The 57,671-nt window shown below is 69.8% G+C and carries 47 protein-coding genes (1 of these 47 running past the window's edge); 23 read left to right on the forward strand and 24 right to left on the reverse strand.

Going from position 1 to position 57,671, the window contains the following annotated elements:
• The 4 genes from SLW55_RS00005 to SLW55_RS00020 all read left to right on the forward strand — a co-directional run.
• Positions 1-351 (forward strand): integrase core domain-containing protein (locus SLW55_RS00005; protein ID WP_320744263.1); only part of this gene is annotated, 351 nt, incomplete at its 5' end.
• Positions 352-518: 167 nt separating this feature from the next.
• Positions 519-1,181: a dienelactone hydrolase family protein gene (locus tag SLW55_RS00010; protein WP_320744264.1), complete on the forward strand. Its 663-nt coding sequence runs from the start codon at positions 519-521 to the stop codon at positions 1,179-1,181.
• Positions 1,182-1,189: 8 nt separating this feature from the next.
• Complete coding sequence (locus SLW55_RS00015) at positions 1,190-1,597, forward strand: HIT family protein (RefSeq protein ID WP_152236094.1); 408 nt, start codon at positions 1,190-1,192, stop codon at positions 1,595-1,597.
• Positions 1,598-1,625: 28 nt separating this feature from the next.
• Positions 1,626-1,793, forward strand: coding sequence for a DUF5668 domain-containing protein (locus SLW55_RS00020; protein WP_003467495.1), 168 nt, complete (start codon positions 1,626-1,628; stop codon positions 1,791-1,793).
• 79 nt (positions 1,794-1,872) lie between these two features.
• On the opposite strand, the gene SLW55_RS00025 is transcribed toward SLW55_RS00020, so the two are convergent.
• The 3 genes from SLW55_RS00025 to apbC form a co-directional block, all read right to left on the reverse strand.
• On the reverse strand, positions 1,873-2,400 hold the full coding sequence (locus tag SLW55_RS00025) for an RDD family protein (RefSeq protein ID WP_152236095.1): 528 nt from the start codon (positions 2,398-2,400) through the stop codon (positions 1,873-1,875).
• A 40-nt stretch (positions 2,401-2,440) separates the two neighbouring features.
• Positions 2,441-3,013, reverse strand: a complete 573-nt coding sequence (gene dcd / locus SLW55_RS00030) for a dCTP deaminase (RefSeq protein ID WP_010340509.1) — start codon at positions 3,011-3,013, stop codon at positions 2,441-2,443.
• 130 nt (positions 3,014-3,143) lie between these two features.
• Positions 3,144-3,995 (reverse strand): iron-sulfur cluster carrier protein ApbC, encoded by an 852-nt coding sequence (gene apbC, locus SLW55_RS00035; RefSeq protein ID WP_295913183.1) that lies wholly within the window; start codon positions 3,993-3,995, stop codon positions 3,144-3,146.
• Between the two features lie 749 nt (positions 3,996-4,744).
• Between apbC and SLW55_RS00040 the strand changes: the two genes are divergently transcribed.
• Both SLW55_RS00040 and SLW55_RS00045 read left to right on the forward strand, forming a co-directional pair.
• Positions 4,745-7,501, forward strand: coding sequence for a TonB-dependent receptor (locus SLW55_RS00040; protein WP_267102926.1), 2,757 nt, complete (start codon positions 4,745-4,747; stop codon positions 7,499-7,501).
• Positions 7,502-7,786: 285 nt separating this feature from the next.
• Positions 7,787-8,176 (forward strand): cupin domain-containing protein, encoded by a 390-nt coding sequence (locus tag SLW55_RS00045; protein ID WP_267099147.1) that lies wholly within the window; start codon positions 7,787-7,789, stop codon positions 8,174-8,176.
• 174 nt (positions 8,177-8,350) lie between these two features.
• Here SLW55_RS00045 and SLW55_RS00050 read toward each other — a convergent pair whose 3' ends face one another.
• The gene (locus tag SLW55_RS00050; protein ID WP_295965594.1) at positions 8,351-9,916 is read right to left on the reverse strand and encodes a tetratricopeptide repeat-containing sulfotransferase family protein; all 1,566 of its coding nucleotides are present in this window, start codon (positions 9,914-9,916) and stop codon (positions 8,351-8,353) included.
• 456 nt (positions 9,917-10,372) lie between these two features.
• Here SLW55_RS00050 and SLW55_RS00055 point away from each other — a divergent pair, with 456 nt between their 5' ends.
• Together SLW55_RS00055 and SLW55_RS00060 are read left to right on the forward strand one after the other, a co-directional pair.
• Positions 10,373-13,180, forward strand: a complete 2,808-nt coding sequence (locus tag SLW55_RS00055; protein ID WP_267099145.1) for a TonB-dependent receptor — start codon at positions 10,373-10,375, stop codon at positions 13,178-13,180.
• A 79-nt stretch (positions 13,181-13,259) separates the two neighbouring features.
• On the forward strand, positions 13,260-15,263 hold the full coding sequence (locus tag SLW55_RS00060) for a S9 family peptidase (protein ID WP_320744265.1): 2,004 nt from the start codon (positions 13,260-13,262) through the stop codon (positions 15,261-15,263).
• 128 nt (positions 15,264-15,391) lie between these two features.
• On the opposite strand, the gene SLW55_RS00065 is transcribed toward SLW55_RS00060, so the two are convergent.
• Positions 15,392-16,984, reverse strand: a complete 1,593-nt coding sequence (locus SLW55_RS00065; protein ID WP_320744266.1) for an NAD(P)/FAD-dependent oxidoreductase — start codon at positions 16,982-16,984, stop codon at positions 15,392-15,394.
• Between the two features lie 201 nt (positions 16,985-17,185).
• On the opposite strand from SLW55_RS00065, the gene SLW55_RS00070 reads away from it, so the two are divergent.
• The gene (locus SLW55_RS00070; protein ID WP_267099201.1) at positions 17,186-19,285 is read left to right on the forward strand and encodes a M13-type metalloendopeptidase; all 2,100 of its coding nucleotides are present in this window, start codon (positions 17,186-17,188) and stop codon (positions 19,283-19,285) included.
• A gap of 237 nt (positions 19,286-19,522) precedes the next feature.
• Entirely contained in the window at positions 19,523-21,535 is a 2,013-nt protein-coding gene (locus tag SLW55_RS00075; protein ID WP_320744267.1) for a M13 family metallopeptidase, read from the forward strand.
• Positions 21,536-21,673: 138 nt separating this feature from the next.
• Here SLW55_RS00075 and SLW55_RS00080 read toward each other — a convergent pair whose 3' ends face one another.
• The 6 genes from SLW55_RS00080 to SLW55_RS00105 all read right to left on the reverse strand — a co-directional run bounded on the left by SLW55_RS00080 (position 21,674) and on the right by SLW55_RS00105 (position 27,684).
• Positions 21,674-22,330: a rhomboid family intramembrane serine protease gene (locus tag SLW55_RS00080; RefSeq protein ID WP_267099141.1), complete on the reverse strand. Its 657-nt coding sequence runs from the start codon at positions 22,328-22,330 to the stop codon at positions 21,674-21,676.
• Positions 22,331-22,900: 570 nt separating this feature from the next.
• Positions 22,901-23,284, reverse strand: coding sequence for an MGMT family protein (locus SLW55_RS00085; RefSeq protein ID WP_026143991.1), 384 nt, complete (start codon positions 23,282-23,284; stop codon positions 22,901-22,903).
• On the reverse strand, positions 23,281-24,216 hold the full coding sequence (locus SLW55_RS00090; RefSeq protein WP_148827547.1) for a DMT family transporter: 936 nt from the start codon (positions 24,214-24,216) through the stop codon (positions 23,281-23,283). The genes SLW55_RS00085 and SLW55_RS00090 overlap by 4 nt, the downstream gene beginning before the upstream one ends.
• Before the next feature lie 88 nt (positions 24,217-24,304).
• Positions 24,305-25,666 (reverse strand): glutathione-disulfide reductase, encoded by a 1,362-nt coding sequence (gene gorA / locus SLW55_RS00095; protein WP_295969706.1) that lies wholly within the window; start codon positions 25,664-25,666, stop codon positions 24,305-24,307.
• A 157-nt stretch (positions 25,667-25,823) separates the two neighbouring features.
• Entirely contained in the window at positions 25,824-27,065 is a 1,242-nt protein-coding gene (locus tag SLW55_RS00100) for a DUF418 domain-containing protein (RefSeq protein WP_320744268.1), read from the reverse strand.
• A gap of 139 nt (positions 27,066-27,204) precedes the next feature.
• Positions 27,205-27,684 carry a peptidylprolyl isomerase gene (locus SLW55_RS00105; protein WP_043092617.1) on the reverse strand — a complete coding sequence of 160 codons (480 nt, stop codon included), beginning with the start codon at positions 27,682-27,684 and terminating at the stop codon, positions 27,205-27,207.
• A 109-nt stretch (positions 27,685-27,793) separates the two neighbouring features.
• Between SLW55_RS00105 and SLW55_RS00110 the strand changes: the two genes are divergently transcribed.
• Positions 27,794-28,336: a C40 family peptidase gene (locus tag SLW55_RS00110; protein WP_295913206.1), complete on the forward strand. Its 543-nt coding sequence runs from the start codon at positions 27,794-27,796 to the stop codon at positions 28,334-28,336.
• A 107-nt stretch (positions 28,337-28,443) separates the two neighbouring features.
• Complete coding sequence (locus SLW55_RS00115; protein ID WP_081613329.1) at positions 28,444-29,280, forward strand: C40 family peptidase; 837 nt, start codon at positions 28,444-28,446, stop codon at positions 29,278-29,280.
• 119 nt (positions 29,281-29,399) lie between these two features.
• Here the strand turns inward: SLW55_RS00115 and SLW55_RS00120 are convergent, their stop codons facing one another.
• Positions 29,400-30,176, reverse strand: coding sequence for a class I SAM-dependent methyltransferase (locus tag SLW55_RS00120; protein WP_284467555.1), 777 nt, complete (start codon positions 30,174-30,176; stop codon positions 29,400-29,402).
• Positions 30,177-30,337: 161 nt separating this feature from the next.
• On the opposite strand from SLW55_RS00120, the gene SLW55_RS00125 reads away from it, so the two are divergent.
• Entirely contained in the window at positions 30,338-31,087 is a 750-nt protein-coding gene (locus SLW55_RS00125; protein WP_320744269.1) for a nucleotidyltransferase domain-containing protein, read from the forward strand.
• Between the two features lie 22 nt (positions 31,088-31,109).
• Here the strand turns inward: SLW55_RS00125 and SLW55_RS00130 are convergent, their stop codons facing one another.
• From SLW55_RS00130 to SLW55_RS00140, 3 genes are all read right to left on the reverse strand, one after another.
• Positions 31,110-31,589 carry an acyl-CoA thioesterase gene (locus SLW55_RS00130; protein WP_010341292.1) on the reverse strand — a complete coding sequence of 160 codons (480 nt, stop codon included), beginning with the start codon at positions 31,587-31,589 and terminating at the stop codon, positions 31,110-31,112.
• A 111-nt stretch (positions 31,590-31,700) separates the two neighbouring features.
• Positions 31,701-32,537: a class I SAM-dependent methyltransferase gene (locus tag SLW55_RS00135; RefSeq protein WP_267117252.1), complete on the reverse strand. Its 837-nt coding sequence runs from the start codon at positions 32,535-32,537 to the stop codon at positions 31,701-31,703.
• A gap of 7 nt (positions 32,538-32,544) precedes the next feature.
• Positions 32,545-33,885, reverse strand: a complete 1,341-nt coding sequence (locus SLW55_RS00140; RefSeq protein WP_267117251.1) for a dicarboxylate/amino acid:cation symporter — start codon at positions 33,883-33,885, stop codon at positions 32,545-32,547.
• 151 nt (positions 33,886-34,036) lie between these two features.
• Here SLW55_RS00140 and SLW55_RS00145 point away from each other — a divergent pair, with 151 nt between their 5' ends.
• The 6 genes from SLW55_RS00145 (at position 34,037) to SLW55_RS00170 (ending at position 41,535) form a co-directional block, all read left to right on the forward strand.
• Positions 34,037-35,743: an alkaline phosphatase gene (locus SLW55_RS00145; RefSeq protein WP_320744270.1), complete on the forward strand. Its 1,707-nt coding sequence runs from the start codon at positions 34,037-34,039 to the stop codon at positions 35,741-35,743.
• Positions 35,740-36,309: a WG repeat-containing protein gene (locus SLW55_RS00150; RefSeq protein WP_320744271.1), complete on the forward strand. Its 570-nt coding sequence runs from the start codon at positions 35,740-35,742 to the stop codon at positions 36,307-36,309. The genes SLW55_RS00145 and SLW55_RS00150 overlap by 4 nt, the downstream gene beginning before the upstream one ends.
• A 902-nt stretch (positions 36,310-37,211) precedes the next feature.
• On the forward strand, positions 37,212-38,528 hold the full coding sequence (gene tilS / locus SLW55_RS00155) for a tRNA lysidine(34) synthetase TilS (protein WP_320744272.1): 1,317 nt from the start codon (positions 37,212-37,214) through the stop codon (positions 38,526-38,528).
• Positions 38,529-38,559: 31 nt separating this feature from the next.
• Positions 38,560-38,823 (forward strand): exodeoxyribonuclease VII small subunit, encoded by a 264-nt coding sequence (locus SLW55_RS00160; protein WP_017909613.1) that lies wholly within the window; start codon positions 38,560-38,562, stop codon positions 38,821-38,823.
• Positions 38,813-39,694, forward strand: a complete 882-nt coding sequence (locus tag SLW55_RS00165) for a farnesyl diphosphate synthase (RefSeq protein ID WP_320744273.1) — start codon at positions 38,813-38,815, stop codon at positions 39,692-39,694. The genes SLW55_RS00160 and SLW55_RS00165 overlap by 11 nt, the downstream gene beginning before the upstream one ends.
• Positions 39,695-40,440: 746 nt before the next feature.
• On the forward strand, positions 40,441-41,535 hold the full coding sequence (locus SLW55_RS00170) for a M35 family metallo-endopeptidase (RefSeq protein ID WP_320744274.1): 1,095 nt from the start codon (positions 40,441-40,443) through the stop codon (positions 41,533-41,535).
• A gap of 82 nt (positions 41,536-41,617) precedes the next feature.
• On the opposite strand, the gene SLW55_RS00175 is transcribed toward SLW55_RS00170, so the two are convergent.
• The 5 genes from SLW55_RS00175 to pmbA all read right to left on the reverse strand — a co-directional run bounded on the left by SLW55_RS00175 (position 41,618) and on the right by pmbA (position 46,742).
• The gene (locus tag SLW55_RS00175) at positions 41,618-42,751 is read right to left on the reverse strand and encodes a DUF1501 domain-containing protein (RefSeq protein WP_320744275.1); all 1,134 of its coding nucleotides are present in this window, start codon (positions 42,749-42,751) and stop codon (positions 41,618-41,620) included.
• 37 nt (positions 42,752-42,788) lie between these two features.
• Positions 42,789-44,216 (reverse strand): DUF1800 domain-containing protein, encoded by a 1,428-nt coding sequence (locus tag SLW55_RS00180; protein ID WP_320744276.1) that lies wholly within the window; start codon positions 44,214-44,216, stop codon positions 42,789-42,791.
• A 171-nt stretch (positions 44,217-44,387) separates the two neighbouring features.
• Positions 44,388-44,765 (reverse strand): DUF4870 domain-containing protein, encoded by a 378-nt coding sequence (locus SLW55_RS00185; protein ID WP_153751340.1) that lies wholly within the window; start codon positions 44,763-44,765, stop codon positions 44,388-44,390.
• Positions 44,766-44,941: 176 nt separating this feature from the next.
• Positions 44,942-45,340 (reverse strand): DUF4870 domain-containing protein, encoded by a 399-nt coding sequence (locus tag SLW55_RS00190; protein WP_267093766.1) that lies wholly within the window; start codon positions 45,338-45,340, stop codon positions 44,942-44,944.
• A 37-nt stretch (positions 45,341-45,377) separates the two neighbouring features.
• Positions 45,378-46,742 (reverse strand): metalloprotease PmbA, encoded by a 1,365-nt coding sequence (gene pmbA / locus SLW55_RS00195; RefSeq protein ID WP_150409897.1) that lies wholly within the window; start codon positions 46,740-46,742, stop codon positions 45,378-45,380.
• Positions 46,743-46,837: 95 nt separating this feature from the next.
• Between pmbA and yjgA the strand changes: the two genes are divergently transcribed.
• Positions 46,838-47,434 carry a ribosome biogenesis factor YjgA gene (gene yjgA, locus SLW55_RS00200; protein ID WP_267121150.1) on the forward strand — a complete coding sequence of 199 codons (597 nt, stop codon included), beginning with the start codon at positions 46,838-46,840 and terminating at the stop codon, positions 47,432-47,434.
• A 171-nt stretch (positions 47,435-47,605) separates the two neighbouring features.
• Here yjgA and tldD read toward each other — a convergent pair whose 3' ends face one another.
• The 4 genes from tldD to SLW55_RS00220 form a co-directional block, all read right to left on the reverse strand.
• Positions 47,606-49,048 (reverse strand): metalloprotease TldD, encoded by a 1,443-nt coding sequence (tldD, locus tag SLW55_RS00205; RefSeq protein WP_017914545.1) that lies wholly within the window; start codon positions 49,046-49,048, stop codon positions 47,606-47,608.
• A gap of 227 nt (positions 49,049-49,275) precedes the next feature.
• Positions 49,276-53,193, reverse strand: coding sequence for a YhdP family protein (locus tag SLW55_RS00210; protein WP_320744277.1), 3,918 nt, complete (start codon positions 53,191-53,193; stop codon positions 49,276-49,278).
• Between the two features lie 157 nt (positions 53,194-53,350).
• Positions 53,351-54,841, reverse strand: a complete 1,491-nt coding sequence (gene rng / locus SLW55_RS00215) for a ribonuclease G (protein ID WP_010340444.1) — start codon at positions 54,839-54,841, stop codon at positions 53,351-53,353.
• A complete protein-coding gene (locus SLW55_RS00220) occupies positions 54,841-55,407 on the reverse strand; it encodes a Maf family nucleotide pyrophosphatase (protein WP_267093763.1) in 567 nt (188 codons plus the stop codon). The genes rng and SLW55_RS00220 overlap by 1 nt, the downstream gene beginning before the upstream one ends.
• A gap of 133 nt (positions 55,408-55,540) precedes the next feature.
• Between SLW55_RS00220 and SLW55_RS00225 the strand changes: the two genes are divergently transcribed.
• The 3 genes from SLW55_RS00225 to SLW55_RS00235 form a co-directional block, all read left to right on the forward strand.
• Positions 55,541-56,281 (forward strand): SIMPL domain-containing protein, encoded by a 741-nt coding sequence (locus SLW55_RS00225; protein ID WP_017907288.1) that lies wholly within the window; start codon positions 55,541-55,543, stop codon positions 56,279-56,281.
• Positions 56,282-56,513: 232 nt separating this feature from the next.
• Positions 56,514-57,185: a TonB family protein gene (locus tag SLW55_RS00230; RefSeq protein WP_320744278.1), complete on the forward strand. Its 672-nt coding sequence runs from the start codon at positions 56,514-56,516 to the stop codon at positions 57,183-57,185.
• A 163-nt stretch (positions 57,186-57,348) separates the two neighbouring features.
• A protein-coding gene (locus SLW55_RS00235; RefSeq protein WP_152182826.1) for a TonB-dependent receptor crosses the window boundary here: on the forward strand, positions 57,349-57,671 show its 5' portion. It continues 2,440 nt past the right edge of the window; the window shows 323 of its 2,763 coding nt (coding positions 1-323); the start codon lies at positions 57,349-57,351; the stop codon falls past the right edge of the window.

The raw sequence follows: 57,671 nt of genomic DNA on the forward strand, positions 1-57,671 counted from the left end.
CGGCTGGCGCTGACACGGGGTCTGCCGCAGGTGATCCGCACCGAGAAAGGCAAGGAGTTCTGCGGCAAGACGATGGTGACGTGGGCCCACGCGCGCGGTGTGCAGCTGCGCTTGATCCAGCCAGGCAAGCCGAACCAGAACGCCTACATCGAGAGCTTCAACGGCCGCCTGCGCGACGAATGCCTCAACGAGCACTGGTTCCCGACGCTGCTGCACGCCCGCACCGAGATCGAGACCTGGCGACGGGAATATAACGAGGAGCGACCGAAGAAGATCTTGGGCGGCCTGACCCCGGCCGCCTATGCCCAACAGCTAGCGGCCAAAGCCGCTACGATGAAACCCGGACTCTAAAGAGCCCCGCTACTGAAAGCGGGGGGACGTCGCTGGGAGAAAAACAGCGCGCAAAGTATACCGGGCCGTGGCCGCCGACGCGGCCCGGCCGGTGTGCGCCCGCTCACCCCGGCTTAGCCTGGGCCATGGATAATCCGCCGCTTCCCCCACGCCACAGGAATGCCGCCATGGGCCACTGGACCACCCTCGACACCGCTCACGGCCAGGTCTCCGCCTGGCATGCCCTGCCCGAGGGCACGCCGCACGGCGGCCTGGTCGTCATCCAGGAGATCTTCGGGGTGACCGACTACATCCGCGAGGTCGCCGACCGCTACGCGGCGCACGGCTACGAGGTGCTGGCGCCGGCACTGTTCGATCCGGTCGAGAAGGATGCGCAGCTGGCCTACGACCAGGACGGCGTGCGCAAGGGCCTGGAACTGGTCGGTGCGCTCGGCTTCGACCGCGCGCTGGACATCGTGCAGGCGGCCGCGCAGGCGCTGGCGCCGGCCGGCAAGGTCGGCACCCTGGGCTACTGCTGGGGCGGCAGCATCGCGCTGCTGTCGGCGCTGCGCCTGGGCCTGCCCTCGGTGAGCTACTACGGCGGCCGCAACACCCAGTTCCTCGACGAAACGCCGAAGGCGCCGGTGCTGTTCCACTTCGGCGCGCAGGACGGCAGCATCCCGGCCGAGTCGATCCAGCAGCACCGCGAAAAGCTGCCGCAGATGCAGACCTTCGTGTACCCGGCCGGCCACGGCTTCGACCGCCACGTGGACCCGAACCACTACGACGCCGACAGTGCCGAGCTCGCCCGCGAACGCAGCCTGGCGTTCCTCGCCGAGCACCTGGGCTGAGCCGCGGCGTGGCCGACTTCGTCCTCGACCCGCGGCTGCAGGCCGACAGCGCGTTCGTCGCCGACGGGCCGCTGTCGCAGGTGCGGCTGATGGACGACGCGCGCTTCCCGTGGCTGCTGCTGGTGCCGCGGGTGGCCGAGGCCAGCGAATGGATCGACCTGGACGGTGGCCAGCAGCGTCTGCTGCTGGCCGAGATCAACCAGCTCTCGCAACTCCTGCGGCACGAACCGGGCGTGCACAAGCTCAACATCGGCGCGCTGGGCAACGTGGTGCGGCAACTGCACGTGCACGTGCTGGGGCGGCACCCGGACGATGCGGCGTGGCCCGGCCCGGTGTGGGGCAGCGGCGCGGCGCAGCGGCTGCCGCCCGAGGAACTGCAGGCGCGTGTTGCGGCGTGGCGCCAGCGGCTACGATAGGCGCCCTTTTTGCGGAAGCCGCGCCTCCATGAAATCCAATGTGATCGCCGCCATCGTGCTGATCGTGATCGGCCTGGTGTTCCTGGCCAACAACCTGGGCTGGACCAACCTGAGCCTGGGCCGGCTGATCGCCACCTGGTGGCCGGCGATCCTGGTCGCGGTCGGCGTCGGCATGCTGTTCGGCCGCGGCAAGTAGGTGCAGCCGGGATTGGGGATTTGGGAGTGGGGATTCGCCTGGGCGATCCCCACCCCGCTACTGCGTCGCGGCCGCTGACTCAGCGGCGGACGTTGACCACGCGGGTGCCGGCGATCAGGTCGTGCAGGCAGCGCTTGTCCTGGCGGAAGATGAACAGCGCGTCCACCAGGGCGTAGATGCCGCCCACGATCGGCAACAGCGAGATCGCCTGGGTCGGCAGATAGCGCAGCGCGATCAGGCGCCAGAACGGCGGCTGCCCGCCGTCCAGGTCGGCGATGCGGATCCACAGCAGCTTCTTGCCCCAGGTCTGGCCACTCTTGGCCAGCGGGTAGCCCTGCACCAGCAGGAAGATCACCATGCCCAGCACGCCGTAGCCGAGCGTGGTCAGGAACGGCACCTGCACGCCGCTGCGCGCGGCCTCCATGACCTTGCCGAAGTAGCCGGTCAGCGCCGCCACCGGCAGGAACGTCGCCAGCGAGATCACGCCGTCGATCAGCGCCGCGCCGAGGCGCTCGCCGCGTCCGGCCAGGGTCTCACCGTCGGCGATGCCCGGCAGCGCGGGCGGCAACGCCGCGTCGGGGGCCTGGTAGGGATTAGGGTCGTTCATTGCGCGCTCCTTGTGCTGTCGGAAAGAAGGGGGTGGAGGATCAGGTCTTGGGCAGGGTCACGCCGGTCTGGCCCTGGTACTTGCCGCCGCGATCCTTGTAGCTGGTCTCGCAGACGTCGTCGGCATCGGACTGGAAGAACAACATCTGCGCCACGCCTTCGTTGGCGTAGATGCGCGCCGGCAACGGCGTGGTATTGCTGAACTCCAGGGTCACGTGGCCTTCCCACTCCGGCTCCAGCGGGGTCACGTTGACGATGATGCCGCAGCGCGCATAGGTGCTCTTGCCCAGGCATACCACCAGGGTGTCGCGCGGGATGCGGAAGAATTCCACCGTACGCGCCAGCGCGAAGCTGTTGGGCGGGATGATGCACTCGTCGGCCTCGATGTCGACGAAGCTCTTGGGGTCGAAGTGCTTGGGGTCGACGATGGTCGAGTTGATGTTGGTGAACACCTTGAACTCGCGCGAGCAGCGCACGTCGTAGCCGTAGCTGGAGGTGCCATAGCTGACGATGCGCTGGCCGTCGACCTGCTTGACCTGGCCCGGCTCGTAGGGCGCGATCATGCCGTGCTGTTCGGACATGCGGCGGATCCAGCGGTCGCTCTTGATGCTCATGGGGGTTCCTGATGCCGGTGGCGGCGGCCGCAGCCTGCGCGCCGGGAGCGCGGCCGACCGATGGGGCCGGCCGCAATGACCGGCGATTCTAGCCGGTCGCGGGGCGTTCGCGGCAGGCGCCGCGCGCCGCTCAGCGCAACGCCGCGGAGATCGGGATGGCCGCGCGCGGGCGCTTGCGCAGTTCCTCGGTCAGCCGCTGCGCGGTGGCCAGGTAGGCCTGCGCCGCGGCCGAGTCCGGCGCGGCCGCCACCACCGGGGTGCCGGAATCGCCCTGCTCGCGGATCGCGATCGCCAGCGGCAGCGATCCCAGCAGCGGCACACCGTACTGCTGCGCCATGCGCTGGCCGCCGCCCTCGCCGAACAGGTGCTCGACATGGCCGCACTGGCTGCAGGTGTGCACCGCCATGTTCTCGACGATGCCCAGCACCGGCACCTCGACCTTCTCGAACATCTTCAGCGCCTTCTTCGCATCCAGGGTGGCGATGTCCTGCGGGGTGGTGACGATCACCGCGCCGGCCACCGGAATCTTCTGCGCCAGGGTCAGCTGGATGTCGCCGGTGCCCGGCGGCAGGTCGATCAGCAGGTAGTCCAGGTCGTCCCACAGGGTGTCGGCGAACAACTGGGTGAGGGCCGAAGTCGCCATCGGCCCGCGCCAGATCATCGGCGTGTCCTGGTCCACCAGCAGTCCGATCGACATCGCCTCGATGCCGAAGGCGCGCATCGGCTCGATGCTCTTGTCGTCCGGGCTGTCCGGGCGCCCGCTCAGGCCGAGCATGGCCGGCACGCTGGGCCCGTAGACGTCGGCATCCAGCACGCCGACGCGCGCCCCCTGGCGCTGCAGGGCCAGCGCCAGGTTCACCGCGGTCGTGGACTTGCCGACCCCGCCCTTGCCGGAGCCGACGGCGATGACGTTGCGGATGCGCGGATGCGGGGCGAGCTTGGGCTGGACGGCGTGGGCGGGGAGACGCGGGCGTTCGGTCATCGGGAAACTCAACAAGGGAAGCATCGGCGCCGCATGCAGGCGTGCGCCGGACGAAAAGGAGACATGGACCGCGAACGGCGCTGCGGGCCACACAGACACATGACTATACAAGTGTGCCGGTGCGGGGTCCCGCGCCGCGGGCGACGCCGGGGCTGGCGACTTTGCGCAAATGACGGCCGGTGCCGGCGGCAACCCGCTTTCCGCCCTCGCCCATCGCCGCCGCAGACGCCCGCCCGCGCGGACACCGGGACCGGGGCGCGCCATGCCACTGGCGCGACCGAGCGCGCACGCACGCCCCATGATGGAGAGCGGCGCTCACCGAAATGGTGCGCCAGCGCCCGGGCCGCGCTGCCGGCGATGCCCGGCCAGCCCAGTCGGCGCAGGCCTTCCGACGCCAGGGCCGCACCCGCACCATCGCGTTCAGCAATCTATACAAGCAACGCCCCGCAATGGTGCAAAGCAGCGCGAAATTTGTCTACACAGCCACCAGGAGCTGGCGTTTGCCGACGTTTCCGACCGGATCGCAGCACGTTTCGCGTGTAGACGAAAAAAGTGACAGCCATGTACAAACCGCGTTAAGTCCGTGTTACGTTTGGGTTGACCGCAGGATGCGATCCCACTTTCAAGGCACACGTCGCGGCACGAGGCCCCTCGCCTTATCGATTGATTTTCGGGGATAGAGAAAGATGACTGCTCGTCATACTCGTAGTTTCAAGCACAGCCACCTGAGTGCCGCGCTGGCCTCCGCCATGCTTGTCCCGGCCGCGTTCGCTGCCTTCGCGCAGGACGCCACGACCGACGACAAGACCGACAAGGCGACCAATCTGGACAAGATCACCGTCACCGGGTCGCTGATCCCGCAGACGGAGATCGAGACCGCCACTCCGGTCACCACGATCAATGCCGAAGAGATCAAGGCGCGCGGCTTCAGCACCGTGGCCGACGTGCTGCAGAAGAGCTCGTTCGCCACCGGCGGCGTGCAGGGCGGGCAGAGCTCGGGCACCTTCACCCAGGGCGCGAAGACGGTGAGCCTGTTCGGCCTGCCGCCGGGCTACGTGAAGTACCTGATCGACGGCCGCCCGATGTCGAACTACCCGGCGCTGTACAACGGCAGCGACACCTTCAACAACATCAGCGGCATTCCGATCGACCTGGTCGACCGCATCGAGATCCTGCCGGGCGGCCAGTCGTCGCTGTACGGTTCCGACGCGATCGCCGGCGTGATCAACGTCATCCTCAAGAAGAAGATGGACGGCGCGGTGTTCAGCATCCGCGGCGGCGGCTACTCCGAAGGCGGCGGCAGCAACTTCCGCACCACCTTCGCCGACGGCTGGACCTCGGCCGACGGCCGCACCAGCATCCTGGGCGGCTTGCAGTACGAAGAAAAGGATCCGATCTGGGCCTACCAGCGCAGCCAGACCAAGCAGTTCAACACGCAGGGCTACAACGCCCAGCTGCCGAGCCGCGACTTCCTGGTCTACAGCCCGTTCACCAGCTACAAGTTCCTCGACCCGAACAACTGCAGCAACGTGTCCGGCTTGTTCGGCGGCACCATCGCCAAGCAGCAGCGCCGTGGCTTCGGCGACGAGTATTACTGCGGCTCCAAGTACACCCCGGGCTACCGCACCCTGGACAGCGGCACCAAGTCGCTGCAGGCCTACCTGCACGGCACCCATGACCTGAACGACAACGTGCAGCTGTACGGCGACGTGCTCTACAGCCACGACGAGGTCAAGTTCAACGCCGGTTCCAACTACATCTGGTGGGGCACCGCCGCCGACTTCGGCTACTACTACGATCCGCAGGTGGACGACCTGCTGAACCTGCAGCGCTCGTTCGCGCCGGAAGAAATGGGCATCAACGGCATCAAGGACACGATGAGCCGCAACAAGAGCGACTCGGTGCGCGTGACCTTCGGCGCCCAGGGCCAGCTCGGCCAATCGAGCTGGGACTACGATGCCGGCGTCACCTACACCCAGTACAAGCTGGAAGAGCGCCAGCTGGTCCGCTACAAGAACGCGATCGACCAGTTCTTCATCGACAGAGTGCTGGGACCGCAACTTGGCGTTGATCCCACTTTCGGGTATCCGGTCTACTCGCCGAACTACGCGGCGTTCTACTCGCCGATCAGCCAGGCGGACTTCGCCAGCTTCACCGGCCAGGCCACCAACAAGAGCAAGACCTCCGACGGCATGATTCGCGTGCAGGCCACCAACGGCAAGCTGTTCAGCCTGCCCGGCGGCGACGCGGGCCTGGCCGTGGTCGGCGAGTACGGCAAGCAGAAGTGGGACTACGCGCCGGATCCGGTCATCCTCAACGGCGAAGTCTGGGGTCTGACCTCGGTGGCCGGCGGCGGCCAGCGCGACCGCTACGCGCTGACCTCGGAACTGCGCATGCCGGTGTTCGACCCGCTGACCATCACCCTGGCCGGCCGCTACGATGCGTTCAAGGCCAGCGGCCGCACCATCGACAAGCCGACCTACAGCATCTCGCTGGAGTACCGTCCTTTCGAGACCCTGCTGCTGCGCGGCAAGTACGGCACCGCGTTCCGCGCGCCGACCCTGTCCGACCTGTACCAGGGCCAGAGCGGCTACTACAGCAGCGTTGTCGATTACTACCAGTGCGCGCAGCGCGGCTATCTGCCGGGCAATACCGACAACTGTCCGCAGGCCTACTCGAGCCGTCAGTTCCGCGGTACGCAGTCCGGCAGCCTGGACCTGAAGCCGATCAACGCCGACGTGTGGAGCGCGGGCTTCGTGTGGTCGCCGGTGGATCGCATGGCGCTGACCGTCGACTACCTCAACTGGGACATCAGCGATGAAGTCACCCAGCAGAGCGCCGATGGCCTGAGCCTCCAGGACTACCGCTGCCGCGCCGGCATCGACGATGCCGCCTCGGCGCTGTGCCAGGCCACGTTCGCCCAAGTCACACGCAATGCCACCGGCCAGATCACCAACATCTACACACCGAAGATCAACGTCTCCAACCAGAAGCTGGAAGCGGTCACCGCCTCGTTCCGCTATGGCTACGACTTCGGCCGTTGGGGCGACCTGAGCACCATCGCCAGCTACAGCGAGAACCTGCGCCACAAGTACGTGCGCTATACGGGCGACACGCCGGTGGACCTGCTGAACGATCCGTACTGGAGCACCGACCCGAAGCGCAAGGCCGACGCGTCGCTGACCTGGGACATCGGCAAGTTCTCGACCACGTGGTACGCGAGCTGGTTCGACAAGACCCCGAACTACGCGGCGACCGTCGCACCGGCCGGCTATGCCTCCCCGCGCGCCGGCAAGCTGCCGTCGCACATCACCCACAACGCCAGCGTGACCTACAAGGCGTTCGAGGGCATGGAGCTGTCGCTGATGATGACCAACGTGTTCAACAAGATGCCGCCGCTGGACAAGTCCTATCCGGGCAGCGCGCAGTGGGCGTACAACGAATACAACTTCGATGTTTACGGCCGTGCGTACTACCTGGAAATGCGTTACTCGTTCGGCAAGTAAGCCGACACGCATGTCCTCACAGAGCCCACCCGCAAGGGTGGGCTTTTTTTTGCCTCGCATGCGCGGCCTACTAGGTCATTCCATCCATTGCAGGCGTCTGCCCGCGCGGCACGTCGGCGAGATTGGTCAAGCACACATGATTTGCGTACGACGGCGTTCCGCCGCCGTGGCCGTTGGCGCCGTCAGCCCATGCTGTAATCGCGCCCAACGCATCCGTCGCCGCCGAGACGCCCCCTCCTCGTCGTCGTATCCGATGCCGCAATGCATCCAGTGGAGATACCCGACATGGCGCGTCGCGACTTCGATCCCGCCACCTTCGCCGCGGACGGGCGGCCGGCAACCCAGGCACGGCTGTTCGATGCGGACACGCCGCCGCCGTGGCACGGCGTCGTCGCCGGCGCAGCCCTGGGTGGTGCGGTCACCGTCCTGACCTACGGCACCGATGCGATCGGCGACGGCCCGCCGCGCCACGTCCATCCGTACGACGAAACCTTCGTGGTCCTGGTCGGACGCGCGCGATTCTTCGTCGGCGACAGCACGCTCGAGGCGGCGGCCGGAGACGTGGTCTTCGGTCCCGCCGGCGTGCCGCACCGGTTCGAGAACCTGGGTCCTGGCCGTCTGCAGACGCTGGACATCCATCATTCGCCGACCTGGATCCAGACCGATCTGGACTAGGCGAGGCCAGCCACGCGCAGTGCGGCAATGCCGCGGCACACAGGAGCGCCACGGAAGAAGTGCGCAGCGCTCACCGCTCCGCACCACGCCTGCGCCACGCGCCAGCGTGCGCGCCGGATACCACAGCGACCGATCACGGAGCGGTAGAGACCGGCCGCGTGGCCGGCCCAGTGGTTACGGATAGAACGCCGACAACAGCGCCTTCAGTTCCTGCAGATCCTCGCCGTAGCGCTGCCAGCGCCCCATGTAGGAACGCGTCATCGACGTGCGTACCTGCACCACGCTGGCGGTCGCCACCGGCGCCTGGTTCTGCTCGAAATGCAGGCAGGCGTCGTCCCATGGCAGGCCGCAGAACTCCAGCAGGCGGCGCGTGGTCGGCTCCTGCGCATTCACCAGGTCCTCGTAATCGACCTGCAGGATGCGCTGCGGAAGCACCGCGTTCCAGTGCGCCATCAGCCGGTCGAACATCAGGAAGTAGCGGCCGACGTCCATCAGGTCGAAGGAATAGTCGTAGTACGGCGATGACAGCGCGAACAGTTGGCGGAAGTTGCTCAGGCAGGTGTCCATCGGATCGCGCCGCAGGCACACGATCTTGGCCTTCGGCAAGGCCCGCGCGATGTGGCCGGCGTAGAGGAAGTTGTGCGGCAGCTTGTCCACGAAGCGCGGCTTCAGCGCGGTGCCGGGGCGCGTGGATTCGACATAGCCGCGGCCGAGCGCGCGCCAGTCCAGCCCCTGCACCTGGCTCAGCGTGGTTTCGTCGAGGATCTCCGGCGACGGCGTGCCGGTCAGGCGCTTGAGCACCACCGAGAAGTTCTGCAGTTCGCCCGCCGAGTGCACCTGCGAATGACTGGACAGGATCCGGTCCACCAGGGTGGTGCCGCTGCGCGGCATGCCGATCACGAAGATCGGCTCCTCGCTCTCGAAGCCCGCCACCGGCGCATCATCGGCGCGGAAGCTCCGATGCAGGGCCTCGAACAGGCGCGCATCGCGCTCGGAGGTGTAGCCGCGCGCCCGCTTGTGCACCGACTTGCCCTGCACATAACCGCGGAACGCCGCGCGGTAGTCGCCGAGGTCTTCGTGCTCCTTGGCCAGCGCCAGGTTCAGGTGCAGCACCGCGTCCGGATCGTCGACGGCCGACGCCAGCGCGGCGTCGAGCAGCGCCAGGTTGTTCTCCTCCGGCGTCCACTTGCGCAGTTGCGACAGCGACAGGTACACCTTCCAGTAGCGCGGCTCCAGCGCCAGGCAGGCGCGGTATTCGGCCTCGGCCTCCTGCAGCCGTCCGAAGAACAGCAGCGAAGTTCCGAGGTTGTAGCGGAAGCTGGCCTGCTGCGGCGCCGCCTGCACCGCACGCGTGAACGCCTGCAACGACGCGGCGTGTTCGTTGACCTGGCTGTAGACCACGCCCAGCGTGTCCAGGGTATGTGCATCGGTGGGCTGCAGCGCCATCGCATGATCGGCGAAACGGTGCGCATCCTGAAGGAACCGGCCCATCGCCAACACCCGCGCCAGTTGCGCCGCGTAGTCGGCGCGTTCGGGATTGAGGGTCGCGGCCTGGTGCAGATGCACCGCGGCGACCTGCATCTGCTGCAACTCCAGCGCCGCCACGCCGGCGACGAAATGCACGCCCGGATGCTGCGGCAAGGCCTGCAGCAGATGCTGCGCGATCCGCAGCGCGTGCGGCCAGTCGCTGCGATTGAGCGCGGCGATGGCCTGGTTGTAGAGCTGAACCTGTTCGCTCATGGATGCGCCCGATCTCCCCTGGAAGGCTGGCCGCGGCGGCACGCAGGCGGGCGCGGCGGTCTCCGATTATGACCGCAGCGCAGCATTCGCGCGCATGCGCGGTGTCTGCCGCCAGCCGCCGCCGCACACCCCGGCCGCAGGGCGAGCGCGGAGCGAAACGGGCTCGCGCTGGCGCAAACGCCGCGGCGACAAGGGCTTGCATCACGTGGCGTCCAGGTGCGCCTGCCGCGGCGACCGCCTTTACAGCACGTCCACTTCAAAAACATGTCATGTAACGCAAATTTTTCGTTACTTTTCCGATTTGTTCATGCTACGGTCAAGAAACGTGAAACGGACCTCACACTCTCTACACGTACCTGTCCAGGAAGGGACCCGGGTACTGCACAAGCATCTAGGGGAAATTTGTCAATGTCAGTCAAAGCACCGACTCCCAAGCGGAGTCTTCTAGTCGTTGCTGTGTCCGCCATTCTGGCCCTGCCCGCCGCATCGGCGCTGGCGCAAAGCCAGCCCGCGAGCGAGGAATCGGAGACGGAACAACTGACCGAGGCCACCGGCGCCAAGGCGCGCACCCTCGAGAAGGTGACGGTGACCGGTTCGCGCATCCAGCGCACCGAGGTCGAGGGCCCCTCGCCCGTCACCATCATCTCCGCCACGCAGATCGAGCGCGAAGGCTTCAACACCGTCTTCGACGCGCTGAGCACGCTCACCCAGGCCTCCGGCTCCACCCAGAACGAGCTGTTCCAGGGCGGCTTCACCCCCAACGCCAGCGTGATCAACCTGCGCGGTCTCGGCCCCGGCCGTACCCTGCTGCTGATCAACGGCCGCCGCGCCGCGGACTATCCGCTGCCGTACAACGGCCAGAGCAACTTCGCCAACTTCGGCAACATCCCGGCCGCGGCGGTCGACCGCATCGAGATCCTCGCCGGCGGCGCCTCGGCCATCTACGGCTCCGACGCGGTCGCCGGCGTGGTCAACGTCATTCTCAAGACCAACTACGAGGGCGACCTGGTCAAGCTGCGCGGCAGCACCCTGACCCGCGGCGGCGGCGACACCGGCGACTTCCAGTGGATCGGCGGCAAGACCGGCGACCGCTGGAGCCTGACCTACGCCTTCGAGTACACCGCCGGCGAGCCGCTGTACGGCTACCAGCGCGACTTCATGGATTCGTCGCTGGACAACCCGTTCCCGCCGGCCTTCGTCGGCATCCAGCCGACCGGCACCATGCGCGTGCGCCGCCGCACCGGCTCGACCACCAACTCCTACTTCGCGCCGCCGGCCGGCGCCTGCGAACAGTTGGGCGACGAGTGGGTGCGCTGGAACTACCGCAGCGCCAGCGCCGCCGGCGCCATCACCAACCTCGGCCAGGCCTGCGGCACCTTCAAGGATCCGGCCTACCAGACCATCCGCAACGAGAACAACGACCTGTCCGGCTACGCCTACGGCACCTTCGATTTCGAAGGCGGCATGCAGGGCTGGGCCAGCCTGCAGGCCTGGTCGTCCGAGTCCAAGTACACCTCGGGCACCCAGTTCTGGTCCGGCCGCACCAATGGCGCGCTGTGGTTCGATCCCGGCTTCAACGCGCTGGTCGACGCGCAGCGCGTGTTCGCCCCGCAGGAAGCCGGCGGCGTCGAGCACCTGATGGCGCGCAACAAGGAGAAGTCCTACGACTTCGCCGCCGGCCTGCGCGGCAAGCTGGGCGACCGCTTCGACTGGGACCTGACCCTGTCGCGCGCCGAGTACAAGGTGAAGGTCGATCGTCCGCGCCTGATGGCCTCGGCGGTCAACGACTACTTCCTCGGCCAGCAACTGGGCACCCGCGTGGTCGGCGGCGTCACCTATCCGGTGTATCGCCTGAACCAGCAGCGCTACTACAGCGCACTGACCCCGGACCAGTTCGCGGCGTTGAGCACCACGGTCAAGACCGACGCCAACTCGCATGTCAACCAGGGCAGCTTCGTGCTCTCCGGCGACCTGTTCGAGCTGCCGGCCGGCGCGCTGGGCTTTGCCGGCGTGGTCGAAGCCTCGCAGCAGGAATACAAGCTCAATGCCGACCCGCGCATCCTGCCCGACTACACCGGCACCGACCGTCCGTACAATCTCACCGGCACCGGCGGCGGCGGCAAGCGCGACCGCTACGCGCTGGGCGTGGAGCTGTCGATTCCGATCCTCAGCTCGCTGAAGGCGCACCTGGCCGGACGCCTGGACAAGTACGACGACGTCACCGCGGTGGACGACGCCAAGACCTGGAACGCCGGCCTGGAATGGCGTCCGCTGGACAATCTGCTGTTCCGCGGCTCCTACTCCACCAGCTTCCGCGCGCCGGACCTGCACTACGTGTTCGCCGATCGCAGCGGTTCGTTCTCCAGCATCTTCGACACCCGTCGCTGCCTGGAAAGCGGCCGCGCCGCGGCGCAGTGCCCGACCTCGGACACCACGGTGAACTACACCGCGTACGGCGTGCGCCAGGGCACCACCAACCTCTCCGAGGAAACCGGCACGTCGTGGACCGCCGGCTTCGTGTGGGACGTGCTCGACGGCCTGTCGGTCACCGCCGACTACTACGACATCCGCCTGAAGAACGTGGTGGCCGACATCACCTCCACCTACATCCTCGACGGCGAAGCCGGCTGCGTGACCGGGCTGACCCGCAACCGCAACCCGTTCACCCTGGGTGCGCCGGGCTCGGCGTTCTGCAACGACATGCTGTCGCGGGTCACCCGCCTCAACGCGCCGGGCACGCCGAACGACGGCCAGATCACCGAGATTCGCCGCGGTCCGATCAACCGCGCCTTCCTCGGCACCAAGGGCATCGATGCGTCGCTGGACTACCGCCTGGACACCGACCGGCTTGGCGACTTCCGCTTCCAGGTGGGCTACTCGCACACCCTCGAGCAGAAGTCGGCCGAGTTCAAGGGCGATCCGATCCTCGATTACCGCGACGACCTGGGCAACTTCGACTTCCGCAGCCGCATCCGTACCACCGCGACCTGGCAGAGGAACGACTGGCAGGCGGCGGTGTTCATGATCCGCTACGGCAGCCTGCCGAACTGGCAGGAGACCGGCCGCATCGCGCCGTACTTCATCTGGAACGCCAACGTGGGCAAGAAGCTGACCGACAAGCTGACGGTCAACTTCTACGTCAACAACGTGTTCGACAAGACGCATCCGAAGGACAGCGGCTACAACACGTATCCGTACTTCTGGCGCGCCTACAGCCCGTACGGCCGCGAAGTGGCGGCGGAGTTCCAGTACCGCTTCCGCTGAGCCGCACCACGCGCACCGGAGGTCAGCGAGAGCCCGGCATCGGGCTCTCGCTGTGTTCAATCACGCAAAAAGGATTCTCGTGAAACGACTCGTTGCTTTCTGCGCGCTGGGGCTGTGCCTGCACGTCGGCATCGCCGCGGCCGCTCCCCCGCCCATTGCGGATTTCGTCAAACGTCCCACCTACAGCGCGGTGAAGATTTCGCCGGACGGCGAATACCTGGCGCTGACCGTGGACCGCGGCGAGCAGGACGTGCTGACCGTGCTCGGCACGCGCGACCTCAAGCCGATCAAGGTCAACGTGCTGCCGGACGGCAAGAGCGTCGGCGCGTTCTACTGGACCGGCCGCAAGCGGCTGCTGTTCACCGCGGTCAAGAAGGTCGGTTCGTTCGAGCGGCCGATGGGCACCGGCGAGTGGTTCGCGGTCGACGCCGACGGCGGCCAGCCGCGCACCCTGATCGAATACGGCACCCAGGGCGTCACCCAGCGCGGCAAGAGCGTGGGCCGCGAATCGTTCTCCCTGCTCGACACGCTGCGCGACGACGAGCAGAACGTGGTCATGCAGGTGCGCTACCCGCGCTCCTCGGAAGGTGCCGGCACCGAAGTGGTGATGATCGACACCCTCAGCGGGCGGCGCAAATCGCTGGGCCGCGCGCCGAAGACGAACTGTTCCATCGCCCTGGACGCGACCAAGCAGCCCGCCTTCGCCACCTGCCAGAGCGACAAGGACGAGGACACCGGCTACGACAGCCACAGCGAGGTGTACGCGCTGAAGGACGGCAAGTGGGAGCTCATCAACGCCAGCAAGGCCGATGGCGCGCGCCTGGACATCGCCTGGTCCACCGCCAACGGCCGCGTCTATGCCACCCGCGACGACGGCAAGGCGCCCGGCGCGTTCGGGTATCTGGATCCGCGCAGCGGCGGCTTCGTCACCCTGTTCCAGGACCCCACCAGCGAGGTGGCGCGCACCATCACCGCCACCGACGGCTCGGACACCGCGCTGGCGGTGGTCACCGAGGCCGGCGCGCCGCAGGTCAAGCTGATCGACGAGGCGCATCCGGACGCAGCGTTGTACGCCAGCCTGGCCGCGGCCTTTCCCGGCCAGTACGTCGACTTCGCCAGCGCCACCCGCAATGGCGACACCATCGTGGTCAGCGTGCGCAGCGACCAGAATCCCGGCGAGCTGTACCTGTACGAGCGCGCCACCGGCAAGGCGCGCTTCCTGATGAAGAGCCGGCCCTGGATCGATGCGGCGAAGATGGCCACGATCACGCCGATCCAGTTCACCGCCCGCGACGGTCTGCGCATCCATGGCTACCTCACCGTGCCGGCCGGAGCGCAGGCGAAGAACCTGCCGCTGATCGTCAACGTGCACGGCGGACCGATGGGGCCGCGCGACAACTGGGGCTTCCATTCGGAGGCGCAACTGTTCGCCAGCCGCGGCTACGCCACGCTGCAACTCAACTACCGCGGCTCCGGCGGCTTCGGCAAGGCGTTCATGGACCGCGCCTACGGGCAGTGGGACGGCGGCATCATCAACGACATCGTCGACGGCACCCAGTACGCCATCCAGCAGGGTCTGGCCGATCCGGCGCGGATCTGCATCTACGGCGGCAGCTTCGGCGGCTACGCAGCGATGATGGCGCCGGTGCGCGCGCCGGGGCTGTTCCGCTGCGCGTTCGGCTACGTCGGCATGTACGACGCCAAGATCCAGTTGCGGCTCAGCGACACCAGCAAGAGCGAGAGCGGCAGGCGCTATCTGCTGCGCGCCTTCGGCAGCACCAGTGCCGAGCAGGAGCGGATGTCGCCGATCAACCACGTGCAGGCGCTGACGCTGCCGATCTACCTCGCCGCCGGTGCACGCGACGACCGCTGCCCGCCGGAGCACACCGAGGCGCTGGCCAAGGCGCTGCAGGCGGCCGGCAACCCACCCGAAGGCGTGATCGTGCAGTCCGGCGAAGGCCACGGCTTCTACAAAGAAGACAACAACCTCAACCTCTACACCCGGATGCTGGGGTTCTTCGACGCGCACCTGGGCGGTTCCGCGGCACGACCGAGCGCATCCGTGCAGGCCGGCGCGCCCTGACGCTGGCGCAGACAACGCCACGGCGCGCCGCCGTGGCACGCGCGGCGCGCTGCACGCGCCGCGCCTTTCCCTCGCCCTGGTCGCCATGCCAGGGTTCTTTTTTTCTTGCCGCTACCGTCCGCCGCCGCTCAACCGCGCAACAACGCCATCGCTGCATTGTGGCCGGGCGCGCCGGTCACGCCGCCGCCGGGGTGGGTGCCGGAGCCGCACAGGAACAGGCCGGGAATCGCACCGCGGTACGCCGCCTGGCCGAGCATCGGCCGTGCGCTGAACAACTGGTTGAGGCTCAGCGCGCCGTGGAAGATGTCGCCGCCGATCAGCCCGAAGGTGCGCTCCAGGTCCAGCGGGCTCAGCACCTGCCGGCCCAGCACCGCGGCGGCGAAGCCCGGCGCGTAGCGCTCGACGGTGGCGATCATCAGGTCGGCGACCTCGTCGCGGTGCGCGTCCCAGTTGCGCCCGTCCGGCAACTGCGGCGCGACGTGCTGGCAGAACAGGCTGACCACGTGCTGGCCGGGCGGCGCCAGGCCATCGTCCAGGGTGCTGGGAATCAGCAGTTCGACGATCGGTTCGCGCGACCAGCCGTGCCGGCGCGCGTCGTGGTAGGCGCGGTCCATGTAGTCCAGGCTAGGCGCCAGTACGATGCCGGCGGTGAGATGATCGCCCGGCCCCGGCAGCGCGCTGAAACTGGGCAGCCGCGACAGCGCCACGTTCATGCGGAACGTGCCGGAACCGCAGCGCCAGTGCACCATGCGCTCGCGGGTGGCGGCCGGCACGTGCGCCGGATCGAGCAGGCGTTCGTACAGCAGCTTGGGATTGACGTTGGCGACCACGTGCCGCGCCCGCAGGCGCTCGCCCTGCTCGGTGACCACGCCGACCGCGCGTCCGCCCTCGACCAGGATCTCGCGCACGCCCGCATCTGTGCGGATGCGCGCGCCGGCCGCAGTGGCCGCGCGGGCCATGGCCTGGGTGATCGCGCCCATGCCGCCCAGCGCATGGCCCCAGGCGCCCTTGACCCCATTGCTCTCGCCGAACACGTGGTGCAGCAGCACGTAGGCCGATCCCGGCGTGTACGGGCTGGCGTAGTTGCCGACGATGCCGTCGAAGCCGAACAACGCCTGCGCCGCGTCGCTCTCGAACCAGCGCTGCAGATACTCGGCGGCGGAGATGGTGAACAGGTCCAGCAGGTCCTGGCGCAACTCCGCATCCAGCGCATGCAGGCGGCGCCCGAGGCGGCCGGCGCGCAGCAGCTCGGGCAGTGCCTGCAGCCAGCCGCCATCGGTGACGTTGGGGGGCGGCTGCAACGCCAGCGCGCGCAGCACGTCGGCGATGCCCTCCAGCCGCGCCTCGTAGGCCGGCAGGCGCGCGGCGTCGCGCGCGGAGAACTTGGCCAGTTCGGCCTGGGTGTGGCCGGCGCCGGTCAGCAGATAACGTCCATCCGGCAACGGCAGGAAGTTGTTGCGCCGGCGCGGCACGATGCGCAGGCCGTGCCCGGCCAGATCCAGGTCGGCGATCACCTTGGGCTGCAGCAGCGACACCGTGTAGGACGCCACCGAGTTGCGGAACCCGGGGTGGAACTCCTCGGTCACCGCGGCGCCGCCGACCACGCCGCGCCGTTCGAGCACCGTCACCTTCCAGCCGGCCCGCGCCAGGTAGGCGGCGCAGACCAGGCCGTTGTGGCCGGCGCCGACGATCAGGGCATCGCATGGCGGTTCGCGGGTCATGGCCGCATGGTAAGCCAGCGCCGGCGGACCTGCCGACGGCGGGCGGCGACGCCGTCCTGCGGCCCAATGGCCAGGGCCACCCATGACCTTCGACACCCCTGAAACCTGCAGTGGCGGCGTAGAGTCTCGCCACGGCCCGTGCGGGCCATTCCTTTATCCACGTCGGCCTGGAGCCTGCCTGTGACCCTTCGCAATCCCAAGATGCTGCTGTTGACCCTGGCCGTGAGCGCCGCGCTGACCGGCTGCAACAAGCCCGAGAGCGCCGCGCCCGCCGCCGATGCCGCCAAGTCCGCGCCGGCCGCCGCCCCGGCCGCGGCGTCGACCGACCTCAAGCTCGACACCAGCAAGTTGCCGGCCTACAACGCCTTCAACGTCGACGACCTGGACGCCAGCAAGAACGCCTGCGACGACTTCAACGGCTACGTCAACGGCAAGTGGCTGGCCGCCAACGAGATCCCCAAGGACCGCAGCAGCTGGGGCGCGTTCTCGATCCTGGACGAGCGCTCGGTCGCGGCGCAGCACCAGCTGGCCGAACAGGCCGCCGCCGCGGCCAACCCGCAGGGCGTGGAGAAGATCGTCGGCGACTTCTGGTCCTCGGGCATGGACGAAGCCAAGATCAACGCCCAGGGCATCGCGCCGCTGAAGGCCGACCTGGCCGCGATCGACGGCCTCAAGGACGGCCCGGCGGTGGCCGAGTACCTGCGCCAGAGCGCGGCCAAGGGCGAGAACGGCCTGTTCGGCTTCGGCGCCGAGGCGGACTTCAAGAATTCGGCGATGAACATGGCCTACGCCATGCAGGGCGGCCTCGGCCTGCCCGACCGCAGCTACTACTTCGACGCCGACAAGCAGGACAAGCTCAAGGCCTACCAGGCGCACGTGGCCAAGGTGCTGGAGCTGGCCGGCGTGCCGGCGGCCGACGCGGCCAAGCAGGCGCAGGACGTGGTGGCGCTGGAAACGCGCCTGGCCAAGGTGTCCAAGTCCAGCGAGCAGCTCTCGCGCGACGCCGAGCTGTCCTACAACCCGGTCACCCCGGCCGACGCCGACAAGCTGACCCCGAACTTCCCCTGGACCAAGTTCTTCGAGTCGCAGGGCGTGGCCGTGCCGGAGAAGTTCTCGCTGGCGATCCCTGCCTTCCATCAGGAAGTGAGCAAGGCGCTGGGCGACACCGACCCGTCGGTGTGGCGCGCCTACCTGCGCTTCCACACCGTGGACAGCGCCTCGCCGTACCTGAGCGACGCCTTCGCGCAGGAAAACTTCGCCTTCTACGGCAAGGAACTCAACGGCCAGGCCGAGATGAAGCCGCGCTGGAAGCGCGTGCTCGGCAGCATCAACGAAGGCGCCGGCGAGGCGATGGGCCAGATGTACGTCAAGGTCGCCTTCTCGGCCGACGACAAGGCCAAGATGCAGCAACTGGTCGAGAACCTGAGTCAGGCGCTGAAGGCGCGCCTGGAGAAGCTGACCTGGATGAGCGACGAGACCAAGGCCAAGGCCCTGGACAAGTGGAAGACCTTCACCCCGAAGATCGGCTACCCGGACAAGTGGCGCGACTACGCCAGCCTGAGCACCCAGCGCGACAGCTATCTGGACAACGTGCGCGCCGCCACCTCGTTCAACTACAAGTACAACCTCAGCAAGATCGGCAAGCCGGTGGACAAGACCGAGTGGGGCATGACCCCGCAGACGGTCAACGCCTACTACAACCCGCTGCAGAACGAGATCGTGTTCCCGGCGGCGATCCTGCAGCCGCCGTTCTTCGACCCCAAGGCCGACGACGCGTTCAACTACGGCGGCATCGGCGCGGTGATCGGCCACGAGATGACCCACGGTTACGACGACCAAGGCGCGCGCTTCGGGCCGACCGGCAACTTCGAGAATTGGTGGACCCCGGCCGACGCCAAGAAGTTCTCCGCGCTCACCGGCAAGCTGGTGCAGCAGTTCGACGGCTACGAGGTCGACGGCAAGCACGTCAACGGCAAGCTGACCCTGGGCGAGAACATCGCCGACCTGGGCGGCATCACCACCGCCTACGACGCCATGAAGAAGGCCACCGAGGGCAAGGACGACCCGAAGGTCGGCGGCATGAGCCGCGACCAGAACTTCTTCATCAACTGGGCCACCGTGTGGCGCACCAAGTACACCCCGCAGAACGCGATGGTGCGCCTGACCACCGATCCGCACGCCCCGGCGCAGTTCCGCGCGATCGGCGCGCCGTCGAACCTGGAGGCCTTCGCCACCGCGTTCCAGTGCAAGCCGGGCGCGCCGATGGTGCGCAGCGGCGACAAGCGCGTGGTGATCTGGTAAGCGGCAGCGTCACCGCCGTCCCGCGAAAAGGCCCGGCATGTCCGGGCTTTTTCTTTGCGCGGCTGCCGGCATGCGACAGCCGTGGCGATGCCGACCGCCCTGTGCGGCCAGCGGCGTCCGTGGTTGTCCAAGCCCCTCGCTGAATCCGGTGGGGACGCCGGCGCACGTCATCGCCACAGTTGCACACCGCGGCTTGTTAAACTCCGCCGACTTTAATCCTGACCGGATGCGTTCCCGATGCCCAATGCCCGTCCGCTTGCCCTCGCCGTCGCCCTCGGCCTGATCGCCCTCGCCTCCGCCGCCGATGCCGCGCCCAAGAAGAAGCGCGCCGCCGCGCCCAAGGCCCCGCCGATCAGCGCGGCCTGCAGCGACTTCTACGACGATGCCAACGCCGACTGGCTGAAGCAGAACCCGGTGCCGCAGACTGGCGCGGTCACCGCGCTGGGCCAGCTCGCCGAGCGCGCGCAGCAACAGCAGCGCGACCTGCTCGATGCGTCCATGCAGTCGCCGCAGAACGCGGTGCAGAAGGCGCTGGGCGACTTCTGGGCCAGCGGCCTGGACGAGGCCGCCGTCGAGAAGGACGGCTCCAACCCGATCGCGCCGCTGCTCGGCCGCATCGATGCGATCAAGAAAGCCAAGGACGTGCCGGCCTCGATCGCCGCGCTGCACCAGATCGGCATCCCGGTTGCGTTCAACTTCGGCGCCGACGTCGACCTGAAGGCGCTGGACCGCCACATCGGCTACTTCATGCAGGGCGGCATGGGCCTGCCCGACCCGGCCTTCTACACCCGCACCGACGCCGACACCATGGCGCTGATGGGCCGCTACCGCACCTACGTCAAGCAGATCCTGACCCTGACCGGCACCCCGGCCGACCGCCTCGAGGCCGACGCGCAATCGGTGCTGCAGATCGAGACCGCGCTGGCGCGCAGCGCCAAGTCGCTGGCCGGCATCAACAACCCGTTCAACAACTATTCGCCGATCTCGACCAAGGAGTTGAACAAGCAGTACCGCAACCTGCAGCTCGACGCCTTCCTCAAGGCCCAGGGCGTCAACGACGACCTGGTGTCGATGGCCGACCCGGACATGTTCAAGCAACTCGACGGCATGATCGTCAGCATCAAGCCCGAGCAGTGGAAGGCCTACCTGCGCTGGCGCGTGGGCGATGCGATGGCGCCGTACCTGTCCAAGAGCTTCCGCGACGCCAGCTTCGAGTTCCGCGGCCGCGTGCTGCAGGGCCAGGTCGCGCCGCCGCCGCGCTGGGCGCAGGTGCTGGACGCGATCAACGTCGCCGCCGGCCCGATGCTGGGCCGCGAGTACGTGGCCCGCTACCTGTCGGCCGACACCCGCCGCCAGGCCGAGACCATCGCCGATCAGGTGCGCGACGCGCAGATCGCCGCGGTCAAGCGCAGCACCTGGCTGAGCGAGCCGGCGCGCACCGAGGCGCAGGCCAAGCTGGTCGCACTGAAGATCGAGGTCGGCGCGCCGCGCCGCGACCTCGACTACACCCTGCAGCCGATGGGCCGCGGCAGCTTCGGCGGCAACATGCTGATCGCCTCCACCTGGCGTCACCGCGAGGAGATGAAGCGCATCGGCAAGGGCAACGCCGACCGCCGCTGGGACGTGCTGCCGCAGCAGCCGGCGCTGACCTACGACATCGCCCAGAACCGCCTGATCGTTACCGCCGCGGTGCTGCAGCCGCCGGTGTACGCGGCCGGTGGCGACGCCGCGACGCTGTACGGCGCCTACGGCGCGATGGTCGCGCACGAGCTGATCGGTGCCATCGACAGCAAGGGCAGCCAGGTCGACGCGCAGGGCCAGTTGCGCAACTGGTGGACGCCGGAGGACAAGAGCGCCTGGAACGCGCTGGCCGCCCGTACCGCCGCGCAGTACGGCGCCTACGACTTCCCGGGCGTGAAGGGCGCCAAGGTCAACGGCCCGCTGACCCAGGACGAGGACCTGACCGACATCGGCAGCGTCGAACTGGCCTGGCAGGCCTACAGCGCCGCGCAACCGACCGCCAACGAGGCAAGCAAGCAGGCGTTCTACAAGGCCTGGGCCGGCCTGTGGGCGCAGCAGCTGTCGCCGAACGAAGCCGTGCAGCGGGTCACCGCCGACGTGCACGCGCCCGGCCGCTGGCGCACCAACGGCGCGCTGGCCAACCTGCCCGCCTTCGCCGCGACCTTCACCTGCAAGCCCGGCCAGCCGATGGTGCGCAGCGAAGCCGAACAGATCCACCTGTGGCCGTGAGCCGGTGTCGGCGCTAGCCGCCGGCCAGGCACACACAGCAAGACGGCGCGGGCAACCGCGCCGTCTTGCGTTCAGGGGTCGGGAAAACGTGCCGCCGGCGCCGCGCTTGCGGCGCGCAGCAGCCGCAGGCGTTTTCGCTCAGCGCACGATGCGCGGACGCGGCGGCTTGCGCTTGCCGAACGGCGGCTGGCCGCGCCAGTAGCGGATCATCAGCCAGCCGAACAACATGCCGCCCAGATGCGCGAAATGCGCCACGCCCGGCTGCCAGCCGGTGAAGCCCATCAGCAGCTCCAGCGCGCCGAACACGATCACGAAGGTCCGCGCCTTCATCGGGATCGGCGGGAACAGCAGCACCACCCGCTGGTTCGGGAACAGCATGCCGAACGCCAGCAGCAGGCCAAAAACGCCACCCGAGGCCCCCATGACCGGCAGCGGCTGGCTGCCATTGCTCAGCATCCACCAACCGACCAGCAACTGGCACAGGCCGGCGCCGGCCACGCAGACCAGGTAGTAGGTCAGGAAGCGCTTGTTCCCCCAGGTCTGCTCCAGCGGCCCGCCGAACATGTACAGCGCCAGCATGTTGAACAGCAGGTGAGAGAAGCTGCCGTGCAGGAAGCCATAGGTCAGCAACTGCCAAAGCTGGAAGTTCTGCCCGGGCGAGAACGCATCGAACGCGCCGATCGGCCACAGCATGAAGGGATCGAAGGTGTCCATGCCGAGCAGCATCTGCAGCAGGAATACCACGACGTTGCCGATCAGCAGCGCTTGGGTGACGGGCGGAAGTCTGGGAAACATGGTCGGGTCCGTGGCAACTGTCTCCATCATAGCCGCTCGCTAGAGCATGCACCCCAACCAATGCAGCGGCATGCCATGACCAACGACGCTCTTCCAAGAGGTATTGCGAGCGCGGTGCGCCGAAGAGACAGACGAGGGCGCGGGCGAAGCCTCGCGCAGTCAACATGCAGCATGCGCTTCGCGTCCGTACCCTCACCCCAACCCCTCTCCCGGAGGGAGAGGGGCTTGTACGTCCCTTCCCCCTCCGGGAGAAGGTGCCCCGCAGGGGCGGATGAGGGTAAGGGCGCAGCCTCGTGCAGTCGAAACACCGCTCGCGCTTCGCGCCCTACCCTCACCCCAACCCCTCTCCCGGAGGGAGAGGGGCTTGTACCTCCTTCTCCCTCCGGGAGAAGGTGCCCCGTAGGGGCGGATGAGGGTACGGGGCGCAGCCTCGTGCAGCGGAAACACCGCATGCGCTTCGCGCCCCTACCCTCACCCCAACCCCTCTCCCGGGGGGAGAGGGGCTAAGCCCTTCACAGCCGGCGTCTTCTGCGCTTCGAGACACGAGCCCCGCAGTTCTGGCGCACCTCGCTAGCGCGGCCCCCAGACCTCGGCATCGAGATCGCGCGCCGGCGCCGGCGCACGCTTCACCCGTCCGCCCTGCACCGCCACGCCTTCGGCGCGCAGGCGCTGACATTGCTCGCGATAGCCGCGCGAGCCTTCGGGAAAGGCGATGCGGCCGTCGCTGCGCAGCACCCGGTGCCAGGGCAGCGCGGCATCGGCATTGCCGCCGAGCAGACGCGCCACCAGCCGCGCGCGTCCCGGCAACCCGGCCAGCATCGCCACCTCGCCATAGCCGCGCACCTGGCCCGACGGGATCGCCCGGATCGTCGCCAGGATCCGCGCATGCGCCTCGGCCGCCGCTGTTGCGGCCGGCGCCGACGCGCTCGCTGCGGGCGGCCGCCGTGGACTCATGCCGACCGTGCCCGCACCGGCCGCGACACCAGCAGCACCCCGCCCAGTACCAGCACGGTGCCGGCGATCTGCCACGGCCCCATTGCCTCGCCCAACACCAGCACGCTGAGCACGATGGTGGAGACCGGGCCGAGCATGCCGATCTGCGACGCGAGCGCCGAGCCGATGCGCTGCACCGCCAGCATCGTCGCCAGCACGGGCACCGCCGTGCACAGCGTGCCGTTGAGCAGCGACAGCGCGTAGACCGGTGTCGGCAGGACCAGCGCGTGCAGCGGCCGCAGCAGCAGGAACTGGGCGATGCACAGCGCGCAGGCGACCAGGCTGGCGTAGGCGGTCAATCGCACCGCACCGACCCGCGCCACCAGTTGGCCGCTGCCGACCAGATAGGCCGCATAGGCCAGCGCGCTGCCGAATACCAGCAGGCTGCCCCAGGCGGTGCGCGCGCCGCCGATCTGCAGGTCGTGGCCGAACGCCAGCAACACGCCCAGGTAACTCAACGCAAGCGCCCACAGCTGGCGCCGCTGCGGACGCCGCCGCCACAGCAGGACGCCGATCAGCAGCACCAGGGTCGGGGTGAGATAGAGGATCAGCCGCTCCAGGGTCGCGGTGATGTAGGCCAGGCCGAGGAAATCCAGGAAGCTGGCCAGGTAGTAGCCGAGCACGCCCAGCGCGACGATTCGCCAACGGTCGCCCGCCTGCAGCGGCGGCGCGCGGCGCGCCGCCCACAGCGCCATCGCCGCGAAGCACGGCAGCGCCACCAGCATGCGCAAGGCCAGCAGGGTCACCGCATCGACGCCATAGCGATAGCCGAGCTTGACGATGATGGCCTTGCCGGAAAATGCGATCGCGCCGCCGGCAGCGAGCAGCACGCCACCGAGGCTGGCCTGGGTGGCGGTGGGGGCGACGGCGGCGGACGTACCGGACGCGCTCATCGCGCGGCGCCGCGGCAGGGAGAAGAGGACACGTGCATGCCGCCATTCTACGGCGCCACAGCCAACCAGCAGCCGGATCGCCGCGACCTCAGCGCATCAGCACCACTTCCTCGGCTGAAGTCGGATGGATCGCCACGGTGTCTTCCAGTTGCTGCTTGGTCACGCCCAGCTTCAATGCCACCGCAAAGCCCTGCAGGATCTCGTCGGCCCCATCGCCGAGCAGGTGGAAGCCGACCACACGCTCCTCGGCGCCCACGCACACCAGCTTGAACAAGCTGCGCTGCGGCGAATCGGCCAGGGCCTGCAGCATCGGCCGGAAATTGCTGCGGTACACGGTCACCGCGTCGGCACCATAGCGCTCGCGTGCCTGCTCCTCGCCCAATCCCACCTGACCCAGCGGCGGATGCGAGAACACCACGCTGGGCACGTTCTCGTAGTCCAGCCGTGCCTGCGGCCGGTCGCCGAACACCCGGTCCATCAGCTTGCGCCCGGCGGCGATCGCCACCGGGGTCAGGCCGACCTTGCCGGCCACGTCGCCGATCGCATACAGCCCCGACACGTCGGTGTTCTGGTACGCGTCCACCACGATTTCGTGCTTGTCGCCGAGACGTACGCCCAGCGCTTCCAGGCCGAGGTCGCGCGTGTTGGGGCGGCGCCCGATCGCGAAGAACACCTTGTCGACGCGCTCGCCGGGCTGTCCCTGCGCATCGACCACGCACAGGCCCTCGCCGCTGCGGCGCAAGGCGCTGGCGCGGTAGCCGAAATGCAGGCGCACGCCCTGGTGGCGCAGGTTGTCGGCGAGCTGCAGCGCCAGTTCCGCATCGAACCGCTCCAGCAGGCGCTCGCCCTGCACGTACAGTTCCACCCGGCTGCCCAGCGCCTGCAGCAGCCCGGCCAGTTCCACCGCGATATAGCCGCCGCCGACGATCGCCACCCGCGGCGGCGCCTCGCACAGGTTGAAGAAGTCGTCAGAGACCAAACCAAGGTCGGCGCCTTCGATCTGCGGCCGCAGTGGATGCGCGCCGGTGGCGATCACCACGTGCTTGGCGCTGACCCGCACGCCGTCGTCGCATTCGACGGTGTGCGCATCGACCAGCCGGCCGCGCCGCGGGATCAGCACCACGCCGTCGGCATCCAGCCGGCGCCGGTAGCTGGCGTGGATGTTGCCGATGTAGCCCTGGCGATGCGCCACCAGTTCCGCCCAGGACAGCGTGGCCTCGGGAATGGCGAAGCCGACCGCGCGCGCCAGGTCGATGCGCTCGACCAGGTCCGCCGCCAGCCACATCGCCTTCTTCGGCACGCAGCCGACGTTGACGCAGGTCCCGCCGAGCGCGCTCGGCTCCAGGATCGCCACACGTGCGCCATGGCTGGCGGCGCGGAAGGCGGTGGCCAGGCCGCCGGACCCGCCGCCCAGCACCAGCAGGTCGTAATCGCGGATCGACCCGTTCACGGCGCACGCTCGGCGCGCGGCGGGGTCGCATCGGGCGCGGCACGGTGCGCGCGGTTCACATCGTCCATCGGCTGTCCTGTCGCATGTCTCGGTCGCCGCGGAGCATGCCATGGGCGACCGCGCGGCAGATGTGAGGACGCCGCGGCAGCGCCTGCGCTCAGGCCGCGTCGCGGCGCCGCATCGGCTGCCAGCGCAGGTAGCTGGCCGAGCGCCACAGCCACTCCACCGGGCCGAAGCGGAACCGCTGCAGCCACCAGTGCGACAGCGCCACCTGCAGCGCGAACAGCGCGACCGCGAACGGGATCTGCCAGGCGCGCGGCAGTTGTTCGAAATAGCCGAAGCCGTAGCCGTAGAACAACGTCGTGCACACCAGCGACTGCAGCAGGTAGTTGCTCAGCGCCATGCGTCCGGCCGGCGCCAGCCACTGCAACGCCGCTGCGGCGCGCACCAGCCAGGCCGCATAGCCCAGCGCCATCAGGCCGCTGGCGACGCTGGCCAGGGCGTAGGCACAGGTCAGACGCAGATCCAGCCGCGCCGGATCCATCCACGGCTCCAGCCGGAAGCTCAGCAGCATCAGCGCCAGGCCCAGCGGCAGCACACCCCAGCGCAGCACCGCCAGCAGCCGCGGGAAGCGCTGCGGTTGCGCGGCCAGGCCGCTGCGCACGCACCAGGCGCCGAGCAGGAACATGCCGAAGATGGTCGGCGCGTTGAACAGCAGCACGCTCAGCGATTCGACCAGGTCGCGCGCGCGCTGCGCGGTGGCCTGGGCGTAGCTGCCATGGCCGAACACCTCGCGCTGCTGCGCCAGCGCCGCCGCGCCGTGCTGTGCCTGCTCGGCCATGTCCCGATGCCACTGCGCCGCACCGTGCGGATCGGCCTGCGCCGCCCAGGCGGCGGCGCCGACCAGCAGCCACAGCGCCGGCGCGAACAGGTAGACCACCAGCGCCATGCCCGGCAGCCAGCGCGTGGGCGCCTCGCGGAACGCCAGCAGCATGAACGCCAGCAACGCATAGCTGACCAGGATGTCGCCGGACCACAACAACAGCGCGTGCAGCAGGCCGATCAGCAGCAACCCCGCGCTGCGGCGCAGGAAGAAACCGCCGAACGGCCGCCGCGCAGTCTCGGCGCGCTGCGCCATCACCGCGAAGCCCATGCCGAACAGCAGCGAGAACAAGGTGTAGAACTTGCCCTGCACCAGGATGTAGACCAGGGCGTCGGCGATGCGGTCGGCGCCGCGCAGCGCCGGATCCAGGCCGGTCATCGCCGCGTCCAGCGGGCCGACGAAGCCCTCGATGTTCATCAGCAGGATGCCCAGCAGGGCGAAGCCGCGCAGCACGTCCAGCGTGGCGATGCGCTCGGCGGGCGCGACGGGCTGCAACACGGGGGCGGAAGTGGCCAAGGCGGCACCGGGCGGAAGGCCGGCGATGTCCCTCGCCGCGATCAGGAAGGCCGCCGGCGTCCGCGGCGGCACGACGGCACCGCTGCGCGCGGCGCCAGGGCTGGCGGCACCGGCGCGACCGGCACCGCCGCCAACGCACTCAGTGGTGGTGGCCGCCGTCGCCGTGCACGTGGCCGTGCTCGATCTCTTCGGCGCTGGCCTCGCGCACGTCGACGATCTCCACGTCGAAGTGCAGGTCCTTGCCGGCCATCGGGTGGTTGAGGTCGACGTCGACCACGCTCATGCCGACCTTCTGCACGGTGACCGCGCGCGGGCCGAAGTTGGTCTGCAGCACCACCTGGCTCCCCGGCTGCAGCTTGGCCGCGCCGAAATGCTTCTTCGGCACGCGCTGGCTCAGGCCCTCGCGGTACTCGCCATAGGCGTCCTTGGCGGCCACGTCGACGCCGAAGCTGTCGCCGGCGGCCTTGTCCATCATCGCGTTCTCCAGGCCCGGGATGATGTTGCCGTGGCCGACCAGGATCACCAGCGGATCGCGGTCCTTGGAGCTTTCGATCGGTTCTTGACCGACTTCCGAAACGGTGTAGTGGAAACGGACGACGCGGTCTTTTTCGATCTTCATGTGCACTCTGCGCTGTGGCTGCCGGGGGCAGACGGGATGGGCGGCTTGTCGGCCGCCGGGAGCGCCGCCATGATGGCGGCCTTCTGAGGTCGCGCATTATCCCGGCTCCATGCACAACACGCCAGTTTCGCCGCGCGGCCGCCGCGCGTTCCCGTGGTGGCTTCCGCTGCTGTGCACCGCCGCGCTGGCGGCCTGCGGACGCCACGAGGTCCGCCACACCCGGCCGGCACCGGCGGCGGTGCGCGAGTGGCCGCAGGTGGCGCCGGCCGACCCGGGCGCGGCCAACGCAGTGCTGATGCGGGCGCTGGGCCTGGTCGGCACGCCCTACCGCTACGGCGGCAACACCCCCGAGTCCGGCTTCGACTGCAGCGGCCTGGTCGCCTACGTCTACCGCGACATGCTCGACCTGCGGCTGCCGCGCACCTCGCGCGAACTGGCCGCGGTACAGGGGCCGCGGATCGACCCGCAGCGCCTGAGCACCGGCGACCTGGTGTTCTTCGGCAGCGCGGGAAACGTGACGCACGTCGGAATTTATGTCGGTGAAGGCCGCTTCGTGCACGCTCCCAGCACGGGCGGAACGGTGCGCCTGGATTCGCTGGACGGGGCCTACTGGCGGGATCACTACACCGGCGCAAAGCGGGTTTTGCGCTGAACTGTGATTTCACCCACATTCATAATTACGAAAATTTAACCTTATTTGAACTTCCTATTTCTGTCTACAAGGCATGATCCCCCATCGTTTTATTTTGTGATCCAAGCGTGACGACCGAAGCCCAGACCTCTCCAGGCAAGCCCGCCGTTCCCCGCCGGACCGCTTTCCGCCTCTTCTGCACCGCCTCGCTCTGTTTCTCGGCCCTCCCGGCCCTGGCCCAGACCGCTCCCGCCGACACCGTCGTCCCGGAAGCGATCGCGACCGTCGCCCCCGCTCCCGCCCAGGTGAGCGCCACCGCGACCACCGCCCAGGCGACCGCGCAGACCCCCAACAACACCACCACCTCGGCCAAGCCGGCCGCCGCCCAGGCGCCCGCACCGTCGCGCAGCAAGGCCGACGCCGCCGCCACCGCCACCCTGGCCGCCCTGCTGCCGCACCTGGCCGCCAACGACACCATTCCGCTGATGGACCGCTCGGCGATGTTCGCCGGTGACATCAGCCGCCTGCTGGCCAACTACGACGTGTCCCAGCCGGTCCCGCGCGAAGGCGTGGTGCCGGGCGGCGACAAGGTCCAGTCCGTGCTCAAGCGCGCCATGGCGCTGCTGGGCACCCCGTACCGCTGGGGCGGCGAGGACACCGAAGGCTTCGACTGCAGCGGCCTGGTCGGCTACGTGTTCCGCACCGCGCTGGGCATCGAACTGCCGCGCGTGTCGCGCGAGATGGCCCGCGAGGCCAATGCCCAGCTGATCAAGGACCGCGACGCGCTGGCGCCGGGCGACCTGGTGTTCTTCGGTCGCAAGGGCCGCGTCGACCATGTCGGCCTGTACGTCGGCGAGGGCCGCTTCCTGCACGCCCCCAGCCGCGGCAAGGACGTGCGCGTGGACACGCTGACCTCCGGCTACTGGGGCGAGAAGTTCGTGCAGGCGCGCCGCGTGGCGATGTAAGCCGTCCGCTCCGCAGATACCGCACAGAAAAGGCCGCTGGGGACAGCGGCCTTTTTCGTTGTGACGTTTCGCGGCCGCCCGGCTGGGCAGTCGTGCCACTGGCACCGACGCGGCCGCCCTCAGGCGGTGGCAACGATCGCGCGCACGTCCTTGTCGATCCGCAACGCGCCGTCGCCATGCGCAAACGCCGCCTCTACCGCCTGCCGCAAGGCTGACGCGTGCGCCTGCGGCGGCAACGGCAGACTCTGCAGATAGGCCATGACGTCCTCGGGATCGGTGCAGACCAGCACGTCGTCGAAGCATGCGACCCGGACCTGTGCGAAGTGCATGGCGAACAGGCGCGCGCCCGCCTCCGCGTCCAGGCGCAGGGTGGACGGGTCGCGGTCCGGGCCACTGGCCACTCCGGCGACCAGTTGCGCGAGTTGACGCATGTTGTCGCGACCATTGAGCACCGCCAGTACTGCCGCGCCTGGACGAACGATGCGCCGCAGCTCGCGCACGCCCGCATGCGGATCGGGCAAGTGGTAGAGCATATGCACGGCCAGTGCGGCGTCGATGCTGGCATCGCGCAGCGGCAGGCGCATCGCGTCGCCGACCACACCCCGTGGCCGCAACGCCGCCGCCTGCGCCAATGCCGCAGCGACCATGGCCGGCGAGCGATCCAGCAATTGCACTGCCAGCGATGGCGGCCACTGCCCGGCGAGCGCGCCCCACAGCTGGCCGGTGCCGCAACCGATATCGGCCACGCGCATGTCTGCGGCCAGCGGCACCTGCGCGCGCAACCACGGGTACCAATCGCCGCGGCCGTACTTGGCGTGCAGCGACTTACGCTGCACCAGCCGCTGGGTGTCGCCGTATTGCCGCTGCAGTTCCGCGCTGTCCGCCTGGAGGGTCATCGTCGCCGTCCGCGTTGCCCGCCGGCACGATACGCTGTCCACCTCGATCGCGTCACCGGAACTTCGATGACACCACGCCCCTCGCCTGCCTCGCAGTCCTGCCGTGCCGATGAGCCCGTCCGCCGGGTCGCGTCCTGGCCGCAGTTGCAGGCGCTGCGCTGATGCCGGCCAAGCACGTCCTGCCCACGCCCGCCCAGGCGTTGGCGATCGCGCAATCGCTGCTGTCCACCCGCTACGCCGACGCGGCGTTCGGCTTCGCCGCCGGCTCGATCCTGCGCGGCGAAGGCACGCATCTCTCCGATCTCGACCTGGTCGTGGTCTATGAGCGCCTGCCGGCCGCACGCCGCGAATCGTTCCTCGCCGACGGCATGCCCGTCGAAGCCTTCGTGCACGACCCGGGCACGCTGGCCTGGTTCGTCGACGAAGACGCCGCCCGCGGCCGCCCCAGCCTGCTGCACATGATCGCCGAGGGCACCCTCGTCGGCACCGCGACCGAATCCGCACGCAGCCTGCAAGGCCAGGTCGCCGCGCGGCTGCAGGCCGGGCCGCCGCCGCTGACGCAGGTGCAACGGGACGCGCTGCGCTACGAGATCACTGACCTGGTCGACGACCTGTGCGGCGAGCGCAGCGCCGCCGAGATCCTCGCCATCGGCGCCCTGCTGCATCCGCGCCTGGCGGAACTGGCGCTGCGCGGACGCGGCCATTGGTACGGCAGCGGCAAGTGGGTGCCGCGCCTGCTGGCACGGATGGATCCGGCCTTGGGCCAACGCTTCGAGCAGGCCTTCGCCACGCTGTTCGCCAGCGCCGACTGCGCGCCGGTGCTGGCGCTGGCGCAGCAGGAACTGGCCGTGCACGGCGGCCGCCTGTTCGACGGCGACTGCCGCATCGCGCCCGCGGACTGGCGCGCCTGAGCCAGCGCGCGGGCGCGCGCGCTCAGCCGTGGTAGTGGGCGATGGTGTCCTCGATGCCCTTGCTCAGCTCCATCACCTTCTGCGCGTACTCGGCCAGGCGATGGTCTTCCGGCGTGTCCGGATGCCAGGCCGGCACCGCGGTGGGGCGGCCTTCGACGCCATCCAGGGCCACGAACACGATGATGCAATGCGTGCACAGACGCGGCTCGCCGCCCATCGGATCGCGGGCGCGCACCTCGATGGCGAAATGCATGCTGCTGGTGCCGGTGTGGACCAGCTTGGCGCTGACCGTGACCATGTCGCTGATGCGGATCGGCGACACGAAGCGGATGCCGCCCACCGCCACGGTCACGCTGTAGTGGCCGCTCCAGCCCACCGCGGCGGCGTAGCCGACCTGGTCGATCCACTTCATCACCACGCCGCCGTGGACCTTGCCGCCGTAGTTGACGTCGATCGGTTCGGCCAGGAAGCGGAAGGTCAGTTCGCGTTGCGTGCCGCTCATCGGGAGTCCATGCAGGGGAAGGAGGCGGCAGTCTGCCATGCGCCGCCGCCGCCAATCGCAACGGCGCCGCAATAAGGTCGCCGCAGACGCGCCGGCGGCCGGCGGCGCCGGCTAGGCCGCGGCCAGCGCGAGATTGTCGCGCTTGCGGATGCACAGCCACGGGAAATGCGGCTGGCGCCAGCGCAACGCCCGCAGGCAACGCACCGACAGCCGCCGTGGGTCGAACAACCGGCGCAGCACGATGCCGTCCAGTACCGCCTCGGTGTGCTGGTGGTACTGCTGCGCCAGTTCGGCGCAGCCCAGGCCGCTGAAGTAGCGCAGGCTGCGCGCGGCGCTGGCCCTGGCTTGCTCGACGTCGGCGTAGAACGGGCTGTCGAGGATGTGCAGTTCGCCGTCGTGCTGCAGCAGCTGCAGCAGGCGTGCGATCAGCGCACGCGGATCGGCGAAGTATTGGAGGCAGGCCGGTACCACCACGACATCGAACCGCTGCGCCGGCAGCGGCAAACGCAGGATGTCGCCGGCGACGAAGCTCAACCGCGGCGCGTCGGCGAAGACCCGCGCCGCCTGCGCCAGTTCGGTGCGATTGACGTCGACACCGCAGACTTCGCGCTGCAGGCCGCTGGCCAGGCGATGCGAGAGCCAGCCGTTGCCGCAGCCGAGTTCCAGCAGAGGACCGTCTCCGCCACGCGCACGCAGATGGCGCAACAGGCGCCGGCACGATTCGGCGCGCACCCGCCATTCGTGGCTGGCGCCGAGCGCGCCGGGCGGCTGCGGCAGCGTGCGCACTTGGGCGTCGCTGTAGAGCCGGCCTTCGCGGCGGCGCACGTCCAGGTAGCGCTGCTCGAACGGGTCGTCCGGCAGCGCGTCGTGCACCAGCACACCCGCGTGCAGCGTCAGCCCGGGCAACTGTCGCAGCTGCGCGCGCAGGCTCTCGGCAGGCGTACTCACGGACGCATCAACGCACCTGGCCGGAACCGTCGACCGGCGGATCTTCCAGGCCGACATTGCTCGGGGCGGCCTCGTAGATGGTGCGATCGAGCAGGCCGGTCTCCTTGGCCACCAGCACCGGCACCAGCATCTGCCCGGTCACGTTGGTCATGGTGCGCATCATGTCCAGCACGCGGTCGATGGCGTACAGGTAGCCGATCACCTCCAGCGGCAGGTTGGCCGCGCTCAGCACCACCGTGGCCATCACCACCGCGGTGCCGGGCACGCCGGCGGTGCCGAAGCTGCCCAGCACCGAGGCGATCAGCACCACGAAATACTGGTTGGCGGTCAGCGGCACGCCGGTGTACTGGGCGATGAACACCGCGCACAGCGCCGGGAAGATCGCGCCGCAGCCATCCATCTTGATGCTGGCGCCCAGCGGCACCGCGAACGCGGCGTAGTCCTTGTTGACGCCGAGGTTGTGGGTGATCGAGCGCAGCGCCACCGGCATCGCGGCGAAGCTGGAGGAACTGACGAAGGCCACCTGCATGCCCGGCGCGGCACCGCGGAAGAACTTCCACGGATTGAGCCCGTGCACCAGCAGCAGGCCGCTGTACACCACCACGATGTGGATCGCGCAGGCCAGGTACAGCGCCAGCACGAAATTGCCGAACGGCAGCAGCTTGCCGAAGCCGTAGCCGCCGACCAGCGCGGCGATCAGGCCGAAGGTGCCGAGCGGGGTCATCTCCAGCACGAAGCGGGTGACCTGGATCATGATCTCGCTCATCTGCTTGGTGAGCTTGCGCGCCTCGGCCACGCGCTCGCCGAGCTTGACCATGGCAAAGCCCAGCAGCGCGGCGAAGAAGATCACCGGCAGGATCGAACCGCGCCCTGCCGCCAGCACGGTCTCGCCAGCGGCATTGGTCCTGGTGCCGATACCGGTGAGCGCATAGAACGGGTTGGACGGCACCACGTCCAGCAGCACCTGCACCGGGCTGGGCACGTCGCGCGGGGTCCAGGCGCTGTCCACCCGCAGGCCCAGATGGCCGGCGCCCGGCTGCAACACCGTGCCCACGGCCAGGCCGACGCCGACCGCCAGCGCCGCGGTGACCACGAACCACAGGAAGGTGCGCCCGCCCAGCTTGGCCACCGACTGCTGCCCGTGCAGCGCCGAGATCGCGTTGATGACGGCGAAGAACACCAGCGGCACCGCGATCATCTTGATCAGGGTGACGTACAGATCGCCCAGCGGCTTGAACCAGGTCTCCGCGGTCGGGCCCAGCGCCCAGCCCGCCAGGGCGCCCAGCAGGAAGCCGGCGACCACGCGCTGCCAGAACGGAATGCGTAACCAGGCCGTCACCAGTTTCATCGACGCTGTCCAGAGAGATCGGGGGTTTCGCACGATAGCGCACCCCGGCAGCAGCGACGACGCCATGGCTGGAAAGGCGCGATGTCATCGGCGTGCCTTGTCGCAGCCGGCATAATGCAGGGGACTTCGTTGTTCAGGACCCGTTCTGCGTATGCGCCTACCCGTTTCCGCCCTCGCCGCCGCCTCCACCCTGCTGCTGGGCGCCTGCGCCAGCACGCCGCATTCGCCGGCCGCCAGCGCCAACGTCGCGCCGATCGTCGTCCCCGCCGTGGCCCATCCGGCCGGCGAGACCCCGGCCTGGTGGTACCGCAGCGGCGCCGCCAAGGCCGCCAACAACGGTGCGATGCGCGGCAAGGCCAAGAACGTCATCCTGTTCCTCGGCGACGGCATGAGCCTGACCACGGTCGCCGCCGCACGCATCCTGGATGGTCAGCGCAAGGGCGCCTCGGGCGAGGAGAACCAGTTGTCGTGGGAGGCGTTCCCCGCCACGGCACTCAGCAAGACCTACAACACCGATTCGCAGACGCCGGATTCGGCCGGCACCATGACCTCGATCACCACCGGGGTGAAGACCCACATGGGCGCGATCGGCGTGGCCGCCGGCAAGCGCGACGCCTGCGCCGACAGCCTCGGCAAGCAGTTGCTGAGCTGGCTGGAACTGGCCGACAGCGCCGGCATGGGCACCGGCATCGTCACCACCACCCGCCTGACCCACGCCACCCCGGCCGCGACCTACGCGCACGTGCCCGAGCGCAACTGGGAAAGCGATGCCGACCTGCCGGAGAAGGCGGTGGCCGAGGGTTGCCGCGACATCGCCCAGCAGATGGTGAGCGCACGCTTCGGGCGCGGCCCGCAGGTGATGTTGGCCGGCGGCCGCGGCCAGTTCACCACCGTCGAGCAGCGCGACCCCGAGTACGACGACAAGGTCGGCCTGCGCCTGGACGGCCGCGATCTGGTCGGCGAATGGCGCCAGCGCCATCCGCAGGGCGCCTACGTGTGGACCCGCGGGCAACTGGAAGCGGCGCAGAACGCGCCGGCGCTGCTGGGCCTGTTCGAGCCGGACCACATGCAGTTCGACCACGACCGCGACCGCAGCGCCAATGGCGACCCGAGCCTGGCCGAGATGACCAAGGCCGCGATCCGTACCCTGTCGCAGGACAAGAACGGCTATGTGCTGATGGTCGAAGGCGGCCGCATCGACCACGCGCACCACGCCGGCAACGCCTACCGCGCGCTGGACGAGACCATCGCCCTGTCGCAGGCGGTGCAGGCCGCGGCGGACGCGACGTCGGCCGAGGACACGCTGATCATCGTCACCGCCGACCACTCGCACACGCTGAACTTCGTCGGCTACCCGCAGCGCGGCAACCCGATCCTGGGCAAGGTGCGCGGCACCAGCGGCGAGGATGCCAATACCGGCGACCTGGCGCTGGACGGCAACGGCCAGCCCTATGCCACGCTCAGCTACGCCAACGGCCCCGGCTACACCGGCGCCAGCAACCAGCAGCCGGCTGGGGTCAAGACCTTCCCGCATGCGCCGAGCAATTTCGAGCCGGCCAACGGCCGCCCGGATTTGACCCACGTCGACACCGAAAGCCCGGACTTCATGCAGGAAGCGCTGGTGCCGACCAAGGCCGAGACCCATGGCGGCGACGACGTCGGCATCTGGGCGCGCGGCCCCGGCAGCAACGCGTTCCGCGGCAGTCTGGAAGAGAACGTGATCTACCACGTGATCGTGCAGGCCACCCCGACGCTGCGCGCGCGGCTGTGCCAGGCGGGCACCTGCAACGGCGACGGCGTGCCGGTAGAGCTGCCCAAGCCGGCGGCGTTCATGACCAGCGCTGCCACCGCGCAGTGAACCGCCTCCCGCCCCGGCCGTGGCGCCGTGGCCGCCTGCGTGCGGCAGCGGCGTTGCTCGCACTGGCGACAACCGCAGCCGCTGTGCAGGCGCAGGCGCAGCCCGACGACGCCTGCCGGCTCGGCGATCCGACCACCGACCGCGACGTCGTGCCGAGCTGCAAGCTGGGCGCCGACGAGCGCCTGGCGCTGACGCCACAGGCGCTGCGGCGCCTGCCCTTCGATCGCGACGGGCTGGCGCTGCTAAGCGTCGGCGCACGCTTCTACTACGTCCGCGCCGATGGTCGCAGCCTGCCGGTGATCACCTGGGACAACGGCCCGGACGGTTTCACCGAAGGGCTGACCCGCGGCATCTTTCACGGCCGCATCGGCTTCTACGACCGGCAACTGCGCGAGGTGATCGCGCCGGTCCACGACTTCGCCTGGCCGTTCGAGCACGGCGTCGCCGCGGTCTGCGACGGCTGCAGCGCGGGCACGCCCGACACCGACGGCCACACGCCGATGCAGGGTGGCCGCTGGTACTCCATCGATCGCCACAACCGCGAAGTGCCGGCGCCCAAGCGCTGAGCCGATGATCGTGTGCGGTATGGCCGCGTTGTCGCGGAGAAGGTCGCCAAGGCTGGTTCTCTGCAACGCGTCTCTTTGAATCTCCCGCGATGTCGCGGGAAGCGCATCGTCCGCGAGGTGAGACATCCCCGCGTCGGGACTGAAGTCCCTCCCACAGGGGGCCAACGCACGTTGCGCGGCTTCAAGCGCCGTCGCGCGCTGGCGGCTGGCCAGCCGTCGCGTGCTGGCAACCAACATCGAGCGGGCACCGGGCTGAGCAAGCATTTGGGCCAGCCACGAGTGCCGACAATTGCTCTTGTGGGAGGGACTTCAGTCCCGACGCATTGAACTGAAAGGCGTCGGAACTCTGGCCGCAGGCGAGTCGTCGCGTGCTGGCGACCGACATCGAGCAGGCAACGGCTGAGCAAGCAGTCTGGATAGTCCCGAGTGCCGACACCTGCTCTTGTAGGAGGGACTTCAGTCCCGACGCGTTGAACTGAAAGGCGTCGGAACTCTGGCCGCAGGCGAGTCGTCGCGTGCTGGCGACCGACATCGAGCAGGCAACGGGCTGAGCAAGCAGTCTGGATAGCCCCGAGTGCCGACACCTGCTCTTGTGGGAAGGACTTCAGTCCCGACGCGTTGAACTGAAAGGCGTCGGAACTCTGGCCGCAGGCCAGTCGTCGCGCACTGGCGGCCGACATCGAGCAGGCAACGGCTGAGCAAGCAGTCTGGATAGTCCCGAGTGCCGACACCTGCTCTTGTGGGAGGGACTTCAGTCCCGACGCGATTAGCTGAAAGGCATCGGGACTGAAGTCCCTCCCACAACGCTGCTCAGGCGCAAAGACGTCGCCATGCCACGCTTCGCGCTGACGTGCGCTTGCGTCTACAGTGACGCGATGCCGCCGCACGCCTCTACGCCCCCGTTGTCCGCACTCGCCGCCACGCTGCCCGATCCGGCACCGGCGCCGCTGCTGCTCGGCCTCAGCGGCGGGCTGGATTCGACCGTGCTGCTGCACCTGCTCGCGCAGCGGCCGTCGTACCGCCACGCCGGCCTGCGCGCGCTGCATGTGCACCACGGACTGCATGCCGACGCCGACGCCTGGGCCGCGCAGTGCGCGCAGCTGTGCGCCGCGCTGGCGGTGCCGCTGCAGGTGGTGCGGGTGCAGGTGCCGCGCGACAGCGGCGATGGCCTGGAAGCGGCCGCGCGGCAGGCGCGCCGCCACGCCTTCGCGCAGGCGCTGCAGCCCGGCGAATGGCTGGCGCTGGCGCAGCACCGCGACGACCAGGCCGAAACCTTCCTGCTGCGCGCGCTGCGCGCCTCCGGCCCGGATGGCCTGGCGGCGATGCAGGCGCTGTCCGACTTCGCCGGCAGCCGCCTGTGGCGGCCGCTGCTGGCGCAACCGCGCAGCGTGCTGCACGCCTATGCGCAGCAGCACGGCCTGCAGTGGATCGACGACCCCAGCAATGCCGATCCCGGCTTCGACCGCAATTTCCTGCGCCTGCAGGTGCTGCCGCTGCTGCGCCAGCGCTGGCCGCACGCCGACGCCGCCGTCGCCCGCAGCGCGCAGCTATGTGCCGACGCCAGTGCACTGCTGGAGGCGGACGACCGCACGGCGCTCGATGCGCTGCAGGACGCTCCCGGTGCCCCGCTGCCACTCACCCCGCTGCGCGCCCTGCCCGCGGCGCGGCGCGCGCGCGTGCTGCGACGCTGGGTCGCACAGGCCGGCCTGCCGCCGTTGCCGGCGGCCGGGCTGGCCGCGATCGAACGCGACCTGCTGCAGCCGCGTGCCGATGCCGCGGCGCAGTTCGCCTGGCACGGCGCCTGCGTGCGCAGCTGGCGCGACACGCTGTACGCCGAGCGCGACCTCGCGCCCTGGCCTGCCGACTGGCAGGCGCAATGGGACGGCCGCGCGCCGCTGGCGTTGCCCGATGGCCGCCGCCTGCACCTGCGCGCCGACACCGCGCTGGCCTTCGATACGCCGCTGCTGGTGCGCGCGCGCCGCGGCGGCGAACGTCTGCTTCTGCCAGGGCGGACGCAGTCGCAGGCATTGAAGCACCTGCTGCAGACGCAGGCGTTGCCGCCGTGGCAGCGCCTGCGACTGCCGCTGCTGTTCGACGCCACACACCTGCTGGCCGCCGGCCCGGACATGCTGGCCGCGCCGTTGCACGCCTGGCTGCAGGCGCACGCCGCGCACCTGGCGCTGGATCCGCTGCCCGTGGCGGCGCCCGCCTCGCATTGACCCTGCCGCCGCCGCCGCGCACACTTTCGCCATGCCCAAGAAGTCCCAAGACGATGCCTCCCCGGTCGCGCGCTTCGAGCAGTCGCTCGAGGAGCTGGAAGTGCTGGTGGAGAAGATGGAAGCCGGCGACCTGAGCCTGGAGCAGTCGCTCAGCGCCTACGAGCGTGGCGTGGGCCTGTATCGGCAATGCCAGCAGGCGCTGGAGCAGGCCGAATTGCGCGTGCGCCTGCTCAGCGATCCCGAGCAGCCCGACAGCGCCGAACCCTTCGATCCCGTGCCGCCCCATGGCGGCTGAGGCGGCGTTCGCGCGCTGGCGCGATCGGGTGGAAGCCGGCCTGCAGGCGCAGTTGCCGGCCGCCACGCTGGCGCCGCAGCGCCTGCACGCGGCGATGCGCCACGCCACCCTCGGCGGCGGCAAGCGCATGCGCCCACTGCTGGTCTACGCCAGCGGCGCGCTGTTCGGCGCCGACGCCGCGCGCCTGGATGCACCGGCGCTGGCGGTGGAACTGATCCACGCGTATTCGCTGGTCCACGACGACCTGCCGGCGATGGACGACGATGCCCTGCGCCGCGGCCAGCCGACCGTGCACATCGCCTTCGACGAAGCCACCGCGATCCTCGCGGGCGACGCGCTGCAGAGCCTGGCGTTCGCGTTGCTGGCCAATGCCGAGGACGCGGCGGCACCGCTGCGCGTGCAATGGCTGCAGACCCTGGCCGAGGCCGCCGGTGCGGCCGGCATGTGCGGCGGCCAGGCATTGGACATCGACGCCACCGGCCGCGTGCAGGCGCTGCCGGACCTGCAACGCATGCATGCGCTGAAGACCGGCGCGCTGATCCGCGCCAGCGTGCGCCTGGGCGCACTCGGCGGCGGCGCCGATGCCGATGCGCTTTCGCAGCTGGACAAGTTCGCCACCGCGCTGGGCCTGGCCTTCCAGGTGCGCGACGACATCCTCGACGTGGAAGCCAGCTCCGAACAGCTCGGCAAGACCGCCGGCAAGGACGTCGCGCAGGCCAAGTCCACCTACCCGGCCCTGCTGGGCATGGATGGCGCCAAGGCCAAGCTGGCCGAGCTGGCGCAGGCGATGCAGGACAGCCTGCACGGCTATGGCGCTGCCGCCGATGCACTGGCGGCGCTTGCGCGGCTCGCGGTCGATCGCGCGCACTGATCGCCACGCTCGACGCGTGCGATCGTTGCGGCTGGGCCGCACGCGTCATTAGCCGCGCAGGCGCTGCACCGCATCCGCGAAACCAGGGATGGATGCTGGCGCTGGCCGCGCGCAGCCCGTGATGACCAGAGGCGCTGTTGCAGGAGCGGCTTCAGCCGCGACAGACGGCATCGGTCATGCCTGTCGCGGCTGAAGCCACTGCTACATGGGCTTGCGGTGAGTGTCTGAGGCAATGTGGGAGGGACGTCAGTCCCGACTGCTTTCGCGGTCCGATCGTCCGCAACGCCGCTCGTCGCGGATGCATGACGGTTGACTCCCACACCAGGCGACCAGGCGCATCTCACGCCACGGCAACCCGCGTTGCCGCAAAAATTCCGACGCCGCGCATACCGCTGCAGATCGCGATGACGCCGGCTGCGGCGAATGGAGATCCCGGACGTCCTCATCGCCTTCGGCAAACGCCGCCACCAGCACGATCTCGCACGCACACGCACACGCACACGCACAGTGCGAGCGTGATCGCCACATGGCCTATCCGCAACGCTGCGCTCGATCCAGTGCATGCCGCTGCAGCGCGACACTCACGCGCGGCGATGTCTGTCCGCGATGCCGATACTGAGACCTGGCGCGCGCTTCGCTGGACGAAATCGAAGACAAACGCACCTGCGACGCGCACGCGCGCATCACCGGGCTAGTTTGCTTCGGCCCCTGTCACGGGGCGCCCACTTTCGACGGAGAGAGACTGCATGAAACACGCATCCCGGATCTCGGCAGCGATCGGCTTCAGCCTGGCCGGCATCATCTCGGCGGCCACGGCGCAATCGCAACTCACGCGCACGCCCGCGCCGCTGCAGGTCGAACTGACGCCGGTCGCCGACGCCGACGGCCAGCAGCGCGGCCAGATGGCGGTGACCGTGCGCAACACCGGCACGCAGGTCGCACGCGTGCCCAAGTGGGAACTGCCGCTGGGCGATCTCGACAACGCCCTGTTCCAGGTCCAGCGCGACGGCAAGCCGGTGGATTACGTCGGGCGCCTGGTCAAGCGCGCCGCGCCGCGCGCCGAGGACATGGTGGTGCTGCAGCCGGGCGAAGCGAAGCAGGCGCAGATCGACCTGAGCCGCGCCTACGACCTGACCCGCAGCGGCACCTACAGCATCCGCCTCGACGCGCCGCTGCAGGGCGCCGCGCTCGCCGATGGCGCGCGCATGCTGCGCGCCGACGGCCAACCGCAGACCCTGTCCAGCGCGCCGCTGACGGTATGGCTGGACGGCGGCCGCGGCCGCGCCGTGCGCAACGACCTGATGGTCGGCCCGCAGGCGGTGGTCAACGGCGTCAACTACGCCTCGTGCAGCACCAGCCAGATCAGCACCATCGGCAGCGCGGTGAACGCGGCACGCACCTACTCGCAGAACGCCAAGACCTACCTCAACGGCGGCAGCACCGGCGCGCGCTACACCACCTGGTTCGGCGCCTACAACGCCAGCCGCTACAGCACCGCCACCTCCAACTTCGTCAACATCGATTCGGCGATCGACCAGAACAACGGACAGATCACCATCAACTGCGGCTGCAGCGACAGTTCCTACGCCTACGTCTATGCGAATCAGCCGTACCAGATCTACGTCTGCAATGCGTTCTGGAGCGCGCCGCTGACCGGCACCGACTCCAAGGCCGGCACCCTGATCCACGAAATGAGCCACTTCAGCGTGGTCGCCGGCACCCAGGACACCGCGTACGGCCAGAGCGCGGCCAAGAGCCTGGCCAAGAGCGATCCGGCGCGCGCGGTGAAGAACGCCGACAGCCACGAGTACTTCGCCGAGAACAATCCGTCGCAGAACTGAGTCCGGCACGCCGGTGATCGCCCGGGCGCCGACCTGCCGTCGGCGCCCGGTGCGCGTGCGGCCCATGCCGCATGCTCAGTCGCTAGGCCACCAACCCCTCCAGCCTGGGCAATGCCGCACTGCCGGGAAACACCTGGGTGTCCAGCGCGCGCTCGGACACGCCCAGATGCGCAGCGAGCACGTGCCGGAACAGACTGCGCAGGTCGCTGGTGGCGCGCAGATCGCGGCCCTCGTTCAAGGCCCGCGGCGACAGCCCCGGCCAGTCGCCGGCGATGCGCCCGCCGCGCACCGCGCCGCCGGCCAGGAAGGCCACGCCGCCGGTGCCATGGTCGGTGCCGCCGGTGCCGTTCACCGCGGCGGTGCGGCCGAACTCGGTCACCACCGCGACCACGCTGCGCGACCAGCAGGCCTGCGCGCCATCGTGGAACGCGCGCAGCCCCGCATCCAGTTCGCCCAGCTTGCGCTGCAGCACCGCGGCCTGGTTGCCGTGGGTATCCCAGCCCGCATCCTCGACGAAACCGATCCGCGGCCCGTCGGGCTTGGTCATGAAGCTGGCCGCGGCGCGCATCGCCTGCGGCAGTTGCCCGCCCTTGACGCTGTCCACCTGCATACCCTGCTCGCGCAGCGCCCGCGCGAAATCGCCGGCCAGCTGCGGATCGGCGGCATACAGCGGCTGCAGGCGCTGCAGCAGGATCGGGTTGACCGCGCTCGGCAGCGGCGGCGACCAACTGCTGACCGCACCCGGGCCGCGCATGATCAGCGGCGTCACCGCGCTCACCGACACCGCCTCGGCGCCGTGCAGGGCCAGCGCGCAGCGGTTGAGCCAGCCGCTGGACGGGCCGCTGGGCCGCGCGGTGCCGTTCTCCAGGCAATCCTGCGCCTCGAAGTGCGAGCGCTCACGGTACGGCGGCGCCACCGCCACCACCGGCAGCCATTGCTGGCGCGCGTACAGTTCGTGCGCGAACGCCAGCGCCGGATGCAGCGCGAAGCTGCCGTCCAGGGCCAGGGTCTGCTGCGGCGCCAGCGCGCCGCGCAGGCGCGCGTAATCGGGGTCGGCGGACGGCACCAGCGCGTGCAGCCCGTCCAGCGCACCGCGCAGCAGCACCACCAGCAGGCGCGTGTCGGCGCCCGGCGCGGCCAGGCCGCTGCCGGACCACAGGCTCAACACGGTGGCCGCTCCGCTGGCGGCGAGGAAACGGCGGCGCGTCAGTTGCATCGGAACGTCTCCCATCGCGAAGTGGAACGCGCGCCGCTCAGACGCGCCATTGGAAGGCCGGACTGGCCAGCAACACCGCCACGCCTTCGCGCGGCGCCTCGGCGCGCCGCACGGCGGTCAGCGTGTCCGCGTCCGGACCGTCGCCGAACGCGGTCGCGGCCATGCCCAGCGGATCGCCCGGGACCAGCCCGGCCAGCGCCTCGGCGGCCTGCACGCGCTTCCACAGCGCGTCGGCGCCGCCCCATTCCGCCGCCACGTCGGCATAGCCGGCCGGCGAGCGCGGGGTGAACGGCGGCTGCCCCATCCGTGCCAGCAGGGTCAGCACCGTCTTCTGCTGCGGCGGCGCCTCGGGCCAAGCGCCGCCGGCGCGCAGCGCCGACACCACGAAATCCTGCGGCGGCTTGAACTTGCGCGCCTGCGCGTCCCACGCTTCGGGGCTGTCGATCAGCACGCGGTAGACGTGGCGCAGGTCGCTATCGTTGCGCCGCCACGCGTCGGCCATGCGCTGCACCAATGCCGGTGGCGGATCGTCGCGGACGAAGTGCCTAGCCAGCTTGAACGCCACGTGCTGCGCGGTGGCCGGGTGCCGCGCCAGCGCCGTCAGGATCGCCTCGCCCTGCGCCAGGCCGTCCTCGGCATAGCGCCGGCCCAGCACCAGGCGGCTGCCGGCGGCATGCGCCGGCGCGCGGAACACGAAGGCGCGCTCGGGCATGCCCTGCTCGACATCGCGTGGCGCCGGCACGCCCCAGCCGGTGATCGCACGCGCCAGTTCGGTGACGTCGGCCTGGGTATAGCCGCCGTCCACGCCCAGCGTGTGCAGTTCCAGGATCTCGCGGGCCAGGTTCTCGTTGAGCCCCAGCCGGCGCGCCGGGCGTTCGGGATCCAGGCGCAGGGCCCGGCGTTGCGCGCGTTGCGCCAGCAGCGAGTCGGGGCCGACCGAATTGGCGTTGTCCAGGTAGCGCAGCATCGCCGGGTGCCGCTCCACCGCCAGCAGCAGATCGGCGAAGCGGCCCATGCAGTGCGGGCGGATCGCCTCGCGCTCCATCGGCGCCGCGTACAGCGCGGCCGCACGCTTGTCGACCGAGACCGCGAAATGATTGGACCAGAACTGCACCAGGCGCTCGGCGAAGCCAGCCGGGCTGGAAACCGCGACCCGGTAGCGTGCCGCCAGTTCCTGCGCCTGTGCCTGCCGGTACAGCCCGCGCGCGGCCTGCTGCGCCTGCTGAGCGGCCTGCTGTGGATCGCCGGCCGCCTGCTGCCGCGCCTGGCGGCGCTCGCGCTGGTAGTCGGCCTCGCGGCGCAGGTAGGCCAGGCTGTCGGGCAGGCCCTGCAACGCCGGCGCCAGCGGCGGCGACTGCAGTTGCGCGGCGAGCCAGTCGCGCGGCTCGCCCATGGCGGCCAGTTCCCCGGGACGGGCACCCAGGCCGAAGCGGTTGGCGGCGCTCAGGCTCTCGCGGCGGATCATGCAGCGCTCCGGTGGTGGCGACAGCCTTGCAAACGCACCGCTCGGGCCGCGGTTGACCGGCCGGCGGCGGCGTTACGCTCGGCCGCCCTGCGGTCTCCCGCCGGAGCGCCGCGCGGGCACAAAAAAGCCCGGCGCAGCGGCCGGGCCTTCGGGGACGCAGCGCAGGTGCGCTTACTTGATCAGGCGCAGCGCGAACGGATAGCGGTAGGCGACGCCTTCGTTGGCCTTGATGCCGGCCAGGATGCAGAACACCAGGTTCACCACCCACACCACCGGCGCGAGCAAGCCGCCGATGATGATCACGCTGAGCACCATGCAGATCACGTAGGCGATGGCGATGGTGATCTGGAAATTCAGCGCTTCCTTGGCCTGGTCGTTGAGGAAGGACTTGGCCGGGTTGTCCTTGTTCACCAGCCAGATGATCAACGGCACGATGAACCCGAGGAGGATCCCGGACAGATGGGTGATCAGCGCGACCGTGCGGTCTTCCTGGGGACCTGCCGAGGCCGGCGGCGGCGGCGGGGCGGTGACGTTGTCGAATTCGCTCATCGGTATTCCGTTCCTTTGGTGGTGAGGGGACAAGACGTTTGGCGCGTCACTCTCGGTGGCTGGCGCAGCGCTGTCAAGCCAAGCTGGCAAGGCGGGAAGACGCCTCGACGGGCTCAAGGATCGCCCGCTCGGCAACCGCGGCGCTGATCCGACGCCCCATACGGCAGCGGATCGCGCTAGCGGCGACCGAGCATGGCCTTGGCCGCCGCGTATAGGCTGACGCCCATCGCCACAAGCAGCATCAGGACCAGCAGCCACCCGAACACCAGCACGGCACCGAAGATCAGCACGCTCGGCGCCAGCAAGACCGCACTCAGCAGGGACAGGCCGAGGCCCATCCGCATGGCCTGGCGCGCGTGTTCGGCGACGAACGGCTGCCTGCCCCGCATCGCCCACCATTGCGCGCCCGGCAACAGCCACAGCAACAGCAGCCACCACAGCGCGTCGCCCAGGTGCACATTGCAGGCGGCGAACAAGCCGATCCACATCGACAGATGCGCAAATGCCGCCAGCGCGCGCTCCCACGCGGGCGCGGAGCCGTCGGCGATCGTGTTCTCGGTGTCGCTTGCCTGCATGCCTGTGCGTCCTTGCGCGCTGCCTGCGTCGCGGCGCTCAGTCGTTGCCGGCCACCGTCATCCTGCCGACCAGCACCGCGCCGATATGCACATGCGAGCGCACATCGATGTCGGCGCCGACCGCCTCGATGTCCTGGAACATCTGCCGCAGGTTGCCGGCGATGGTGATTTCGTCCACCGGATAGGCGATTTCGCCGTTCTCGATCCAGAACCCGCCGGCGCCGCGCGAGTAGTCGCCGGTGACCGGGTTGACGCCGTTGCCCATCAGGTCGGTGACCAGCAGGCCGCGCGGCAGGCCCTTGAGGATGGCCTGCAGGTCCACCGCGTTGGCCGCCACCTGCAGGTTGTGCACCCCGCCGGCATTGGCGGTGGTCTGCAGGCCCAGCTTGCGCGCCGAATAGCTGCCCAGCACGTAGCGCTGCAGCACGCCGTCGCGCACCAGCGGCGCCTCGCGGGTGGCCACGCCCTCGCCGTCGAAGGCGGCCGAGCGCAGGCCGCGGCGCAGGTGCGGCCGTTCGTCGATCGCGAACCACTCCGGGAACAGGCGGGTGCCGGCGCTGTCGAGCAGGAAACTGGCGCGGCGGTACAGCGCGCCGCCGGACACCGCGCCGAGCAGATGCCCGATCAACGAGCGCGCCATTTCCGGCGCGAACAGCACCGGCACCTCGCCGGTCGGCAGCGAGCGCGGCTGCAGCCGCGCCACGGTGCGCTCGGCGGCACGGCGGCCGATCGCCGAGGCGCGTTCCAGGTCCTCGCGTGCCAGCGCGCTGCTGTACCAGCCGTCGCGCTGCATGCCGTCGCCCTGCCCGGCGATCAGCGTGCAGGCGATCGAATGGTGGGTGCTGCGCTCGCAGCCGACGAAGCCGTGCGAATTGGCATAGACCGACAGGCTCTCGCTGCTGCCGGCCGAGGCGCCGTCGGAATTGCTGATCCGCGCATCGGCGTCGCGGCCGGCGGCCTCGCAGGCCAGCGCCAGGTCGATCGCCTCCTCGGCCTGCAGCGGCCACGGATGCCAACGGTCGTAATCCGGCTGCTCGCGCGCCATCAGTGCCGCCTCGGCCAGGCCGGCGGCCACATCGTCCTCGGTGTAGCGGGCGATGGCGCAGGCCTGGGCCACGGTGGCCTCCAGGCTGGACTCGTGCAGGTCGGCGGTGCTGGCGCTGCCCTTGCGCTGGCCGAAGTAGACGGTGACGCCGATGCCGCGGTCGCGGGTGGATTCCACGGTCTCCACCGCGCCCAGGCGCACGTTGACGTCCAGCCCGCGGTCTTCGCTGCAGCTGACCTCGGCCTGGCTGGCGCCGAGCGCGCGGGCGCGCGCCAGCAGCCGTTCGGCGATGTCGGACAGGCGCTCCAGGCGCTGCTGGCTGTCGTCGCGGTGCAAATCGGGGGTGATCGCGTTCAATGCTTTATCCTTGTTGTGCGAATCCCTTCGCCCCTGCCCGGCCGTCCTGGCCGGATGTGTTGATTTGATTTCCAGCCCGATCGAGTAGTACGAGCATGCGCGGACGCGACGAAGACACCGGTGAATTCCGCGGCGAAAGCCGCAGCCAGCAACGCCGCGAGGCGCTGGAAGTGCTGAGCCTGGGCGAGAAGCTGGTGGCGCTGACCCCGGCGCAGCTGGCCAAGCTGCCGGTGCCCGAATCGCTGCTGCCGCACATCGCCGAGACCAAGCGCATCACCTCGCACATCGCGCACAAGCGGCAGCTGGCGTTCCTGGCCAAGCAGATGCGGCGCGAGGACGAGGCCGTGCTGGAAGCGATCCGCGAGGCGATGGACGTCAACAGCGACAGCGCGCGCCGCGAAGTGGCGGCCATGCACCGGGTCGAGGACTGGCGCGAACGGCTGCTCGCCGAAGGCGACACCGCGCTGGCCGAACTGCTGGCCGAGCATCCCGACGCCGACCGCCAGCGGCTGCGCCAGCTGGTCCGCAACGCCAAGGACGAGCGGCTGAAGAACAAGCCGCCGCACGCTTACCGCGAGTTGTTCCGGGAGCTGCGCGAGCTGATCCTGGGGGGTGCGTCGGGAATGGGGAATGGAGAATCGGGAATCGAAGAGGCGGACGACGACGCGGCGTTCGACCACACGCGCGACTGAGGCGCGGCGCCGCCGGCCGCCACGCGCGGCCGCCGCCACACTCCCAGCCCAGCGAGCGCGGCGCGCGATGAACCTACCCGCCAGGCCGGCAACGCCGCAGCACACCGCGGCTGTGGCTTTGCCGATTCCCGTTTCCCGATTCCCGATTCCCTGCCTACCCACTCCCGGCTCCTAGGCCGTCCCGCCCACGGTCAGCCCGTCGATCAGCAGCGACGGCTGGCCCACGCCCACCGGCACGCTCTGCCCGTCCTTGCCGCAGACGCCGACGCCTTCATCCAGCGCCAGGTCGTGGCCGATCATGCGCACCTTCTGCATGGTCTCCGGGCCGTTGCCGATCAGGGTGGCGCCCTTCACCGGCGCGGTGACCTTGCCGTCCTCGATCAGGTAGGCCTCGGTGGCCGAGAACACGTACTTGCCGCTGGTGATGTCGACCTGGCCGCCACCGAAGTTGACCGCGTACAGGCCCTTCTTCACCGAGCGGATCATCTCCTCGGGATCGTGCTGGCCGGCGCGCATGTAGGTGTTGGTCATGCGCGGCATCGGCAGGTGCGCGAACGATTCGCGGCGGCCGTTGCCGGTCGGCGCCACGCCCATCAGCCGCGCGTTGAGCGTGTCCTGCATGTAGCCGACCAGCACGCCGTCCTCGATCAGGGTGGTGCAGTTGGTCGCGGTGCCCTCGTCGTCGACGTTGAGCGAACCGCGGCGGCCGTCCAGGGTGCCGTCGTCGACGATGGTGACGCCGGGCGAAGCCACGCGCTGGCCGATGCGGCCGGCGTAGACGCTGGTGCCCTTGCGGTTGAAGTCGCCTTCCAGGCCATGACCGACCGCCTCGTGCAGCAGCACGCCGGGCCAGCCCGGGCCCAGCACCACCTGCATCACCCCGGCCGGCGCCGGCACCGCCTCCAGGTTCACCAGCGCCTGGCGCAAGGCCTCGCGGGCGAAGGCTTCCGGGCGGCCGTCGGCGAACAGCGTGGCGTAGTCGTAGCGGCCGCCGCCGCCGGCATAGCCGGATTCGCGGCGGCCCTGCTGTTCGACGATCACCTGTACGTTCAGCCGCACCAGCGGGCGCACGTCGGCGGCGAGCACGCCGTCACTGCGCGCCACCAACACCGTGTCCACGCCGCCGGACAGGCTCACCATCACCTGCTGCACGCGCGGGTCGGCGGCGCGCAGGTATTGGTCGAGCCGCCGCAGCAGCTCGACCTTGTGCGCGTTGTCCATCGCGTCCACCGGGTCCAGCGCCGGGTACAGCGCGCGGCCGCCACCGCGCTGCAGCGCGTGCGCCGGCTGCGCGCCGCCGTCGCGGGAGATGGCCCGCGCCGACTGCGCGGCGGCCAGCAGCGCGTCGCGGTGGATGTCGTCGGAATAGGCGAAGCCGGTCTTCTCGCCGGAGATCGCGCGCACCCCCACGCCCTGCTCGATGGAGTGGGCGCCATCCTTGACGATGCCGTCCTCCACGCTCCAGCTCTCGCGCCGCGAATGCTGGAAATACAGGTCGCCGAAATCGATGCCGGGGCCGAGCAGCGTGCCGAAGGCGCGCTCCAGGCTGGTGGCATCCAGGCCGGCGGGAAGCAACAGGCGGGTTTCGGCAAGACTCAGGGCGTGATCGTTCATGGGCTCAACATGGGGGAGGAAGGCGCGCAGCGCAAGCGGCGGGCGGCACAGTCTGAACACAGCAGGCGCGCGGGAAGCGCGGCGGTCTCCAGGCAATGCACCGCATCCCATGCACGCGCGGGGCGCCGCGCCACTGCCATCCTTGCGACCGGCATCGCGCGCAACCGCCGCCGTCCCCACTCCCGGCTTTCAACAGCCGCAGGCTGGTCATCCCCAATCCCGGCTTTTCAGGGCTTCCCGGACGCAGCCGGCGGCGTCGCGGCAGGCGCCGCCGGCGGGCGCCCCGACTCGCGCTCGATCACGTCCACCTTGGGATCCTTCCACGGCCCGGTGACCCGGTAGGTGCGCGCGCCGATGTTGCCCAGCGGCTTGCCCAGCACCGCGTTGGCGGCGGCGCCGACTGCCGCGCCGACCGGCCCGCCGGCCACCGCGCCGACCACGGTCAGCAGGTTGCCGGACTTGGGATTGACGTCGATGGTCTGGTCGAACTGCTGGGCGCGCAGGTCGGCCTCGCCGCGCACCTTGATCTCCGCGGCCGGGCCATCGATGACCAGGTTGTCGCTGCGCGCCAGGCCGTCGCCGAAACGGATCTGGCCGTCGATGCGGTTGAAGGCGAAGCCCTTGGAGAAGAAGTCGCGGAAATCGAACATCAGCCGCCGCGGCAGTTGCGCCACGCTGAGCAGGCCGAGCACGCGTCCGGCGCCCGGGTTCAGTTCCAGCAACTGCCCATTGCGCGCGGCCACGTCGAGCTGCCCCTGCACCGTGGCCAGTTGCAGGCCGGACGGCGTGCCCGGCCAGGCGGCGCTGAGCGTCAGCTGGCCTTCGCCGCCGCGCACCTGCCCGCCGAAGTCCAGGTTCTGCATCAGTTCGCCCAGGTCGCGGCTGTCGACGTTGGCGTTGAGCTGGGTCCGGGCGGTGGCGCCCTTGCCGCGCCAGTCGCCGCTGATGTCGATCTTCTGCTTGTCCGAGCGCAGGTGCAGTTGGTCCACCTGCATGCCGTCGGCGAGCTTGCGCGTGCGCAGCGAGGCCGCGCCGAGGGTCATCGCGCCGAAGCGCAGGTCGTCCACGTCCAGCGCCAGCGCCGGGATCGTGGCCGGGTCCAGGCTGTCGGCGAACGGGCCAGCCGGGACCGGGCCGGCGCTGCCGGCGACCCCGCTGTCGGCGGGCGTGGCGACCACCGCCGTCGGCGTGCCGTTCGCCACCGGCAAGGTGGCCGTGGCCGAGCGCCAGTGCACCCGCGCCAGGCGTCCGCCGAGCACGCCGCCGTCCTTGGTCGGCACGCTGAGGTCGCCGGCCAGGGCCGGGCCGTCCAGGTGCACGTCGATGCTGTCGGCCTGCGGCAGCAGGCGCAGGCGGGTGTTGTCGAACACGCCGCCCAGCAACAGCAGATGGTCGGCCAGGATCTCGATGCGCCGCAGCGGCATCGGGTCTTCGCCGCCGTTGGCCGCGGCGGCGTTCGGATCGGGGCGGCTGACCACGCCGATCCAGTCGATGGCGTTCAGCGCCGCGGTGCGCCCGCTGACTACCAGGCCGCTGGCCGGCGGTTCGTCGGCGACGTGGTCGCTGCCCATCACCACGCGCACGCCGGTCTTGCCGCCCTGGCTGCGCGCCGCCAGCGCCATCAGCTTGCCGAAGGCCACCTCGATGCGACCGCTGCCGACCGGCAGCGGCACGTTGACCGAGGTCGCCAGCGGCGTGGCCGGCGCCTTGTCCATCGGCGCCGGCATCAGCAGCTGGGTGCCGACCAGGTCCGAGCGCAGTTGCAGCCGGGTCGGCGGCTGCGCGCCGCCGTCGGGCGTCTTGGGCAGGCCGACGCCGATGTTCCAGCGAGAGCGGCCCTGCACGTACGGCTTGAGCCAGGCCATTTCCGGCACCCGGTCGAGCAGTTCGTTCGCGTCCAGCGACGCGCTCAGCGCAGCCTCGAAGGCCTGTTGCGGATCCTGCACGCCGTCGCCGGCGCGCAGCGCCAGTTCGCCCTGATGGCCCTGGTAGGCCACGCTCAGCTTCTGCGCGGCGAATCCGGTATCGCTGTAGTTGGCGCTGCCGCGCATGTCGTCGAAGGCCAGGTCCCAGCGCTTGTCGGCGATATGCGCGCCGAGCAGGTCGACCGTGCCGCGCAGGTGGTGGGTGCCGATGTCGGCGCGCAGCGGCTGCAGCAGGTCGAAGGTGACATCGGCCGGCCCCGACGCGCTGAGCGCATCCAGGGTGTCGCCGTAATGGGCATGCAGCGGACTCTGCCGCAGCATCGCCAGCAGCTTGCCGGTCTCGGCGCGGGTGCTGGCCAGCACGCTGAGCTGGCCTTCCTTGTAGTCGGGCAGCGCCGCCGACAGCTGCTCCACCGGCACACCGCCCATGCTGCCGCGGCCGTGCACCTCGAAGCCATTGCCGATGAAGGCGACACTGGCGTCCACGTTTTCCACCGCCGGCCAGTCGTGCTGGAAGCGCACCTTGGCGTCCTCCAGCCGCGCGGTCGCCTCGAAGCGGCCGTTGTGGTCGGCGAACGGCCAGTCGTCCAGGTCGCCGGAGACCAGCGCATGGCCGTCGCGCAGGCGCCCGCCCTGCAGCGCGGCGTCGAGCCAGTCGGTGGCGGCCTTGCTCATCTTGGAATGGACCCAGAACTTCTTCGCCGCCACCACCGGCGCGTCCTGCAGGTCGGCGGCCAGGTCGATCCACGGCCGCGAGCCGTCGTCCTGGAAGCGCAGCCCGCCGCGCACGTCGGCGCCGTAGTCGCTGCCCTGCACGCGCAGCCCCGGGGTCGCCACGCGCAGGCCGTCGCCATCGCGGAAGGCGACGATGCGCCCGGCCAACTGGACTTGGTGGACCACGCCGAAGCCGCTGGGCCAGTCGACGCGGACCGGGCTGCCGGCCTCCAGCGCCAGTTCGCCGGCCTGCGCATCGCCGTCGAAGCGGCCGCGCAGCCCGCTCACCCCAGGCGCACCGCCCGCCGGCGCGAACGCCAGGTCCGCCAGCCGCCCCTGGCCGTACAGCGGACCGCCGGGAACCCCGCTCACCGCCACCTGGGTCAGTTGCAGACGCGGCTTCGCCACCGCCAACCAACTGCGCAGACTGGGTGAAAGCCGATCGCTGAGTCCGGCCACCGCGATCAGCGGCGCCAGGTCGAGCCGATCGCCGTACAGAGCGAAACGGCGACCGCCGGCCACGGTCAGCCCGTCCAGGCGCTGCAGCGGCTGTCCGGCCTGGCCGAACTGCAGTTGCGGCGCATCCAGCCGCCAGCCGCCGTCGATCTGGCGCCAGCGCGCCTTCGCGCGGAAGGTGGTGAAGGCGAGCTGCGGCCGGGTGCGCCCGTCGGCCAGCGGCGCGCCGCGCAGGCGCAGCGCGCGCAGCGTGGCGTCCACGGTCACCCCGGCGACCCGGCGCTGCTGCAGGTCCAGCCAGGCCTGGACGTCGCCGACCCCGCCCTGCAGTTCGATGCCGGCCGCATGCAGCAGGCCGGCCCAGCCCGCCAGTTCCGCCGGGCGCACCGCCAGGTAGGCCTGGCCGTCGCCACTGCGACGGTCCAGGTCCAGCACCGCGGTCAGCGGCGCCTGTTGCAGATCGCTCCAGCCGTGCACGCCCACCTGCAGGCGCTCGCCGTTCACGCGCATCCGCAGGTCGATCTTCGGCACCTGCGCTTCCAGGCCCAGCGACGGGGCGTGTACACGCAGGCGTCCATCGATGACCTGCAACTCGCCCAGCCCTTCCAGCGCATCCAGCGGATCGCCGCCCTGCCCCGAGGTCGGCAGGCCCTGCACGCTCCAGTTGCCGTCGTCGGCGCGCAGCAGGGTCAGCGCCAGGCCGCGCAGGCGCAGTTCGGTGAACGAGCGCCCGGGCAGCAATCCCGCGTACATCGACACCAGCACCTCGGCCTGGCCGATGCGCACGCCGTCGCCGGCGCCGATGCGCAGTCCGTCCAGGCGCAACAGCGGGCCACGCCGAGTCCAGGCCGTCTCCAGCCGGTCGAAGCGGATCGGCCGCCCGGCGCGCTCGCTCAGCCACGCCGCCACCTGCTGCGGATGCCGCTCCACGAACGGCAGCGCCTGGCTCAGCGCGCCCACCGCCAGGGCCACGCACACCAGCCCGATCGCCACCGCGTAGAACGCGAAACGGCGAGCCAGGCGCAGGCGGCGGCGCAGCGGGGTGTGCATCAGGGGCGGTGAATGGGGAATCGGGAATGGGGAATCGCAACAGCAGAGCGCGAACTGCTCATTGCCGTGTGAAATTCGGCCGAGGAATCCAGGGATGCGTCAGCGCAAACAGCGCGCTCTTCCCCCATTCCCCATTCCCGATTCCCCACTCCCGGCCTCACAACAACACCACGTCGAACTGCTCCTGCAGGTATTGTTCGTCGGCCTGGAAGCGGATGGTCTTGCCGAGGAATTCCTCCAGCTCGGCCACCGCCGCCGATTCCTCGTCGGTGATGCGCGCCACCACCTTGGTCGAGGCGATCACCAGCAGCCGCGCCGCGTCGAACTGGCGCACCGCGCGGGTGATCTCGCGGAAGATCTCGTAGGTCACGGTCTCGGCGGTCTTGATCGAGCCGCGCCCGCTGCATTCCGGGCACGGTTCGGACAGCTGCCGCTCCAGGCTCTCCACGGTGCGCTTGCGGGTCATCTCCACCAGGCCCAGCGGCGAGAACTCGTACACCGTGGTCTTGGCGTGGTCGCGCGAAAGCGCCTTCTCCAGCGTGCGCAGCACCTGGCGGCGGTGCTCGGCATCGTCCATGTCGATGAAGTCGATGATGATGATGCCGCCGAGGTTGCGCAGGCGCAGTTGCCGCGCCACCGCCTGCGCCGCCTCCAGGTTGGTGCGGAACACCGTCTCCTCGAGATTGCGCTGGCCCAGGAACGAGCCGGTGTTGACGTCGATGGTGGTCATCGCCTCGGTCTGGTCGATGACCAGGTAGCCGCCGGACTTCAGCGGCACCTGCTTGTCCAGCGCGCGGGCGATCTCGTCCTCGACCCCGTACAGGTCGAAGATCGGACGGTCGCCGGTGTACAGCTCCAGGCGCTCGGCCAGCACCGGCATGTACTTGGCGACGAAGGCCTGCAGCCGTTCGAAGGTCTCGTGCGAATCGACCTTGACCTTCTCCACGTCCTTGCGGATCAGGTCGCGCACCGCGCGCAGCGGCAGGCTCAGGTCCTCGTAGATGATGCTGGCCGGGGCGCCGTCGCGGCCGCGCCGCTCGACCACGTTCCAGACCCGCGACAGGTAGGCGATGTCCTCGGCCAGTGCCTCGGCCGGCTGGCCCTCGGCATTGGTGCGGATGATGTAGCCGAAGCCGCCGTGGCTGGCGGCCAGGTCTGCGACCAGGGTCTTCAGGCGCTGCCGTTCGGCCTCGTCCTCGATCCGCGCCGACACCCCGATCACCCGCGACTGCGGCAGCAGCACCAAATAGCGCGAGGGAATGCTGATCTGCGTGGTCAGCCGCGCGCCCTTGCTGCCGATCGGATCCTTGACCACCTGCACCACGATGTCCTGGCCGTCGCGCAACAACTCCACGATCGGCACCGCGGCCGAGACCGGCAATGGCGTCGCCTCCTCGGTGTCGCCATTGCCGACCGGCGCCGGCCGCACCACGTCGTTGGCGTGCAGGAACGCCGCGCGCTCCAGCCCGACCTCGACGAAGGCCGCCTGCATGCCGGGCATCACCCGCTGCACGCGGCCCTTGTAGATGTTGCCGACCACGCCGCGGCGCCAGCCGCGCTCGATGTGCAGCTCCTGCAGCATGCCGTTCTCGATGACGGCCACCCGGGTCTCGCGTGGTGTGACGTTGACCAGGATCTCTTGCGACATCACAGCACTCCGAAGGTGCGCAGCAGGTGGTGGGTCTGGTGCAGGGGCAGGCCCATCACCCCGGAATAACTGCCGTCGAGACGGCTGACGAAACGCTCGGCGCCGCCCTGGATCGCATACGCGCCGGCCCGCCCCATCGGCTCGCCGCTGGCCACGTAGTCGGCGATGTCGCGCGCGGACAACGCGGCGAAGGTCACCGCCGTGGGCACCAGCACCAACTCTTCGCGGCCGGCGGCGACCAGCGCCACCGCGGTCATCGCCTGGTGGGTGCGCCCGGACAGGGCCGCCAGCATCGCCGCCGCATCCTCGGCGTCGGCCGGCTTGCCGAACACGCGATCGTCCAGCACCACCTCGGTGTCGGCGCCGAGCACCACCGCGTCGGCGGCGTCGGCCAGTTGCGCCAAGCCGGCGCGGGCCTTGTCCAGCGCCACCCGGCGCACATAGGCCTGCGCCGACTCGTCGGCCGCGCGCACTTCCGGCACCTCGAGGTCGAGGATCCGGAACGGCACGCCGAGGCGGGTCAGCAGTTCGTTTCTGCGAGGGGAACGGGACGCGAGATGCAGCATGGCCGAAGGATAACCCGACCGGACTGACTGAACGATCGCTAATTGCGGGACGATCGCTTCGACCCCGGCGAAGATCACGACGCGTTCATCGTCGCGGCAACACCCTCGCCCAATCTTCACAAGGAGAACATCGATGCGCGCATTGTCCGTCCGCCCGCTGCTGCTGGCCCTGTCCCTCGCCCTAGGAGGCACGATGACCGCCCACGCCCAATCCGCCGCGCCCGGCTACGCCGTGCCCGCCGACGGCACCCTGCTCAACATCGCCGCGCAGGCCGAGGCCAAGCGCGCGCCCGACGTCGCCGCCATCTCCGCCGGCGTGGTCACCCAGGCCACCGACAGCGCCGCGGCGATGCGCCAGAACGCCGAGCAGATGACCAAGGTACTGGCCGCGATCCGCGCCGCCGGCATCGCCGACAAGGACGTGCAGACCAGCGGGGTCAGCCTCAACCCGCAGTACAAGTACGCCGAGAACCAGGCGCCGCAGATCATCGGCTACCAGGCCAACAACTCGGTGAACCTCAAGGTGCGCGACATCGCCAAGCTCGGCAAGGTGCTCGACGCGCTGGCCGCGCAGGGCGCCAACCAGATCAACGGCCCCACCTTCGAGATCGACGACCCGGAACCGCTGTACGACCAGGCGCGGGTCGATGCGCTGAAGAAGGCGCAGGCACGCGCGCAGACCTACGCCAAGGCGCTGGGCCTGCACGTGCGGCGCATCGTCAGCATCTCCGAAGGCAGCAGCGGCGGCGTGCGCCCGCCGATGCCGATGATGCGCGCGATGGCGATGAAGGCGGAGATGGACAGCACCCCGGTCGCGCCGGGCGAGAGCAGCGTCTCGGTCAACCTGGATGTGGTGTTCGAACTGGGCAAGTAAGCCCGGTCCGCCCCCTCCTTCGCGACGGCGCCTGCGGGCGCCGTCGTCGTTTCCAGTCCGCCGCAGCGCCCCTCGCCAATACGGCACCCTGCCTCGATCGCCGCCGCCTCTTGCCAAAGTGCCCGCGACCGGCGCACTGTCGAAACGCGGACGGGCGCGATGACCCCATCCGTCGCCCCCGTGCGTTTTCCGGTACCGCAGTCCACGACACTCCTATCGCAGAGGTGGATCCATGGTTCGCACGCAACTCCCCGCCCCGTCCTTCCGCATCGACCTGTCCCGGGTCCTGGCCTACAGCACCGCGATCGCCCTGCACGTGCTGGCCGCCCTGTTGCTGCTGCTTCCGCTCTCGCACGTGACCGCGCCACCGGAACCGGCGCAGGTGCAGCCGCCCTGGCAGCAACCGGTGCTGGTCAAGGTCACGCCACCGCCGCCGACCATTCCCACCGTCGAGAAACAGGTGCCGACGCAGCCGCGCACGCCGACCGCAGTCCCGGTGCCGACCCCGACGCCGGCGCCGCTGTTCGACAGCAGCCCGGTAGCGCTGGACACCGCGCCCAATGTCGACCCCACGCCCAGCATCGCCGCACCGAGCCTGCCGCCCGCAAGCGCGAGCGCGCCGGTGGACGGCATGCAGTTGCAGTACCTGCGCGCGCCGGCCCCGCCGTATCCGCGCGACGCGCTACGCGATCGCCTGCAGGGCAGCGTGCTGCTGCGGGTGCTGGTCGGCACCGACGGGCAACCGCTGCAGGTCAGCATCGAGAAGAGCAGCGGCCACCGGGTGCTGGACCAGGCCGCCCGCGACCAGTTGCTCAAGCGCTGGGCGTTCAAGCCGGCGCTGCAGAACGGCACGCCGGTGCAGGCGTACGGACTAGTACCGGTCGATTTTTCGCTCGACCGCTAAATCACCCCGGCGCGGCCGGCCGGCATTCGCCGGCCGGCCGTGTTAATCTAAAATTCACGATTTATTCACGATAGATACACCTAGATGAGAGACAGCCGGCCACCAAGACGTCGGCGCTTTCGTCAGAAAGTCACAACCTGCGTTTCCAGTTAGGAGAGAAACTGTGAACATCCCGACCCAACGGCGTGCAACCCGCCGTACGCTGCTGTGTGCCTCCGTCGCCGGCGTTCTCGCCACCCTCGCAGGGCCTGCCGCCTTCGCCCAGGAAGCGGCCACCAATCTCGACCGCATCACGGTCACCGGCTCCAACATCCCGCGCACCGACACCGAAACCCCGTCGCCGGTGCAGGTGGTGACCCGCCAGGAGATCGACCGCACCGGCAAGACCTCGCTGGCCGAGTACCTGCAGACCCTGACCGCCGACGGCGCCGGCTCGATCCCGAAGACCTTCGGCAACGGCTTCGCCGGCGGCGGCGCCGGCATCTC

This window comes from Xanthomonas sp. LF06-19 (genome assembly GCF_034105425.1).
Lineage (GTDB): Bacteria > Pseudomonadota > Gammaproteobacteria > Xanthomonadales > Xanthomonadaceae > Xanthomonas_A > Xanthomonas_A sontii.

What these genes read in the sequence shown, in the direction of transcription:
- SLW55_RS00010 (WP_320744264.1), top strand. Translation starts at nt 519, where the DNA reads ATGGGCCACTGGACCACCCTCGACACCGCTCACGGCCAGGTCTCCGCC.
- SLW55_RS00020 (WP_003467495.1), top strand. Translation starts at nt 1,626, where the DNA reads ATGAAATCCAATGTGATCGCCGCCATCGTGCTGATCGTGATCGGCCTG.
- SLW55_RS00025 (WP_152236095.1), bottom strand. Translation starts at nt 2,400, where the DNA reads ATGAACGACCCTAATCCCTACCAGGCCCCCGACGCGGCGTTGCCGCCC.
- dcd (WP_010340509.1), bottom strand. Translation starts at nt 3,013, where the DNA reads ATGAGCATCAAGAGCGACCGCTGGATCCGCCGCATGTCCGAACAGCAC.
- apbC (WP_295913183.1), bottom strand. Translation starts at nt 3,995, where the DNA reads ATGACCGAACGCCCGCGTCTCCCCGCCCACGCCGTCCAGCCCAAGCTC.
- SLW55_RS00040 (WP_267102926.1), top strand. Translation starts at nt 4,745, where the DNA reads ATGCTTGTCCCGGCCGCGTTCGCTGCCTTCGCGCAGGACGCCACGACC.
- SLW55_RS00045 (WP_267099147.1), top strand. Translation starts at nt 7,787, where the DNA reads ATGGCGCGTCGCGACTTCGATCCCGCCACCTTCGCCGCGGACGGGCGG.
- SLW55_RS00050 (WP_295965594.1), bottom strand. Translation starts at nt 9,916, where the DNA reads ATGAGCGAACAGGTTCAGCTCTACAACCAGGCCATCGCCGCGCTCAAT.
- SLW55_RS00065 (WP_320744266.1), bottom strand. Translation starts at nt 16,984, where the DNA reads ATGACCCGCGAACCGCCATGCGATGCCCTGATCGTCGGCGCCGGCCAC.
- SLW55_RS00070 (WP_267099201.1), top strand. Translation starts at nt 17,186, where the DNA reads ATGCTGCTGTTGACCCTGGCCGTGAGCGCCGCGCTGACCGGCTGCAAC.
- SLW55_RS00075 (WP_320744267.1), top strand. Translation starts at nt 19,523, where the DNA reads ATGCCCAATGCCCGTCCGCTTGCCCTCGCCGTCGCCCTCGGCCTGATC.
- SLW55_RS00080 (WP_267099141.1), bottom strand. Translation starts at nt 22,330, where the DNA reads ATGTTTCCCAGACTTCCGCCCGTCACCCAAGCGCTGCTGATCGGCAAC.
- SLW55_RS00085 (WP_026143991.1), bottom strand. Translation starts at nt 23,284, where the DNA reads ATGAGTCCACGGCGGCCGCCCGCAGCGAGCGCGTCGGCGCCGGCCGCA.
- SLW55_RS00090 (WP_148827547.1), bottom strand. Translation starts at nt 24,216, where the DNA reads ATGAGCGCGTCCGGTACGTCCGCCGCCGTCGCCCCCACCGCCACCCAG.
- SLW55_RS00105 (WP_043092617.1), bottom strand. Translation starts at nt 27,684, where the DNA reads ATGAAGATCGAAAAAGACCGCGTCGTCCGTTTCCACTACACCGTTTCG.
- SLW55_RS00110 (WP_295913206.1), top strand. Translation starts at nt 27,794, where the DNA reads ATGCACAACACGCCAGTTTCGCCGCGCGGCCGCCGCGCGTTCCCGTGG.
- SLW55_RS00120 (WP_284467555.1), bottom strand. Translation starts at nt 30,176, where the DNA reads ATGACCCTCCAGGCGGACAGCGCGGAACTGCAGCGGCAATACGGCGAC.
- SLW55_RS00125 (WP_320744269.1), top strand. Translation starts at nt 30,338, where the DNA reads ATGCCGGCCAAGCACGTCCTGCCCACGCCCGCCCAGGCGTTGGCGATC.
- SLW55_RS00130 (WP_010341292.1), bottom strand. Translation starts at nt 31,589, where the DNA reads ATGAGCGGCACGCAACGCGAACTGACCTTCCGCTTCCTGGCCGAACCG.
- SLW55_RS00140 (WP_267117251.1), bottom strand. Translation starts at nt 33,885, where the DNA reads ATGAAACTGGTGACGGCCTGGTTACGCATTCCGTTCTGGCAGCGCGTG.
- SLW55_RS00145 (WP_320744270.1), top strand. Translation starts at nt 34,037, where the DNA reads ATGCGCCTACCCGTTTCCGCCCTCGCCGCCGCCTCCACCCTGCTGCTG.
- SLW55_RS00160 (WP_017909613.1), top strand. Translation starts at nt 38,560, where the DNA reads ATGCCCAAGAAGTCCCAAGACGATGCCTCCCCGGTCGCGCGCTTCGAG.
- SLW55_RS00165 (WP_320744273.1), top strand. Translation starts at nt 38,813, where the DNA reads ATGGCGGCTGAGGCGGCGTTCGCGCGCTGGCGCGATCGGGTGGAAGCC.
- SLW55_RS00170 (WP_320744274.1), top strand. Translation starts at nt 40,441, where the DNA reads ATGAAACACGCATCCCGGATCTCGGCAGCGATCGGCTTCAGCCTGGCC.
- SLW55_RS00175 (WP_320744275.1), bottom strand. Translation starts at nt 42,751, where the DNA reads ATGCAACTGACGCGCCGCCGTTTCCTCGCCGCCAGCGGAGCGGCCACC.
- SLW55_RS00180 (WP_320744276.1), bottom strand. Translation starts at nt 44,216, where the DNA reads ATGATCCGCCGCGAGAGCCTGAGCGCCGCCAACCGCTTCGGCCTGGGT.
- SLW55_RS00185 (WP_153751340.1), bottom strand. Translation starts at nt 44,765, where the DNA reads ATGAGCGAATTCGACAACGTCACCGCCCCGCCGCCGCCGCCGGCCTCG.
- SLW55_RS00190 (WP_267093766.1), bottom strand. Translation starts at nt 45,340, where the DNA reads ATGCAGGCAAGCGACACCGAGAACACGATCGCCGACGGCTCCGCGCCC.
- yjgA (WP_267121150.1), top strand. Translation starts at nt 46,838, where the DNA reads ATGCGCGGACGCGACGAAGACACCGGTGAATTCCGCGGCGAAAGCCGC.
- tldD (WP_017914545.1), bottom strand. Translation starts at nt 49,048, where the DNA reads ATGAACGATCACGCCCTGAGTCTTGCCGAAACCCGCCTGTTGCTTCCC.
- SLW55_RS00210 (WP_320744277.1), bottom strand. Translation starts at nt 53,193, where the DNA reads ATGCACACCCCGCTGCGCCGCCGCCTGCGCCTGGCTCGCCGTTTCGCG.
- rng (WP_010340444.1), bottom strand. Translation starts at nt 54,841, where the DNA reads ATGTCGCAAGAGATCCTGGTCAACGTCACACCACGCGAGACCCGGGTG.
- SLW55_RS00220 (WP_267093763.1), bottom strand. Translation starts at nt 55,407, where the DNA reads ATGCTGCATCTCGCGTCCCGTTCCCCTCGCAGAAACGAACTGCTGACC.
- SLW55_RS00225 (WP_017907288.1), top strand. Translation starts at nt 55,541, where the DNA reads ATGCGCGCATTGTCCGTCCGCCCGCTGCTGCTGGCCCTGTCCCTCGCC.
- SLW55_RS00230 (WP_320744278.1), top strand. Translation starts at nt 56,514, where the DNA reads ATGGTTCGCACGCAACTCCCCGCCCCGTCCTTCCGCATCGACCTGTCC.